This window comes from Caballeronia sp. LZ034LL (assembly GCF_031451215.1).
In the GTDB taxonomy this organism is placed as follows: Bacteria; Pseudomonadota; Gammaproteobacteria; order Burkholderiales; family Burkholderiaceae; genus Caballeronia.
Genome location: NZ_JARUXR010000001.1, coordinates 2,721,372 through 2,769,794 on the forward strand (window position 1 = coordinate 2,721,372; position 48,423 = coordinate 2,769,794).

Annotated in this window: 56 protein-coding genes and 4 tRNA genes (1 of these 60 cut by a window edge); 5 read left to right on the top strand and 55 right to left on the bottom strand. The window is 61.1% G+C overall.

Annotated elements, in window-relative coordinates:
- Positions 1–226, bottom strand: partial view of an iron donor protein CyaY gene (cyaY, locus tag QCE83_RS12440; RefSeq protein WP_309810316.1) — the 5' portion only. The gene continues 92 nt to the left of window position 1, outside the view; 226 of the gene's 318 nt are visible here — the first part of the coding sequence; it begins with the start codon at positions 224–226; its stop codon lies off the left edge, out of view.
- A gap of 35 nt (positions 227–261) precedes the next feature.
- Between cyaY and QCE83_RS12445 the strand changes: the two genes are divergently transcribed.
- Together QCE83_RS12445 and lysA are read left to right on the top strand one after the other, a co-directional pair.
- Positions 262–573 (top strand): LPS translocon maturation chaperone LptM, encoded by a 312-nt coding sequence (locus tag QCE83_RS12445; RefSeq protein WP_309810319.1) that lies wholly within the window; start codon positions 262–264, stop codon positions 571–573.
- 54 nt (positions 574–627) lie between these two features.
- A complete protein-coding gene (gene lysA / locus QCE83_RS12450; protein WP_309810321.1) occupies positions 628–1,890 on the top strand; it encodes a diaminopimelate decarboxylase in 1,263 nt (420 codons plus the stop codon).
- Positions 1,891–1,939: 49 nt separating this feature from the next.
- Here lysA and msrQ read toward each other — a convergent pair whose 3' ends face one another.
- The 5 genes from msrQ to QCE83_RS12475 form a co-directional block, all read right to left on the bottom strand.
- On the bottom strand, positions 1,940–2,584 hold the full coding sequence (msrQ, locus tag QCE83_RS12455) for a protein-methionine-sulfoxide reductase heme-binding subunit MsrQ (protein ID WP_309810324.1): 645 nt from the start codon (positions 2,582–2,584) through the stop codon (positions 1,940–1,942).
- Positions 2,585–2,587: 3 nt separating this feature from the next.
- On the bottom strand, positions 2,588–3,586 hold the full coding sequence (gene msrP / locus QCE83_RS12460; RefSeq protein WP_309810327.1) for a protein-methionine-sulfoxide reductase catalytic subunit MsrP: 999 nt from the start codon (positions 3,584–3,586) through the stop codon (positions 2,588–2,590).
- Between the two features lie 150 nt (positions 3,587–3,736).
- The gene (gene ccsB, locus QCE83_RS12465; protein WP_309810330.1) at positions 3,737–4,939 is read right to left on the bottom strand and encodes a c-type cytochrome biogenesis protein CcsB; all 1,203 of its coding nucleotides are present in this window, start codon (positions 4,937–4,939) and stop codon (positions 3,737–3,739) included.
- Positions 4,940–4,943: 4 nt separating this feature from the next.
- Complete coding sequence (locus QCE83_RS12470; RefSeq protein ID WP_309810333.1) at positions 4,944–7,175, bottom strand: cytochrome c biogenesis protein ResB; 2,232 nt, start codon at positions 7,173–7,175, stop codon at positions 4,944–4,946.
- A gap of 200 nt (positions 7,176–7,375) precedes the next feature.
- Positions 7,376–8,050, bottom strand: coding sequence for a c-type cytochrome (locus QCE83_RS12475; RefSeq protein ID WP_309810335.1), 675 nt, complete (start codon positions 8,048–8,050; stop codon positions 7,376–7,378).
- Between the two features lie 312 nt (positions 8,051–8,362).
- Between QCE83_RS12475 and yihA the strand changes: the two genes are divergently transcribed.
- A complete protein-coding gene (yihA, locus tag QCE83_RS12480) occupies positions 8,363–9,025 on the top strand; it encodes a ribosome biogenesis GTP-binding protein YihA/YsxC (protein ID WP_309810338.1) in 663 nt (220 codons plus the stop codon).
- Between the two features lie 254 nt (positions 9,026–9,279).
- Complete coding sequence (gene hemB / locus QCE83_RS12485) at positions 9,280–10,278, top strand: porphobilinogen synthase (protein WP_309810340.1); 999 nt, start codon at positions 9,280–9,282, stop codon at positions 10,276–10,278.
- A gap of 57 nt (positions 10,279–10,335) precedes the next feature.
- Here the strand turns inward: hemB and dsbD are convergent, their stop codons facing one another.
- The 38 genes from dsbD to rpoB all read right to left on the bottom strand — a co-directional run bounded on the left by dsbD (position 10,336) and on the right by rpoB (position 42,650).
- Positions 10,336–12,165 carry a protein-disulfide reductase DsbD gene (gene dsbD, locus QCE83_RS12490; protein WP_309810343.1) on the bottom strand — a complete coding sequence of 610 codons (1,830 nt, stop codon included), beginning with the start codon at positions 12,163–12,165 and terminating at the stop codon, positions 10,336–10,338.
- Positions 12,158–12,490 (bottom strand): divalent-cation tolerance protein CutA, encoded by a 333-nt coding sequence (gene cutA / locus QCE83_RS12495; RefSeq protein WP_309810346.1) that lies wholly within the window; start codon positions 12,488–12,490, stop codon positions 12,158–12,160. Before cutA ends, dsbD begins: the two co-directional genes overlap by 8 nt.
- Before the next feature lie 187 nt (positions 12,491–12,677).
- Entirely contained in the window at positions 12,678–13,073 is a 396-nt protein-coding gene (rplQ, locus tag QCE83_RS12500; protein WP_309810348.1) for a 50S ribosomal protein L17, read from the bottom strand.
- A 146-nt stretch (positions 13,074–13,219) separates the two neighbouring features.
- Entirely contained in the window at positions 13,220–14,197 is a 978-nt protein-coding gene (locus QCE83_RS12505) for a DNA-directed RNA polymerase subunit alpha (protein ID WP_008344045.1), read from the bottom strand.
- Between the two features lie 134 nt (positions 14,198–14,331).
- The gene (gene rpsD / locus QCE83_RS12510) at positions 14,332–14,955 is read right to left on the bottom strand and encodes a 30S ribosomal protein S4 (RefSeq protein ID WP_309810351.1); all 624 of its coding nucleotides are present in this window, start codon (positions 14,953–14,955) and stop codon (positions 14,332–14,334) included.
- Positions 14,956–15,114: 159 nt separating this feature from the next.
- A complete protein-coding gene (gene rpsK, locus QCE83_RS12515) occupies positions 15,115–15,519 on the bottom strand; it encodes a 30S ribosomal protein S11 (protein ID WP_006052224.1) in 405 nt (134 codons plus the stop codon).
- 28 nt (positions 15,520–15,547) lie between these two features.
- Positions 15,548–15,913, bottom strand: coding sequence for a 30S ribosomal protein S13 (rpsM, locus tag QCE83_RS12520; protein WP_008344037.1), 366 nt, complete (start codon positions 15,911–15,913; stop codon positions 15,548–15,550).
- A 41-nt stretch (positions 15,914–15,954) separates the two neighbouring features.
- A complete protein-coding gene (gene rpmJ, locus QCE83_RS12525) occupies positions 15,955–16,071 on the bottom strand; it encodes a 50S ribosomal protein L36 (RefSeq protein ID WP_004199844.1) in 117 nt (38 codons plus the stop codon).
- Positions 16,072–16,091: 20 nt separating this feature from the next.
- Entirely contained in the window at positions 16,092–16,310 is a 219-nt protein-coding gene (gene infA, locus QCE83_RS12530; RefSeq protein ID WP_004521905.1) for a translation initiation factor IF-1, read from the bottom strand.
- Between the two features lie 8 nt (positions 16,311–16,318).
- The gene (secY, locus tag QCE83_RS12535; RefSeq protein ID WP_309810356.1) at positions 16,319–17,665 is read right to left on the bottom strand and encodes a preprotein translocase subunit SecY; all 1,347 of its coding nucleotides are present in this window, start codon (positions 17,663–17,665) and stop codon (positions 16,319–16,321) included.
- Between the two features lie 41 nt (positions 17,666–17,706).
- On the bottom strand, positions 17,707–18,141 hold the full coding sequence (rplO, locus tag QCE83_RS12540; protein ID WP_087049863.1) for a 50S ribosomal protein L15: 435 nt from the start codon (positions 18,139–18,141) through the stop codon (positions 17,707–17,709).
- Between the two features lie 29 nt (positions 18,142–18,170).
- Positions 18,171–18,353 carry a 50S ribosomal protein L30 gene (gene rpmD / locus QCE83_RS12545; protein ID WP_050454145.1) on the bottom strand — a complete coding sequence of 61 codons (183 nt, stop codon included), beginning with the start codon at positions 18,351–18,353 and terminating at the stop codon, positions 18,171–18,173.
- Positions 18,354–18,363: 10 nt separating this feature from the next.
- Positions 18,364–18,882, bottom strand: coding sequence for a 30S ribosomal protein S5 (gene rpsE / locus QCE83_RS12550; protein WP_061170928.1), 519 nt, complete (start codon positions 18,880–18,882; stop codon positions 18,364–18,366).
- Positions 18,883–18,896: 14 nt separating this feature from the next.
- On the bottom strand, positions 18,897–19,262 hold the full coding sequence (gene rplR, locus QCE83_RS12555; RefSeq protein WP_008343872.1) for a 50S ribosomal protein L18: 366 nt from the start codon (positions 19,260–19,262) through the stop codon (positions 18,897–18,899).
- Positions 19,263–19,274: 12 nt separating this feature from the next.
- On the bottom strand, positions 19,275–19,808 hold the full coding sequence (gene rplF / locus QCE83_RS12560) for a 50S ribosomal protein L6 (protein ID WP_309810367.1): 534 nt from the start codon (positions 19,806–19,808) through the stop codon (positions 19,275–19,277).
- A gap of 18 nt (positions 19,809–19,826) precedes the next feature.
- A complete protein-coding gene (gene rpsH, locus QCE83_RS12565) occupies positions 19,827–20,222 on the bottom strand; it encodes a 30S ribosomal protein S8 (protein ID WP_035506756.1) in 396 nt (131 codons plus the stop codon).
- 14 nt (positions 20,223–20,236) lie between these two features.
- Positions 20,237–20,542, bottom strand: coding sequence for a 30S ribosomal protein S14 (gene rpsN / locus QCE83_RS12570; RefSeq protein ID WP_008343864.1), 306 nt, complete (start codon positions 20,540–20,542; stop codon positions 20,237–20,239).
- Positions 20,543–20,549: 7 nt separating this feature from the next.
- Entirely contained in the window at positions 20,550–21,089 is a 540-nt protein-coding gene (gene rplE / locus QCE83_RS12575; RefSeq protein WP_087049859.1) for a 50S ribosomal protein L5, read from the bottom strand.
- 14 nt (positions 21,090–21,103) lie between these two features.
- A complete protein-coding gene (rplX, locus tag QCE83_RS12580; RefSeq protein WP_309810373.1) occupies positions 21,104–21,412 on the bottom strand; it encodes a 50S ribosomal protein L24 in 309 nt (102 codons plus the stop codon).
- Between the two features lie 9 nt (positions 21,413–21,421).
- Positions 21,422–21,790 carry a 50S ribosomal protein L14 gene (rplN, locus tag QCE83_RS12585; RefSeq protein ID WP_006998478.1) on the bottom strand — a complete coding sequence of 123 codons (369 nt, stop codon included), beginning with the start codon at positions 21,788–21,790 and terminating at the stop codon, positions 21,422–21,424.
- Positions 21,791–22,086: 296 nt separating this feature from the next.
- Positions 22,087–22,359: a 30S ribosomal protein S17 gene (rpsQ, locus tag QCE83_RS12590; RefSeq protein ID WP_309810376.1), complete on the bottom strand. Its 273-nt coding sequence runs from the start codon at positions 22,357–22,359 to the stop codon at positions 22,087–22,089.
- Positions 22,356–22,550 carry a 50S ribosomal protein L29 gene (gene rpmC, locus QCE83_RS12595; RefSeq protein ID WP_309811713.1) on the bottom strand — a complete coding sequence of 65 codons (195 nt, stop codon included), beginning with the start codon at positions 22,548–22,550 and terminating at the stop codon, positions 22,356–22,358. Before rpmC ends, rpsQ begins: the two co-directional genes overlap by 4 nt.
- A 10-nt stretch (positions 22,551–22,560) precedes the next feature.
- Positions 22,561–22,977 (bottom strand): 50S ribosomal protein L16, encoded by a 417-nt coding sequence (gene rplP / locus QCE83_RS12600; protein WP_309810379.1) that lies wholly within the window; start codon positions 22,975–22,977, stop codon positions 22,561–22,563.
- 2 nt (positions 22,978–22,979) lie between these two features.
- Positions 22,980–23,774 (bottom strand): 30S ribosomal protein S3, encoded by a 795-nt coding sequence (gene rpsC, locus QCE83_RS12605; protein ID WP_087049856.1) that lies wholly within the window; start codon positions 23,772–23,774, stop codon positions 22,980–22,982.
- Positions 23,775–23,785: 11 nt separating this feature from the next.
- Complete coding sequence (gene rplV / locus QCE83_RS12610) at positions 23,786–24,115, bottom strand: 50S ribosomal protein L22 (protein ID WP_007730533.1); 330 nt, start codon at positions 24,113–24,115, stop codon at positions 23,786–23,788.
- Between the two features lie 12 nt (positions 24,116–24,127).
- Positions 24,128–24,403, bottom strand: a complete 276-nt coding sequence (rpsS, locus tag QCE83_RS12615; RefSeq protein ID WP_035967602.1) for a 30S ribosomal protein S19 — start codon at positions 24,401–24,403, stop codon at positions 24,128–24,130.
- Between the two features lie 10 nt (positions 24,404–24,413).
- Positions 24,414–25,241, bottom strand: coding sequence for a 50S ribosomal protein L2 (gene rplB / locus QCE83_RS12620; RefSeq protein ID WP_309810383.1), 828 nt, complete (start codon positions 25,239–25,241; stop codon positions 24,414–24,416).
- Positions 25,242–25,243: 2 nt separating this feature from the next.
- A complete protein-coding gene (rplW, locus tag QCE83_RS12625) occupies positions 25,244–25,558 on the bottom strand; it encodes a 50S ribosomal protein L23 (protein ID WP_035967599.1) in 315 nt (104 codons plus the stop codon).
- On the bottom strand, positions 25,555–26,175 hold the full coding sequence (rplD, locus tag QCE83_RS12630) for a 50S ribosomal protein L4 (protein ID WP_309810386.1): 621 nt from the start codon (positions 26,173–26,175) through the stop codon (positions 25,555–25,557). The genes rplW and rplD overlap by 4 nt, the downstream gene beginning before the upstream one ends.
- Positions 26,175–26,834, bottom strand: a complete 660-nt coding sequence (rplC, locus tag QCE83_RS12635; protein ID WP_309810389.1) for a 50S ribosomal protein L3 — start codon at positions 26,832–26,834, stop codon at positions 26,175–26,177. The genes rplD and rplC overlap by 1 nt, the downstream gene beginning before the upstream one ends.
- Before the next feature lie 222 nt (positions 26,835–27,056).
- Positions 27,057–27,368 (bottom strand): 30S ribosomal protein S10, encoded by a 312-nt coding sequence (gene rpsJ, locus QCE83_RS12640; RefSeq protein WP_006998489.1) that lies wholly within the window; start codon positions 27,366–27,368, stop codon positions 27,057–27,059.
- 148 nt (positions 27,369–27,516) lie between these two features.
- Positions 27,517–28,707, bottom strand: coding sequence for an elongation factor Tu (gene tuf, locus QCE83_RS12645; RefSeq protein WP_309810391.1), 1,191 nt, complete (start codon positions 28,705–28,707; stop codon positions 27,517–27,519).
- Positions 28,708–28,774: 67 nt separating this feature from the next.
- Positions 28,775–30,877, bottom strand: coding sequence for an elongation factor G (gene fusA, locus QCE83_RS12650; protein WP_309810393.1), 2,103 nt, complete (start codon positions 30,875–30,877; stop codon positions 28,775–28,777).
- 120 nt (positions 30,878–30,997) lie between these two features.
- Positions 30,998–31,468, bottom strand: coding sequence for a 30S ribosomal protein S7 (rpsG, locus tag QCE83_RS12655; RefSeq protein WP_006053291.1), 471 nt, complete (start codon positions 31,466–31,468; stop codon positions 30,998–31,000).
- A 183-nt stretch (positions 31,469–31,651) separates the two neighbouring features.
- Positions 31,652–32,032: a 30S ribosomal protein S12 gene (rpsL, locus tag QCE83_RS12660; RefSeq protein ID WP_006998493.1), complete on the bottom strand. Its 381-nt coding sequence runs from the start codon at positions 32,030–32,032 to the stop codon at positions 31,652–31,654.
- A 219-nt stretch (positions 32,033–32,251) separates the two neighbouring features.
- The gene (gene recQ / locus QCE83_RS12665) at positions 32,252–34,099 is read right to left on the bottom strand and encodes a DNA helicase RecQ (RefSeq protein ID WP_309810396.1); all 1,848 of its coding nucleotides are present in this window, start codon (positions 34,097–34,099) and stop codon (positions 32,252–32,254) included.
- A gap of 181 nt (positions 34,100–34,280) precedes the next feature.
- Positions 34,281–38,522: a DNA-directed RNA polymerase subunit beta' gene (gene rpoC / locus QCE83_RS12670; protein ID WP_309810398.1), complete on the bottom strand. Its 4,242-nt coding sequence runs from the start codon at positions 38,520–38,522 to the stop codon at positions 34,281–34,283.
- Between the two features lie 21 nt (positions 38,523–38,543).
- Positions 38,544–42,650 carry a DNA-directed RNA polymerase subunit beta gene (gene rpoB, locus QCE83_RS12675; RefSeq protein ID WP_309810400.1) on the bottom strand — a complete coding sequence of 1,369 codons (4,107 nt, stop codon included), beginning with the start codon at positions 42,648–42,650 and terminating at the stop codon, positions 38,544–38,546.
- Positions 42,651–42,772: 122 nt separating this feature from the next.
- On the opposite strand from rpoB, the gene QCE83_RS12680 reads away from it, so the two are divergent.
- Entirely contained in the window at positions 42,773–42,985 is a 213-nt protein-coding gene (locus QCE83_RS12680) for a hypothetical protein (protein WP_309810402.1), read from the top strand.
- Positions 42,986–43,018: 33 nt separating this feature from the next.
- Here the strand turns inward: QCE83_RS12680 and rplL are convergent, their stop codons facing one another.
- From rplL to QCE83_RS12735, 11 genes are all read right to left on the bottom strand, one after another.
- On the bottom strand, positions 43,019–43,396 hold the full coding sequence (gene rplL / locus QCE83_RS12685) for a 50S ribosomal protein L7/L12 (protein ID WP_094781735.1): 378 nt from the start codon (positions 43,394–43,396) through the stop codon (positions 43,019–43,021).
- 83 nt (positions 43,397–43,479) lie between these two features.
- Positions 43,480–43,977, bottom strand: a complete 498-nt coding sequence (rplJ, locus tag QCE83_RS12690) for a 50S ribosomal protein L10 (protein WP_309810407.1) — start codon at positions 43,975–43,977, stop codon at positions 43,480–43,482.
- A gap of 304 nt (positions 43,978–44,281) precedes the next feature.
- On the bottom strand, positions 44,282–44,980 hold the full coding sequence (gene rplA / locus QCE83_RS12695) for a 50S ribosomal protein L1 (RefSeq protein ID WP_309810410.1): 699 nt from the start codon (positions 44,978–44,980) through the stop codon (positions 44,282–44,284).
- On the bottom strand, positions 44,981–45,412 hold the full coding sequence (gene rplK / locus QCE83_RS12700; protein ID WP_061163555.1) for a 50S ribosomal protein L11: 432 nt from the start codon (positions 45,410–45,412) through the stop codon (positions 44,981–44,983). It lies immediately after the preceding gene.
- Between the two features lie 146 nt (positions 45,413–45,558).
- Positions 45,559–46,116 (bottom strand): transcription termination/antitermination protein NusG, encoded by a 558-nt coding sequence (gene nusG / locus QCE83_RS12705; RefSeq protein ID WP_050454953.1) that lies wholly within the window; start codon positions 46,114–46,116, stop codon positions 45,559–45,561.
- 1 nt (position 46,117) lies between these two features.
- On the bottom strand, positions 46,118–46,498 hold the full coding sequence (secE, locus tag QCE83_RS12710; RefSeq protein WP_309810414.1) for a preprotein translocase subunit SecE: 381 nt from the start codon (positions 46,496–46,498) through the stop codon (positions 46,118–46,120).
- A 36-nt stretch (positions 46,499–46,534) separates the two neighbouring features.
- A tRNA-Trp gene (locus QCE83_RS12715) sits at positions 46,535–46,610 on the bottom strand.
- A gap of 67 nt (positions 46,611–46,677) precedes the next feature.
- A complete protein-coding gene (gene tuf, locus QCE83_RS12720) occupies positions 46,678–47,868 on the bottom strand; it encodes an elongation factor Tu (RefSeq protein WP_309810391.1) in 1,191 nt (396 codons plus the stop codon).
- Positions 47,869–47,930: 62 nt separating this feature from the next.
- A tRNA-Thr gene (locus QCE83_RS12725) sits at positions 47,931–48,005 on the bottom strand.
- A 15-nt stretch (positions 48,006–48,020) separates the two neighbouring features.
- Positions 48,021–48,094, bottom strand: a tRNA-Gly gene (locus tag QCE83_RS12730).
- Positions 48,095–48,124: 30 nt separating this feature from the next.
- A tRNA-Tyr gene (locus QCE83_RS12735) sits at positions 48,125–48,210 on the bottom strand.
- Between the last annotated feature and the right edge of the window lie 213 nt (positions 48,211–48,423).

Sequence of the window (48,423 nt, forward strand, 5' to 3'; positions counted from 1 at the left end):
ACGCGCCATCGACGTATTTGTAGTGAAAGCCGCCCGCTTTCGCGGCCAGCCAGATCTCGTGTTTCGGCGGCTGCAAATTGACGATCACTTTCGTGCGGTTCTCGAATTCGAGCGTCAGCACATTGCCGCTGCGTTCGAATTCGATGTCGGCGTCGGCCTCGTCCACCGCGCGCTCGATGGCGCTCAGCGCGGCCTCCGCCAAGGTCAGGTATTCCTGGTCTGTCATGCTAAACTCCGGCGATTAATCGTATAGGGACGGTCATGCGAGTCGTATTCAGGATGAGCGCGATTGTAGCGGCTTTGAGCATGAGCGCCGCTGCCACATTGGCGCTCGGCGGGTGTGGTCAACGCGGTCCGCTGTATCTGCCAACCGTGCCGCCGCTGCCGCAACGTCCCGGCGATCTCCAGAATACCCCGCCTTCGGACACGACTCCGGACAGTGAAAGCGCAGCGCGTCGCGGCACCGTGCCGGACACGTCGGGCGAGCCGCTCTCGCTCTCGCCCGAAACGGATCTGAAGTCCGGCGGCAGCAACGCTGCCTCGGCGCCGAAAGCCGCATCGTCCGCTTACTGAACACCCGCCTGAAACACGCGCCATTCGGCTTCGGGCGCATTTTCGATTCCACGCATGAGTGATTCCGCATTCCATTACGTCGACGGCGTGTTGCACGCCGAAGGCGTCTCAGCCGCGTCGCTCGCGGAACAGTTCGGCACGCCGCTGTATGTCTATTCGCGCGACGCACTGACGCAAGCCTATCGCGCCTATGCCGATGCCTGCGCGGGACGCAACGCAACCGTCCACGTCGCCGTCAAGGCCAACAGCAATCTCGCCGTGTTGAACGTGTTCGCGCGCATGGGCGCGGGCTTCGACATCGTGTCGTCGGGCGAACTCGCGCGCGTGATCGCGGCAGGCGGCCGCGCGGAGAACGCCGTGTTCTCGGGCGTCGGCAAGTCGGCGGCGGAGATGCGCGAAGGACTGGAAGCCGGCGTGAAGTGCTTCAACGTCGAATCGATTCCCGAACTGCATGCGCTGAACGAAGTGGCGAAGTCGCTCGGCAAGAAGGCGCCGGTGTCGCTGCGCGTGAATCCGGATGTCGATGCGAAGACGCATCCGTACATCTCCACCGGCCTCAAGTCGAACAAGTTCGGCGTGGCCTTCAGCGACGCCCGCGCCACCTACGCGCAAGCGCAGGCGATGGATCATCTCGATGTCGTCGGCATCGACTGTCATATCGGCTCGCAGATCACCGAGATCAGCCCGTATCTCGACGCGCTCGACAAGCTGCTCGAACTCGTGAAGCAGATCGAAGCCGACGGCATGAGCATTCGCCATATCGACGTCGGCGGCGGCCTCGGCATCACCTACGACGACGAAACGCCGCCGGCCATCGGCGACTTCGTGACGACGCTGCTCGATCACATCGAGGAGCGCGGGCATGGCGCGCGCGAAGTGTATTTCGAACCGGGGCGCTCGCTCGTCGGCAATGCCGGCGTGCTGCTCACGCGGGTCGAGTATCTGAAGCCAGGCGAGGAAAAGAACTTCGCCATCGTCGACGCCGCCATGAACGATCTCGCGCGCCCTGCGATGTACGAGGCGTATCACCGCATCGTGCCGGTCGTGAAGCGCGACGCCGCCGCGCAGATTTACGACGTCGTCGGCCCGGTCTGCGAAAGCGGCGACTGGCTCGGACGCGACCGCGAACTGGCGCTGGTGCCGGGCGACCTGCTCGCGATTTGCTCGGCGGGTGCGTATGGCTTCGTGATGAGCTCGAACTACAACACGCGTCCGCGCGCTGCCGAAATCATGGTCGATGGCGAGCGCGCGCGTCTCGTCCGCGAGCGTGAGGACGTGAAGCAGTTGTTCGCCGGGGAGTCGATTCTTCCGGACTGAAGCGCTCCAAGACTCGATGAAAAAAAGCGATGCCTCGGCATCGCTTTTTTTATGCGCGCCGGCCGCGCGTCCGGAGCCACGCGATCACGCGCCAGCCGAGCAGCACGATCACGATCGCGCCGTAGATCTTCGGCAGTTCGAGGTCGTGCTTGCCCGCCTTCATCCACCAGAAATGCAGGATGGCGAGCGTGGCGACCAGATAGATGATCCGGTGCAGCGCCTGCCAGCGCCGTCCGAGCTTGCGCACCATCGCTTTCGGCGACGTGGCCGCGAGCGGGATCAACAGCACGAACGCCGCAAATCCCACCGTGATGAACGGCCGCTTGCCGATGTCCTTCAGCATCTCGGCGACATCGAACCATTTGTCGAACCAGATATACGTCGTGAAGTGCAGCATGGCGAAGAAGAATGCGTACAGGCCGATCATGCGCCGGAAACGCAGCAGCGCCGCGACGCCGGTGAGCCGCCGCAGCGGCGTGACCGCCAGCGTGATGCACAGATACACGAGCGTCCAGAGTCCGGTCGAACGCGTGATGAATTCGATCGGATTCGCGCCCAGTCCGCCGGTCACGCCGAGCAGGATCAGGCGCGCGAGCGGAAACAGCATCGCGACGAACACCACGACCTTGACCGGCACGATCCATCTCGGACCGGCCGCGGCGCGCGTGCTCTTGATCTGGGAAGCGGACGACATCGTTCAGAAGTTCTTCTTCAGGTCCATGCCCGTGTACAGCGAGGCGACCTGATCGCCGTAGCCGTTGAACATGAGCGTCTTGCGCTTGGGCGTGAAGAACCCGTCTTCGCCGATGCGCCGCTCGGTGGCCTGGCTCCAGCGCGGATGATCGACGTTCGGATTCACGTTCGAGTAGAAGCCATATTCGCTCGATGCGTAGAGATTCCAGCTCGTGGGCGGCTGCTTCTCGACAAAGCGGATCTTCACCAGCGACTTCGCACTCTTGAAGCCGTACTTCCACGGCACGACCACGCGCACCGGCGCGCCGTTCTGGTTCGGCAAGACCTGTCCATACAGGCCGACGGTCAGCAGCGTGAGCGGGTTCATCGCCTCGTCCATGCGCAGGCCCTCGGAGTACGGCCATTCGAGGATCGGCGTCGAGAGACCCGGCATCTGCGACGGATCCGCCAGCGTGATGAACTGCACGTACTTCGCGTTGCCCGTCGGCTCGGCGCGCTTGATGAGTTCCGAGAGCGACACGCCGATCCACGGAATCACCATCGACCAGCCTTCGACGCACCGCAGCCGGTACACGCGCTCTTCGAGCGGCGCGAGCTTCAGCAGGTCGTCGATGTCGTACACCTTCGGGTTCTTGATCGCCCCTTCCACCGATACCTTCCACGGCCGCGGACGCAGCGTGCCCGCATGTTCGGCGGGATCGCCCTTGTCGGTGCCGAACTCGTAGAAGTTGTTGTAGCTCGTGATGTCCTTGAACGGCGTGGCCTTGTCCAGCGCGACGAACTTCGGATTGGTCGTCGCGGCGAGTTTCTGGCCGCGCGCATCGGGCGACGTGAGTGTCGCGTGCGCGGTGCTGCTCATGCCGCTCATGCCGGCGAGGCCCGTCGCAGCGAATGCGCCGATCGAGCGCAGCGCGCGCCGCCGGTTCTCGAACACCGCTTGCGGCGTGATTTCATGCCGCGCGATGTCGTCGCCATAAAGACTGCGGTTTCGTTTGATCCACATCCCGATTGCTCCTGAACGGCCGCGCAGACGCGCAGCCCATGCATTCATATACGGTGAAACAGCAGTTTGGATGCCCGTATTCCAGCGTCGCATAAAAAAACCGCCAGCGAAATGCATGGCGGTTTTCTTCTCGCTTCACGGCAAGACAAATCAGAGCTTGCCGTAGCTGTGCAGGCCGGACAGGAACATGTTGACGCCGAGGAACGCGAACGTCGTGACGACGAGCCCCGTCAGCGCCCACCATGCGGCGGCGGCGCCGCGCAGGCCCTTCATCAGACGCATGTGCAGCCAGGCCGCGTAGTTCAGCCAGACGATCAGCGCCCAGGTTTCCTTCGGGTCCCAGCTCCAGTAGCCGCCCCAGGCTTCCGCGGCCCACAGCGCGCCGAGAATCGTCGCGATGGTGAAGAACGCGAAGCCGACGGCGATCGACTTGTACATCACGTCGTCGAGCACTTCGAGCGGCGGCAGGCGGTCCGCCAGGAAGCCGCGCTGCTTGGCGAGATAGGCCACCGAGACCATCGCCGACAGTGCAAAGCTGCCGTAGCCGATGAAGTTCGCCGGCACGTGGATCTTCATCCACCAGCTTTGCAGCGCGGGCACGAGCGGCTGGATCTGCTGTGCGTCGCGGGCGATCGAATACCACATCAGGAAGCCCACCGCGGCGGTGATCACGAGCAGCACGAATGCGCCCATTTGCCGCGTCGAATAATGCTGCTCGTAGTAGAGATAGAACAGCGCCGTGATCAGGCAGAACAGCACGAACACTTCGTACAGGTTCGAGATGGGAATATGGCCGACATCCGTGCCGATCAGGTACGACTCGTACCAGCGCACCATCAGCCCGGTGAAGCCCATCAGCACCGCGAACCAGGTCATGCGCGAACCGATCGCGCCGCCCGTCTGCGAGCGCGTCACGAGGCCGATCCAGTAGAACACCGTCGCCAGCACGAACAGCGCGCTCATCCACAGGATCGCCGACTGGCTCGACAGGAAATACTTGAGGAAGAAGTTGGTGTCAGCGCGCGCGAGGTCGTGCTGGTAGAGCTGGATCGAGAACAACGCCAGCACGGCGATCATCGCGATCAGCAGGCGCACCGGTTTCCAGCGCCAGCCGAGCGTAACGAAGGTCGGCACGGCGGCGACCAGCACCGCCATGTCATACACGTCCATGTGCGCGTGATAGCGGTTCAGCGCGAAACCCGCGCCCGCGACCATGGCGAGTGCAAACAGCCAGTCGATGACGGTGAGCCTGCGGAGAAACGGGCGATCGTCGAAAGCGGCGACATCGGGAAGACCCGAAGCCGGACGATCGGTCTTGAGAGGAGCGTGGGAGGAAGACTGTGTGAGGTCCATGATCTTACCGTGTTGAAACTTCCGAGCTCGATGTCTCAGATTGCGAATGCCCGGACGCATCCGATGGCGGGGCCGCGTCAGTCGGCGCGGCGGGTTGGGCGTCGAGCGCTGCGGCAATCCGCGCACGGGTGCGCACGAATTCCTTCTCGAAGTCGAACGTGCGGCGCGCCGTGGACATCGCCATCAGCACGCTGGCGCCGCCCTGCCCCGAGTCCTTGAGCCAGAACCACAGGCGCCGTTCGCGCACGTAAAACATCGAGAAAATGCCGACTACCAGCAGAAGGCTGCCAAGATACACCAGATTTTTACCCGGCGCGCGCGTCAACTGGAATACCGAAGCCTGCACCTGCTTGAAGGTGTCCAGTTGCAGGAAGACCGGAGAACCGTACAGAAAGCTGTCGGAAAGCGCATTGATCGACGACTGTATGAATGCGCTGTTCTTCTCGTCCACCTTGGCGGCCGGCTGGCCGTTCTGCTCGCGGGCAATCTGCCAGACGTCCCACATCGCGCCTTCGAGCATGCGCATCAGCAGACCCGCGGCTTTCTCCTGTTCAGCCTTCGGCACCGATTTGTCGATGAAACCCGCGATGCTCTGGAAACCGCCAACCATCTGCGGATTCGGAGCAGCCTTGCCGGACTCATCCGCGCCCGCGAACAGGTTCAGCACGCGGATGGCGCTCTCCTCGAGATGCTTCTGCAGCTCGACATTTTCCTGCGGCACCGAACGCTGCGCGAAGCGCTGCGCCGCCTCGGTCCGCGTCGCCGGATTCGCGAGCGCCGCGCGCAAGTCCATCCATTGCTTGACGGTGCCCTGCTCGTCGGCGGGAATGCGCAGGTAGCGGAACGGATCGTTCGGGCTCAGGCGCATGCCGGCAAGGAACATCTGCTGGCCGCTGACATCGACCGGCAGCATGTAGTTGCTGTACTCGCGCGCCTGGCCATCCGTGCCGCGCACCTTGTATTGCACCGACGGACCGATGTTCCGCAGGTCGGTCGGCCGGGACGTCTTCGCGCCGGAGCCCAGGCGTTCGTCGAAGGCATCGCGCAGCGTTTCCTTCTTGCCGACGCCGCGCGCGTCCGGAGCACCGTTGCCGTCCGTCATGTTCTCGACGTTGATGGCGCGGAAATCCGTGAACTCGACCGTTTCACCCTGCGCGCCCTTGAACTGCGTGCCGATGGGCGCCGTGCCGCCGATCGTGCCCGTGAAAGGCTCGGTCTTCGCGCTGCTGCCGGTCATCGGCCACGCGGTCATGTCGAGCTTCGAGCCGCCGTCCTGGAAGCTCGACTGATAGATCGAGATGCCGTCGTAGGTGAAGGGCTTGTTCACCTCGACGCGCGCCGGGATGCGCTTGCCCGTCTTGTGATCGATCACGACGATATCGCTCGCGAACAGCTTCGGCATGCCGGTCGAGTAGTAATCGACGATGAACTTGTTCAGCTGGATGGAGAACGGCAGGTCCTGGATCACCGAGCCTTCCGGCTGGTTCAGGATGGCCGTGCCGACATACTGCCCTTCCGGCACCCACGCGTAGCCGCGGAAGGTCGGGTTGGACGTGGACAGGCGATGCTCGGGGGGAATGTCGTTGATGACCGCGTTGCTGTTGATCGGCGACTTGTTGAACATCCACATTTGCAGGCGGATGGGCAGGTTGCTGTCGAGCAGGCCGCCGAGACAGATCACCACGATCGCGAGGTGCGCTGAAATGTAGCCGATCTTCGTCATCGCGCCGCGCTTGCCGGCGATGAGCGTGGCGCCCGTGTCGGTCTGGCGCGTGACGGTGCGGTAGCCCATCTTCGCGGAGAGGCGTTCGAGCGTGGCCGCGGTGTGCGCGCGATCCGCCCGCACCGTGAATTCGCCCTTGTGATGGAACGCGCGCAGGCCGCCTTCGTGTACGCGGTCCTTCCAGCTCTTGATGTCCGCGATCATCTTCGGGCCGTTGCGGATCACGCACAGCGACACCGAGATCACGAGGAAGATCAGGATCAGCATGAACCACCATGCGCTGTACACGGTGTAGATGCTGAGGCCGCGGAAGATGTCCGCCCAGAACGGGCCGAACTGATTGACGTAGTTGGGATACGGGTCGTCCTGCGTGAGCACCGTGCCGATGATGCTCGCAATGGCCAGGATGACCAGCAAGGCGATGGCGAAGCGCATCGAACTCACGAGTTCGACGAAATGCCTGACGGCGCGGCGACTCGACTTCGACTGCATTCCCGATGTGGTGACGCTCATTCAAACTCCGGCTGGACAGCAAAAAAGGGTGGAGACGCTGACGGTCTGTCAGACCGACGTCCCACCCTTTTTCTTGTTTTCGCGCCGGTCTTCTCGGACGTGTCCGGGACCGGCTTCGTAGTATGGGCGATTCCCGTCTTGCGCGCTGGGAACCGCTGGACGCTGACTGCTGCGCGTTTAGTGGCGATCGCTTCTCGCGATCAATGCAACCCGGCGATGTAGTCCGCCACCGCCTTCATCTCCGCTTCATTCAGGCGGGAGGAGATCTGGTGCATGGGCTCGCTGTTGGCGCGTTGTCCCGATGCGAACGCGTTCAACTGCGCGACCGTGTAATCGCCCCACTGCCAGGACAGCCGCGGATACTGCACCGGAATGCCCATGCCCGTGGCGCCGTGACACGCGGCACAGGCCGGTACGCCCTTGTCCGCAATGCCGCCGCGATAGATCTTCTGACCCAGCGCGACGTCGTTCTTGTCGCGTGCGTAATTGGGCTTGGCCTTCTGTTGCGAGAAGTAGGCTGCGACGTTCAACATGTCCTGATCCGACAGCGCGCCTGCAATGCCTGCCATGATCGGGTTGTTACGCGCCGGCGCCTTCGCGCCCGGCTGCGTCTTGTAATCCTTCAACTGCTTGACGATGTACTCGGCGTGCTGCCCCGCGAGCTTCGGGAACGCCGCGCCGGCGCTGTTGCCGTCGGCCCCGTGACATGCCGCGCACACCTGCGTGGCGATGGCCTGCCCCCTCGTGACATCCGGCTTGGCCGGCTGCGCGGGCTCCGCCGCGTTCACTGACATCGATACCGCCAGACCACTCAAACCTGCACCGAAAGCCGCCGCTGCCCGAATCACCACCAGAGACCTGTACAGTCGGTTCATTCGCGTACCCTGTTTTTCGTCTTGTGAGAATGTGAGGTTCTGCAAAAAACGACGGCGATCAATGGTCGCCGCAAGAGTCCCGAACTCGCCGAACGATGAGGCGCCAGAACGCCTCCAGTGTGTCTCGCTCCGATCCCATAAAAGCTGTGGGTGCCGCTTGCGGCTTGGGTCTTGCGTGCCCGTGCTGATCTTCAAAAATCCGTCGTATTGTACAATAACCCGCTGCACGCAAAGACGCCAGTCGGGGCATGCCCAGTATTTGCCGGGTTCTCAAGGCTTTGGTTTTCGCAGCTTCTTCGATGGAACCCGCCCATGTCATTCCTGCTTCACCAATCCCGCTTCTTTACCACCGTCAATCATCTGCGCGATCTGCCGCCCACGCCGCAGCCCGAAATCGCATTCGGCGGACGCTCGAACGCCGGTAAATCGACGGCCATCAACATCCTGTGCAACCAGAAGCGGCTCGCCTTCGCGAGCAAGACACCCGGGCGCACGCAGCATATCAATTACTTCGCCATCGGGCCGCAGGCCGCGCCGGTGGCCTATCTGGTCGATCTCCCGGGCTACGGTTATGCCGAAGTGCCCGGCGCCGCGAAGGAACACTGGCAACGCCTGCTGTCTACCTATCTGCAAAGCCGCGCCCAGCTGCGCGGCATGATCCTGATGATGGACTCGCGCCGGCCGCTGACCGAGCTGGATCGCATTATGATCGACTGGTTTGCGCCCACCGGAAAGCCGATCCACGCCCTGCTCACGAAATGCGACAAATTGACGCGACAGGAGATGACCAATACGCTGCGCGCCACCAAGAAGGCGTTCGCGGAGTATCGGGATGCGGGCTATCGCGGCGAATTGAGCGTCCAGCTTTTCTCCGCGCTCAAGCGCACCGGCCTCGATGAAGCGCATGAACTGATCGAAAGCTGGCTGATGCCCGAGGAAGCGGGTGAGAACACGCAGGAAAGCACGCCGGAATGATGCAACGGGCGCACGCCCGAACATAAAAAAACCCGCCGCATGACGGCGGGTTAACAGCCTGATCGAATCTCGACAGGCGCCCGCTCAGGGAGGAGAAGCGGGGAGTCTAGCGACAAGCGCCTCGCTCGATCGGTATGATATACCATTGACCGGGAACGGTTTCAGACGTGCCCAAGTGCTTGTTTGACAAGGATTTACACGTTTTCGAAGCCGCTTTTTGGCATCCTCTGCAGATCACTCACTCGAGTCAAGACATGAGCTTCTATCCCCATCATCGCCCGCGCCGCATGCGCCGCGATGACTTCTCGCGTCGCATGATGCGCGAGAACATCCTCACCACGAACGACCTCATCTATCCCGTATTCATCGTCGAAGGCACGAACGAGCGTCAGGCCGTGCCGTCGATGCCCGGCGTCGAACGCACGTCCGTCGATCTGCTGATGATGGTCGCGGAGCAATGCGTCGAACTGGGCGTGCCGGTGCTGTCGCTGTTTCCGGCGATCGAGCCGTCGATCAAGACGCTCGACGGCCGCGAAGCCACCAATCCCGAAGGCCTGATCCCGCGCGCCGTCCGCGAGCTGAAGAAGAACTTCCCGATGCTCGGCGTGCTAACCGACGTCGCGCTGGACCCGTACACGAGCCACGGCCAAGACGGCGTGCTCGACGAAGAAGGCTATGTGAAGAACGACGAGACCAGCGAGATTCTCGTCGAGCAGGCGCGCACGCAGGCTGAGGCGGGCGTGGACATCGTGGCGCCGTCGGACATGATGGACGGCCGTATCGGCGCGATTCGCGAGATGCTCGAAAGCGACGGCCACATTCACACGCGCATCATGGCCTACGCCGCGAAGTACGCGTCGGCGTTCTATGGTCCGTTCCGCGACGCCGTGGGCTCCGCCGCGAATCTCGGCAAGAGCAACAAGATGACGTATCAGATGGATCCGGCCAACACCGACGAAGCCATGCGCGAAGTGCGCATGGACATCGAGGAAGGCGCGGACATGGTGATGGTCAAGCCAGGCATGCCGTATCTGGATATCGTGCGTCGCGTGAAGGACGAGTTCCGCTTCCCGACGTATGCGTATCAGGTCAGCGGCGAGTACGCGATGATCAAGGCGGCCGCGCAGAACGGCTGGATCGATCACGACAAGGTCATGATGGAAGCGCTGCTCGCGTTCAAGCGCGCCGGCGCCGATGGCGTGCTGACCTACTTCGCGCTCGATGCTGCGAGGATCCTGCGGGCGTCGAAGTAACGCTGTGCTGACGCGATGAAAGAAGGGCGATGCTTGATGGCATCGCCCTTCTTTTTTTTATCCGTTCGCCGGACCGAGCTTGTCGAGGCTCTTCAGGAACGTATCCGCCGATTCGTAGCCCACCACCCGCGCGACTTCGTTGCCTTGTGCGTCGAAGAAGATGATGCCCGGCGGCCCGAACAGACCGAAGCGCTTGAGCAAGGTCTGATCGTCGGCGTTGTTGGCGGTCACGTCGGCCCGCAGAAGATTGAGTTGTGCGAGGCGCGCTTGCACGCGGGCATCGGAGAAGGTCAGCTTCTCCATTTCCTTGCAGGACACGCACCAGTCGGCATAGAAATCGAGCATGGCGGGCCGCGCCGCCGCTTTCACCGCCGTATCCAGTTGCGCCGACGAACGCACGGGCGCGAAGATCGGTCCCGCCGTTTGCGCGCTCGTGGCAGCTGAAGCATCGCCGCGCGCGGCCAGTATGGCGAGCGGGCGCAGCGGATCGCTCGAGCCGGCGGCGAGGCCGACGATCAGCGTCGCTGCCCAGATCGCCAACGCCGCGCCCAGGCCGCGTCCGAGCCGCTTCCAGATGCCGGACGGGACGTTGCCGCCCGGTGAGAACAGTCCGAGCGCCGCCGCCGCGATCAATAGCCACAGCGCGGCCAGCAACATCTGCACGGCGCCGCCGAGCACCGGCCAGACGATCCACAGCGCAGCCGCCAGCAGCACGACGCCGAAGAACACCTTCACGCCGTCCATCCAGACGCCGGCGCGCGGCAGGATCGAACCCGCGCCGAGCCCGATCACGAGCAAGGGCACGCCGAGCCCGATGCCCATCGCGAACAGCGCCGCGCCGCCGAGCAGCGCGTTGCCCGTATGCGCAATGAAGGCGAGCACGGCAAACAACGGCGCCGTCATGCACGCGCCGACGACCAGCGCGGACAGCGCGCCCATCACGGCCACGGCGGCGAACTTGCCGCCGCCGCGCTTTTGCGACGCCTGGTTCACGCCGCTCTGCCAGCGTTCAGGCAGCGCGATGTCCATTCCGGAGATGAGCGCCAATGCGAACGCCGCGAGCAGCACGCCGAACGCGCCGAGGACCCACGGGTTCTGCAGCCACGCACCGAGGCTCTGACCGACCAGCGCGGCCGCGATGCCGAGCACGGTATAGACGAGCGCCATGCCGATCACATACGACACTGACAGCGCGAAGCCGCGTCCCCGCGTCACGCGCGCGCCCTCGCCGACGATGATGGCGGAGAGAATCGGGATCATCGGATACGAGCACGGCAGGAGGCTCAGGACCATGCCCGCCAGGAAGTACAAGCCGACGACCGTGAAGAAGCCGCCGCCCTCCAGCATGGACTGCGCATAGTCGGCGCTCGTCGCGCGTTCGAACCAGGAGGTGTGGGTGTCCGTGGACGGTGCGTTGGCGGTTGCGGCCGGCTGGAGCGCATCGCCTTTCACGCGATACGTTTTCTCCATCGGCGGATAGCAAATGCCCTGGTCCGCGCATCCCTGCGAGGTCACCGCGAGCTCGAACGGCCCTTTCGCCTGCGTGACGGGAACGCGGATCGACAGCTCGCCGCGATACGTCTCGACGTCCTTGTTGAACGTTTGATCGAAGTGGACTTTTCCCGGCGGGAGTTGCGCAGTGCCGATCGTCGCGTCGCCGCTCTTCACGGCAAACGCGAACCGCTCGCGGTACATGTAGTAGCCGTCCGCGATCTTGTAGCGCACGTCGACCTCACCAGGCTTCTCGGATGCGCTGAACTTGAAGGCGACGGAGGGATCGAGGAAGTCGTCAGCGGCGTGAGCGCCTCCCGACAGCAGCACGAACGCACTGAGAAGCATGAACGCGGCGAGGATCCGGCGCGCGACGAAACGAGGAAGCTCAAACATGAATAGGGCGCTGCGTTTCTGCGTTGACCCATTGGCCATAATCCGGCGATGCATCGACCTGCCAGACCAGGATTTCGGGGGTTTCATAAGGATGATGGGCGCTCACGAAGCGCTGCAGTTCGTCTGCCCGCGCGACGCTCGTCTTGAACAGCAACTGAACCTCGTGCGCGGTTTCCAGCGCATTCTTCCAGTGATAGTGCGAGACCACGACGCCCTGATTCGTCACGCACGCGGCGAGACGTGCGCCAAGTACTGCTTGCGCCAGCGTGTCCGCGGCGGCGGCATCGGGCAGCGTCGACAGCATCAGGACAACGGGAACATTCACTCGGTAACTCCAGGACGGCGACGCGGCATCTTGCGTATCGTAGCATCGGGAGGAAAGGCCCACCTCGAACGTCCGGCGCGCCGAAAAGCCGCAGCCGGGAGGGCGCAGGCAGCGGATCGCAGCCGAAAAGCAAAAAGGCCAAGCTGTGAGCCTGGCCTTTTCGTGTGACTACGTGCTGCAGCGAAGCTTATTCCGCTTCTTGCACGTCTTCAGCTTCTTCGACTTCCGGACGATCCATCAGCTGGACCAGTGCCATCGGTGCGTTGTCGCCGACGCGGAAACCGAACTTCAGGATGCTGAGGTAGCCGCCCGGACGGTTTGCGTAGCGCGGGCCGAGGACGTCGAACAGCTTCGTGACCGAATCGCGATCGCGCAGGCGGTTGAACGCCAGGCGACGGTTCGCGAGCGACGGCTTCTTGCCCAGCGTGATGAGGGGCTCGACGACCTTGCGCAGTTCCTTGGCCTTCGGGAGCGTCGTCTTGATGACTTCGTGCTCGATGAGCGAGTTCGACATATTGCGGAGCATTGCCAGACGATGGCTGCTCGTGCGGTTCAGTTTCCGCAGACCATGCTTATGACGCATTTGAGTTCCTTAACGAGTTTAGAGCCAGCTCTTCTATTGCGCCCCGGGACATCGGATGGGGAGCACGGGCCGGTCGGACAAAAAAGCAAGACGCGGATTTTAAAGGAAAATCCGCGTCCTTGCCAGTAACGCTTGAGACTTCGTGCTTACTTGTCGAGACCAGCCGGCGGCCAGTTTTCGAGCTTCATGCCGAGCGTCAGACCACGCGAAGCCAGAACTTCCTTGATTTCGTTCAGCGACTTGCGGCCCAGGTTCGGCGTCTTCAGCAGCTCGTTTTCCGTGCGCTGAATCAGGTCGCCGATGTAGTAGATGTTCTCGGCCTTCAGGCAGTTCGCCGAGCGAACCGTGAGTTCGAGGTCGTCCACCGGACGCAGCAGGATCGGATCGATCTGCGGTGCACGCGACGGCGCTTCCGCAGCCGCTTCCGTGCCTTCCAGCGCCGCGAACACCGACAGCTGATCGACCAGAATGCGCGCCGACTGGCGGATCGCTTCTTCCGGCGAGATCACGCCATTGGTTTCGATGTTCATGACGAGCTTGTCGAGGTCGGTACGCTGCTCGACACGCGCGCTTTCCACTGCGTAGCTCACGCGGCGAACCGGCGAGAACGAAGCGTCCAGCACGATACGGCCGATGATCTTGGCCGACTCTTCGCCGTAGCGGCGCACGTTGCCCGGCACATAGCCGCGGCCTTTCTCGATCTTGATCTGCACGTCGAGCTTGCCGCCCTTCGACAGGTGAGCGATCACGTGCTCGGGATTGATGACCTCGCAGTCGTGCGCGAGCTCGATGTCCCCGGCCGTAACAACGCCTTCGCCTTCCTTGCGCAGCGTCACCGTGACTTCGTCGCGGTTATGCAGCTTGAAGACCACACCCTTCAGGTTCAACAGCAGGTTGACCACATCCTCTTGCACACCGTCGAGCGTCGAGTATTCGTGCACGACGCCTGCGATCGTCACTTCGGTCGGCGCGTAGCCGATCATCGACGACAGCAGCACACGCCGAAGCGCATTACCCAAGGTGTGGCCATAGCCGCGTTCGAACGGCTCCATAACCACTTTCGCGTGGTTCTCACCAAGCGATTCAACTGCAATGATCTTGGGCTTCAACAAACTGGTTTGCATAGGTTTTCCTTTTCAATACCCTCGGCTCGTTACACCGATAAGGCTGACCGGTGACAACCTGAAAATAAACAGCCGAGGCCACCTCTTGCCACGAGCAATCAGGCTCCCCGGCTGTCCATCCGTTACCGCCGCGATTAACGCGAATACAATTCGACGATCAGGCTTTCGTTGATGTCACCGGCGATGTCGCTACGCTCGGGCATCGACTTGAACGTGCCTTCGAACTTCTTTGCATCGACCGAGACCCAGCTCGCCATTCCGCCTTGCTCTGCCAGCGACAGGGCTTCGACGATACGAGCCTGCTTGCGCGACTGTTCGCGCACGGACACGACGTCGCCCGACTTGACTTGCAGCGACGGGATGTTCGCGACCTGGCCGTTCACCATGATCGACTTGTGGCTGACGAGCTGACGTGCTTCTGCGCGCGTCGAGCCGAAGCCCATGCGATACACCACGTTGTCGAGACGCGACTCGAGCAACTGCAGCAGGTTTTCGCCCGTCGGGCCCTTGCGGCGGTCGGCTTCAGCGAAGTAGCGGCGGAACTGACGTTCCAGCACGCCGTAGATACGCTTCACTTTCTGCTTTTCGCGCAACTGGGTGCCGTAGTCGGACGTACGCGCGCCCGAGGTGCGGCCATGCTGGCCGGGCTTGCTGTCGAGCTTGCACTTGTCGGCGAGCGAACGGCGTGCGCTCTTCAGGAACAGATCGGTGCCTTCACGGCGGGAGAGCTTGGCTTTGGGACCGGTATAGCGTGCCACTTTGCATCCTTAAAAATTGATCACGCAGACGTCACTGCAACGTCCATCTGCGCTAGTCCGAACCCTTTGGGTCGAACGGTGGGCTTAGTCAAACTTCATAACGCACGAAACCCGCCGATACTCGCGCATCGACAGGAAACATGCGGTCGCGTCGTCGACTTAGATACGACGGCGCTTCGGCGGACGGCAACCGTTGTGCGGGACCGGCGTCACGTCGGAGATCGCGGTGATCTTGATGCCAAGACCATGCAACGCGCGCACCGCCGATTCACGGCCAGGACCAGGGCCCTTGATCCGCACTTCGAGGTTCTTCACGCCGTATTCCATTGCCACACGGCCTGCCGATTCGGCTGCGACCTGGGCTGCAAACGGGGTCGACTTGCGCGAACCCTTGAAGCCCTGACCACCGGAGGTTGCCCATGCAAGCGCATTACCTTGACGGTCGGTGATCGTGATAATGGTGTTGTTGAACGACGCGTGAACGTGAACCACGCCCTCGGCGACGTTCTTCTTGACCTTCTTGCGAACGCGTTGCGCCGCGGAGTTGTTCGAAGCCTTAGCCATTACGTTTTCCTGTAACTGTCAGTTCCGCTTACTTCTTCAGCGATTGCGCTGCACGACGCGGACCCTTGCGGGTACGGGCATTCGTGCGCGTACGCTGGCCACGCAGGGGCAGACCCTTGCGATGGCGCATGCCGCGGTAGCAACCCAAGTCCATCAGGCGCTTGATGTTCATCGTCACTTCACGGCGCAGATCGCCTTCGACGATGAACTTGCCCACTTCGTCACGCAGCTTTTCGAGGTCTGCGTCAGTGAGGTCCTTGACCTTCTTCGAAAATTCAACACCAGCGGCGGTGCAGATGCCGCGCGAACGCGTGCGACCGATGCCGAAGATTGCCGTCAGGCCGATCTCGGTATGCTGGTGATTCGGGATGTTAACCCCTGCGATACGAGCCATTGTTTTTCCTCAAACAAAAAGCGCAAGCAAAAGCGCGGCGTTCAGCCTTGACGCTGTTTGTGGCGCGGATCAGAGCTGCAAATCACGCGCACAACGCCCTTGCGCTTGATGATCTTGCAATTGCGGCAAATGCGCTTAACCGATGCCATCACTTTCATGATATTACCCTTTTTTCAAATCACTTCGCCCGGAACACGATCCGCGCACGAGACAGATCGTAAGGCGTCAATTCAACCGTAACCTTGTCGCCCGGCAGGATGCGGATGTAGTGCATCCGCATCTTTCCGGAAATATGACCCAGGACGACATGGCCATTTTCCAATTTCACCCGGAAAGTAGCGTTGGGAAGGTTTTCGATGACCTCACCCTGCATCTGGATAACATCGTCTTTGGCCATGGTCCTAATCAACGCATCGGGACGTTGCCACCCTTGAAGTTGGCCTTCTTGAGCAGCGATTCATATTGTTGCGACATAACGTACGACTGCACCTGAGCCATGAAGTCCATCGTGACGACGACAATGATCAGCAGCGACGTTCCACCAAAATAAAACGGCACGTTCCAGCGCAACACCAGAAACTCAGGCAGCAGGCACACGAATACGATGTAGATCGCCCCCGCCAGCGTCAGACGCGTGAGGATGCGGTCGATATATCGTGCAGTCTGATCGCCCGGACGGATACCCGGAACGAATGCACCGCTCTTCTTCAAGTTGTCGGCGGTCTCCCGGCTGTTGAACACCAGTGCGGTGTAGAAGAAGCAGAAGAAGACGATCGCCAACGCATACAGCAGCACGTACACAGGTTGACCAGGCTTCAGGGCCTCGGCCACGTTGTGCAGCGTGTTCGCGAACCAGTTGGTGCGCGAACCCGAACTGAACCAGTTCAGGATGGTTGCCGGGAAGAGGATGATCGACGACGCGAAGATCGGCGGAATCACACCCGACATGTTCAACTTCAGCGGCAGATGAGACGACTGTCCGCCGTAAATCTTGTTACCGACCTGGCGCTTCGCATAGTTCACGAGGATCTTGCGCTGACCGCGTTCAATGAACACGACCAGATACGTGACCGCCGCGATCAGCACGACGATGATGATCGCCGAGATGATGCTCATCGAACCGGTGCGAACCAGCTCGAACAAACCACCGATTGCGTTCGGGAAACCCGCCGCGATACCGCCGAAGATGATGATCGAAATGCCGTTGCCAAGACCGCGTTCCGTGATCTGCTCACCGAGCCACATCAGGAACATCGTGCCCGTCACCAGCGTGACGACCGTCGTCAGCCTGAACACCATGCCGGGGTCGAGTACCAGGCCGGGCTGATTTTCCAGCGCAACCGCGATACCGAACGCCTGGAAGGTCGCGAGCACCACGGTGAAGATCCGCGTGTACTGCGTGATCTTCCGTTGCCCCGCCTGCCCTTCCTTCTTCAGCGCCTCCATCTGCGGCGACACGATCGACAGCAACTGCATGATGATCGACGACGAGATGTAGGGCATGATGCCCAACGCAAAGATCGTGAACCGTGAAAGCGCGCCACCCGAGAACATGTTGAACATGCCGAGGATGCCGCCTGACTGGCTTTGGAACAGCTTCGCCAGTTGGTCCGGATCGATGCCGGGAACCGGAATATGCGCACCAATGCGGTAGACGATCAACGCCAGCAGCAGGAACACTGCCCGCCGGCGCAAATCGCCAAATTTCGCCGCGCTTCGACCGGTTTTTGCGAGACTCGGGCTGTTAGCCAAGAACCTTCTCCGATGCTAGTGCTAGTAACGGCGAAAGCGCGTTACTCGGCGAACGAGCCGCCAGCGGCTTCGATTGCAGCGCGGGCGCCCTTCGTTGCCGTCAGGCCCTTCACCGTAACCTTGCGGGTGATCTCGCCGGTCTTGATGATCTTCGCGCTCTTGATGAGCTCGCCGACCAGACCTGCTTGCTTCAGCGCCAGAAGATCGATTTCGTCGACCGGCAGCTTTTCGAGATCGGCCAGGCGCACTTCACCGACAAATTCCTTCGTCAGCGACGTGAAGCCGCGCTTCGGCAGACGGCGCTGCAGAGGCATCTGACCGCCTTCGAAGCCGACCTTGTGAAAGCCGCCCGAACGCGATTTCTGACCCTTGTGGCCGCGACCTGCAGTCTTGCCCAGGCCCGAACCGATGCCGCGACCGACGCGACGCTTTGCGTGCTTCGCGCCTTCTGCCGGCTTCAGGTTATTCAATTCCATGTTCAACTCCTTGGATCCGTAGGTCGCGCTCAGGCGATGACCTTAACGAGGTACGAGACCTTGTTGATCATCCCGCGCACTGCCGGCGTGTCCTGCAACTCGGAAACCGAGTTCAGACGACGCAGGCCGAGGCCACGCACCGTAGCGCGGTGCGTTTCGCGGGTCCCGATCAGGCTCTTCACGAGCTGAACCTTGACAGTTTTTTCAGACATGGTGACCACCTTAGCCCAGAATGTCTTCGACGGACTTACCACGCTTCGCCGCGATGTCAGCCGGCGTCGATTGCTTGCGCAGACCGTCCAGCGTGGCACGAACGAGGTTGTACGGGTTCGTCGAACCGTGGCTCTTGGCCACGACGTTTTGCACGCCCATCACGTCGAACACGGCGCGCATCGGGCCGCCGGCGATCACGCCAGTACCATCCTTCGCCGGAGCGAGGAGGACTGCCGAGGCGCCGTGCTTGCCGTGCACTTCGTGTTGCAGCGTGCCGTTCTTCAGGGGCACCTTGAACATGTTGCGGCGGGCTTGTTCCATTGCCTTCTGAACGGCAACCGGAACTTCCTTTGCCTTGCCCTTGCCCATGCCGACGCGGCCATCACCGTCGCCAACCACGGTCAGTGCGGCGAAGCCGAGAATCCGGCCACCCTTCACGACCTTGGTCACGCGGTTGACCGAAATCATCTTTTCGCGCAGGCCGTCGTCGCGTTCGTCAGCCTGAACTTTCGCTTGCATCTTTGCCATGACGAATTCTTCCCTTAGAACTTGAGCCCGGCTTCACGCGCCGCATCAGCCAGCGCCTTCACGCGGCCGTGGTAGCGGAAACCCGAGCGGTCAAAGGCGACGGATTCGATGCCGGCTGCCTTGGCCTTTTCGGCGATACGCTTGCCGATCAGGGTCGCAGCGTTGACGTTGCCGCCCTTGCCCGACTTGTCGGCCAGTTCGGCACGCACTTCAGCTTCCAGCGTCGAGGCGCTTGCCACGACCTTCGTGCCGCATGCCGAGAACACTTGCGCGTAGATATGCGTATTCGTGCGATGCACGGCCAGACGCGGAACCTGCAGCTCAGCGATCTTGATACGCGTCTGACGAGCGCGGCGCAGGCGAGATTGAGTCTTATCCATGATTGCGCACCCTTACTTCTTCTTCGTTTCTTTGAGGATCACAACCTCGTCGGAATAGCGCACACCCTTGCCCTTGTAAGGCTCCGGCGGGCGATAGCCGCGCACTTCCGCCGCGGTCTGTCCGACTTTCTGCTTGTCGATCCCCTTGATCACGATTTCGGTCTGCGACGGGGTTTCAGCCTTGATGCCTTCCGGCATCTGGTGCACCACGGGGTGCGAGAAACCCAGCGACAGGTTCAGCTTGTCGCCTTGCGCTTGCGCACGATAACCAACGCCAACCAGCGTCAGCTTGCGCTCGAAACCCTTGGTGACGCCCTGCACCATGTTCGCCACCAGGGCGCGCATCGTGCCGGACATCGCGTTTGCTTCGCGGCTTTCATCCGTCGGAGCGAGTTGCAGCGTGCCGTTCTCGTTCGTCAGGCTCACCAGCTTGTTGGCCGGCTGCGAGATCGTACCGAGCGGGCCCTTGACGGTGATGACGTCGCCCTTGACGGCCACTTCGGTGCCTTGCGGCAACGCGATCGGGCTCTTACCTACTCGAGACATGTTTCTTCTCCTTAGGCGTTAAGCGACGTAGCAGATAACTTCGCCGCCGACGCCGTTCTGGCGCGCCTTGCGGTCGGTCATCACACCCTTCGGCGTCGACACGATTGCAACGCCGAGGCCGTTCATGACCTGCGGAATGTCGTTGCGACCGCGGTACACGCGCAGGCCAGGCTTCGAAACGCGCTCGAGGCGTTCGATGACCGGGCGGCCGGCGTAGTACTTCAACGCGATATTCAACTCGATCTTCGCGCCTTCAGCCTTCACCGCGAAATCGTCGATATAACCTTCGTCCTTCAAAACCTGCGCAATCGCAACCTTGACTTTCGACGAGGGCATAGTCACCGAAACCTTCTCGACCATCTGCGCATTGCGGATGCGAGTCAGCATATCGGCGATAGGATCACTCATGCTCATTTATGTTTCTCCTATTACCAGCTCGCCTTGGTGAGGCCAGGGATTTCGCCGCGGAAAGCGATTTCACGAATCTTGCCGCGTGCGAGTCCGAACTTGCGGAACGTGCCACGCGGACGACCCGTGATCGCGCAGCGGTTACGCTTGCGAGTGGGGTTCGAGTTACGCGGCAGTTGTTGCAGCGCCAGACGCGCGAGGTAGCGCTCTTCGTCCGACTTGCTTGCGTCGTCGATCACAGCCTTCAGCTCAGCACGCTTCGGAGCGTACTTGGCTGCCAGGCGCGCGCGCTTCTTTTCACGTTCGATCAGTGCCAGTTTAGCCACGGTAACCTCAGTTTCTGAACGGGAACTTGAAGCCGGCGAGCAGCGCCTTTGCTTCATCGTCAGTCTTCGCGGTAGTCGTGATGCTGATGTTCAGCCCACGCAGCGCGTCGATCTTGTCGTAGTCGATTTCGGGGAAAATGATCTGCTCTTTCACACCGATGTTGTAGTTGCCACGACCGTCGAATGCACGGCCCGACACGCCACGGAAGTCGCGCACACGGGGGAGCGCAACAGTCACGAAACGGTCGAGGAATTCGTACATCGCTTGGCCGCGCAGCGTGACCATCGCGCCGATCGGGTAGCCCTGACGAATCTTGAAGCCTGCGATTGCCTTGCGCGCCTTCGTGATGACCGGCTTCTGGCCGGCGATCTTCGTCAGGTCGCCCACGGCGTTTTCGATGATCTTCTTGTCAGCGACGGCTTCGCCAAGGCCCATGTTCAGGGTGATCTTGGTGATACGCGGCACTTCCATGATGGACTTGTAGCCGAACTTTTCCACCAGTTGCGGCACAACCTTTTCTTTGTAAATCTCTTGCAGACGAGCCATTTTTTAACTCCGCGTCAGGCGTTGAGCGTGGCGCCGGTCGACTTCAAGAAGCGAACCTTCTTGCCGTCTTCGACCTTGATGCCTACGCGTGACGCCTTGCCATTCGCGTCGATCAAAGCGACGTTCGAAATATGCAGCGGCATCGACTTGGCTTCCACGCCGCCTGTCGTTCCCTTCATCGGGTTCGGCTTCACGTGCTTCTTGACGAGGTTGATGCCCTCGACAGTCACACGGTCTTCCGCAACGACGAGCACGGTACCGCGCTTGCCCTTGTCTTTGCCGGCTGTGACGATGACTTCGTCACCCTTGCGAATCTTGTTCATCGCGACTCCTTACAGCACTTCCGGCGCGAGCGAAACGATCTTCATGAATCGTTCGCTACGCAGTTCACGCGTAACCGGCCCGAAAATACGCGTGCCGATCGGCTCGAGCTTCGTGTTCAGCAGAACGGCGGCATTGCCGTCGAACTTGATGAGCGAGCCATCCTGGCGACGCACGCCCTTGGCCGTACGAACGACCACGGCGTTGTAGATTTCGCCCTTTTTCACGCGTCCGCGCGGCGTCGCTTCCTTGACGGTCACCTTGATGATGTCGCCAATGCTTGCGTAACGACGCTTCGAGCCGCCGAGCACCTTGATGCACATGACTTCACGCGCACCCGTGTTGTCGGCCACTTCAAGCCGAGTTTCGGTCTGGATCATGGTTTATCTTTCCCAACTTAATCCGATTGCACCACCATGGCGCAGCCGGTCAGTCTTGGTCCCGTCAGCCAAATGGCTGCTTGGGTTAGAACAGGCAGCAACGGCAGACGAAACCCGCCATCGCAATCCGGTGAATCTGTCGACTCAGGCTGGCGCCCAAGCCGGCTTCCCCCACCAATTTCGCCCGCGACGGGGCTCCCACAAAGAGGGAAGACCGAGATTATAACAAACAATCTCGGTCTTGCAAGCGAAACTTACTGCGATACAACTACTTACAGCATCGCCGAGAATCGGCTTCAGATCACGCGAGCCGCTTCAACCAGCTTCGACACAACCCAGGCCTTCGTCTTCGAAATCGGACGGGTTTCCTGGATTTCGACGAGATCGCCTTCGTTGTACGTGTTCGCGTCATCATGCGCGTGGTACTTCTTGGAGCGCACGACGTACTTGCCGTAGATCGGATGCTTCACGCGGTGCTCGACCAGCACGGTGACCGTCTTGTCCATCTTGTTGCTGACGACCTTGCCGACCAGAGTCCGCTTGAGCGAGGTTTTTACGCTTTCGTTCATTTCTGGTTCGCCTTCTCAGTCATGACGGTGCGCACACGCGCGATGTCGCGACGGACCTTCTTCAGCTGGCTCGTGTTGGTGAGCTGCTGGGTCGCGAGTTGCATGCGCAGGCCGAATTGCGCCTTCAGCAGGTCCGACAGCTCTTTGTTGAGCGCGGCCTGGTCTTTCTGGTGAAGTTCAGATGCCTTCATCATTTACTCCTTAGGCGCCGAGCTGACGCACGACGAAGTACGTCTTCAGCGGCAGCTTGGCTGCAGCCAGACGGAACGCTTCGCGCGCCAGTTCTTCGGTGACACCGTCCATTTCGTACAGCATCTTGCCCGGTTGAATTTCAGCGACGTAGTACTCCGGGTTACCCTTACCGTTACCCATACGCACTTCGGCCGGCTTTTGCGAAATCGGCTTGTCCGGGAAAATACGGATCCAGATCCGGCCACCACGCTTGATGTGACGCGTCATCGCACGACGCGCAGCTTCGATCTGACGGGCGGTCAAACGGCCGCGACCGATAGCCTTCAGGCCGAATTCACCAAACGACACTGCGTTGCCGCGCGTCGCCTTGCCGGTGTTACGACCCTTCTGCTCTTTGCGATACTTTCTGCGTTTCGGTTGCAGCATCGTTATTCTCCAGTCTTCGCGTCACCGCCAGCGCGACGGGGTGCACCGCGACGCGCGCCAGCCGGAGCGCCTTCACCGTCACGGCGCGGGCGGCGGTCGCCACCCGGACGTGCGTTGCGGCGCGGACGCTTTTCTTCCGCGACTTCTTCCACGACCGGCGCTTCGTTGCGGCCCAGGGTGTCGCCCTTGTAGACCCACACCTTCACGCCGATGATGCCGTACGTGGTCTTCGCTTCCGACGTTGCGTAGTCGATATCCGCACGCAGCGTATGGAGAGGCACGCGACCTTCGCGATACCACTCGGTACGAGCGATTTCAATACCGTTCAGACGACCCGCGCTCATGATCTTGATGCCCTGGGCACCGAGACGCATCGCGTTCTGCATCGCGCGCTTCATCGCGCGGCGGAACATAATCCGGCGCTCGAGCTGTTGCGTGATCGAATCAGCGATGAGCTGAGCATCCGTTTCCGGCTTGCGGATTTCTTCGATGTTGACGTGAACCGGAACGCCCATGCGCTTTTGCAGCTCGGACTTCAGCAGTTCGATGTCTTCACCCTTCTTGCCGATGACGACGCCCGGACGCGAGCTGTAAATCGTGATGCGCGCGTTCTTCGCCGGACGCTCGATGACGACGCGGCCGACCGAAGCGTTCTTCAGCTTCTTCTTCAGATATTCACGAACACCGATGTCTTCCTGCAACATCGCCGCGAAATTGTTGTTGTTCGCGTACCAGCGCGAAGCCCAATTGCGGCTGACGGCCAAACGGAAGCCAGTCGGATGAATTTTCTGTCCCATCGTATGGCTCCTTAATTCCCGACCGTCACAGTGATGTGACAGGATTGCTTCTCGATGCGGTTACCGCGACCCTTTGCGCGTGCGGTGAAACGCTTCAGCGAAGCAGCCTTGTCGACGTAGATGCTCGTGATCTTGAGCTCGTCGATATCGGCGCCTTCGTTGTGTTCCGCATTCGCGATCGCAGACAGCACGACCTTCTTGACGATACCCGCCGCCTTCTTCGGCGAGAACGTCAGAACGTTCAGCGCCTTGTCGACCGGCAGACCACGGATCTGGTCAGCCACAAGGCGCGTCTTCTGCGCCGAGATGCGGGCACCGCGATGAATTGCCTTCACTTCCATCTTGATAGCCCCTTATTTCTTGGCCTTCTTGTCGGCTGCGTGACCCTTGAACGTACGGGTCAGTGCGAACTCGCCAAGCTTGTGGCCGACCATGTTTTCCGTGACATACACCGGAACGTGTTGACGGCCGTTGTGAACAGCGATCGTCAGACCGATGAAGTCCGGCAGAATCGTCGAACGACGCGACCAGGTCTTGATCGGCTTCTTGTCACGCGTCGATGCAGCCGACTCAACCTTCTTCAGCAAATGAGCGTCGCAGAACGGACCTTTTTTAGCAGAACGTGTCATTGCCTACTCCTTAACGCTTGTGACGGCGCTGGACGATCATCGTCGTCGTGCGCTTGTTGCTACGGGTGCGATAGCCCTTCGTCGGCGTACCCCACGGGCTCACCGGATCGCGACCTGCAGCCGTCTTGCCTTCACCACCGCCGTGCGGGTGATCGACCGGGTTCATTGCAACGCCGCGCACCGTCGGACGGATACCGCGCCAGCGGTTCGCGCCTGCCTTGCCGATTTGACGGAGGCTGTGCTCTTCGTTGCCCACTTCACCGATCGTCGCGCGGCACTCGACGTGCACGCGGCGGATTTCGCCCGAGCGCAGACGCACTTGTGCGTACACGCCTTCACGAGCCAGCAGCATGGCCGACGTACCAGCCGAACGCGCCATTTGCGCGCCCTTGCCCGGCAGCATCTCGATGCAGTGGATCGTCGTACCGACCGGGATGTTGCGGATCGGCAGGGTGTTACCCGCGCGGATCGGCGCTTCCGAACCGGACATCAGCTGCGTGCCGACCGTCACGCCCTTCGGCGCGATGATGTAGCGACGCTCGCCGTCTGCGTACAGAACCAGCGCGATGTTCGCGCTACGGTTCGGGTCGTACTCGAGACGCTCGACCTTCGCTGCGATGCCGTCCTTGTTGCGACGGAAATCGACGATACGGTAATGCTGCTTGTGACCACCGCCCTGGTGACGCGTGGTGATACGGCCGTTGTTGTTACGGCCCGCCGACTTGGATTGCGTGTCGAGCAGCGCTGCGTGCGGCTTGCCCTTATGCAGATCCTTGTTGACGATCTTGACCATCGCGCGGCGACCCGGCGAGGTCGGCTTAACTTTCACGATTGCCATGATTACTTGGCCTCCGCTTCAAAGTTGATTTCCTGGCCGGGCTTCAGGCAGACGTACGCCTTCTTCACGTCCTTGCGCTTGCCGTTGAAGCGGCCAAAGCGCTTTGCCTTGCCCTTCGTGACGAGCACGTTGACGGAATTGACTTCGACCTTGAACAGCAGCTCGACAGCAGCCTTGACTTCCTGCTTCGTGGCGTCCGGTGCGACTTCGAACACGACTTGTTCGTTCTTGTCGGCAACCAGCGTCGCCTTTTCGGAGATCACCGGCGCGAGCAGAACTTGCATCAAACGATGATCGTTTTTGCGAACTTCGCTCATGACAGCAACTCCTCGATCTGAGCGACCGCAGCCTTCGTGATCAGGATCTTCTTGAAGTAGATCAGCGAGAGCGGGTCGGCGTAACGCGGCTCGACAACGGCCACATGGGCCAGGTTGCGCGACGCGAGGTACAGGTTCTCGTCGACCGTATCGGTGATGACCAACACGGAATCGAGACCCATGGCCTTGAATTTTTCGGCCAGCAGCTTGGTCTTCGGGGCTTCGAGCGTCAGCTCTTCAACCACCGAGATACGGCCTTCGCGAGCCAACTGCGAGAAGATCGAGCGCAGACCTGCGCGATGCATCTTCTTGTTGACCTTGTGCGAGAAGTTCTCTTCCGGCGAATTCGGGAAGATACGGCCACCGCCGCGCCACAACGGGCTCGACGACATACCGGCACGAGCGCGGCCCGTACCCTTCTGACGCCACGGCTTCTTGGTGGTGTGCTTGACCTGCTCGCGATCCTTCTGCGCGCGGTTGCCGCTGCGTGCGTTCGCCTGATAGGCGATCACGACCTGGTGAATCAGGGCTTCGTTGTAATCGCGACCGAACACGACGTCCGATGCGTTCACGCCAGCGCCTTCCTGACCATTGGCATTCAGGAGCTTAAGTTCCATTATTTCGCTCCTTTCACAGCACGCGTCTTGACGGCCGGGGTCACGAAGACCTTGCCGCCCTTCGCACCCGGAACAGCGCCGCGGACGAGCAGCAGGCTGCGCTCGGCGTCGATGCGGGCGATTTCGAGATTCTGGACCGTGACGGTCTCGTCACCGAGGTGACCCGTCATGCGCTTGCCCGGGAACACTCGACCCGGATCCTGCGCCATACCGATCGAACCCGGAACGTTGTGCGAACGCGAGTTACCGTGCGATGCACGGCCCGATGCGAAGTTGTAGCGCTTGATCGTGCCGGCGTAGCCCTTACCGATCGACGTGCCTTGCACATCAACCTTCTGGCCGACTTCGAAGATATCCGCTGCGATGACAGCGCCATTCGACAGTTCACCTGCCTTGGCTGCATCGACGGGGAATTCCTTGAGGATTTCACCGGCTTGAACGCCGGCTTTGGCGAGGTGACCCGCCAACGGCTTCGTCACGCGCGATGCGCGGCGAGTACCGAATGCAACCTGAACGGCGGTATAACCATCCGTTTCAACGGTCTTGATCTGCGTCACGCGGTTGTCCGACACGTCCAGCACGGTGACGGGGATCGAGTCCCCCTCAGGCGTGAAGATACGGGTCATACCAACCTTGCGACCTACGAGTCCAAGGCTCATCGTTTTCTCCATTCCCAACTGCGATTGGTCGGGGCTGATTTACAAGTGCCGCCTGCGTCACGGAAGACTGGAGCGGCTTTACAAACGCATTTTTCGTGCGGATAGGCGCGAAAAGTCTTGGAGTATAACAAGGCTTTTCGATTCCCGCAAGCAATTCAAAGACTTAGCTCCGTCTCGGCGGCTTTCGTCAGATCACAACGCGCCGCCGGAGCTTTTTGAGACTTACTGCAGCTTGATTTCGACGTCGACGCCAGCGGGCAGGTCGAGCTTCATCAGCGCGTCGACGGTCTTGTCCGTCGGATCGACGATGTCCATCAGGCGCTGGTGGGTACGGATTTCGAGCTGGTCGCGCGACGTCTTGTTGACGTGCGGCGAACGCAGGATGTCAAAACGCTGAATGCGCGTCGGCAGCGGCACCGGGCCACGGACGATTGCGCCAGTCCGCTTCGCCGTATCGACGATTTCGGCTGCCGATTGATCGATCAGACGATAGTCGAAAGCCTTCAGACGAATGCGGATTTTTTGGTTCTGCATGACAATTCCTTGGAAAGAGCGAGGCGGTCTTGCACCGCCGATTGGCAAAAGAGCGTGGAACCGGACACGCGTGGAGGACGCGCATCCGGTCCCGGTCTGTTACTGCATGACTGCTGCACTACGAGCGCAATCGAGCAAGCCCGATATATTACTCGATAATCTTCGCCACGACACCGGCGCCGACGGTACGACCGCCTTCACGGATAGCGAAGCGCAGACCTTCTTCCATGGCGATCGGGGCGATCAGCTTGACCGTGATCGACACGTTGTCGCCCGGCATCACCATTTCCTTGTCCTTCGGCAGCTCGATCGAGCCCGTCACGTCCGTCGTACGGAAGTAGAACTGCGGACGGTAGTTGTTGAAGAACGGCGTGTGACGGCCGCCTTCGTCCTTGCTCAGCACGTACACTTCAGCCGTGAAGTGCGTGTGCGGCGTGATCGAACCCGGCTTGGCCAGAACCTGGCCGCGCTCCACGTCTTCACGCTTCGTGCCGCGCAGCAGGATACCGACGTTGTCGCCTGCCTGACCTTGGTCGAGCAGCTTGCGGAACATTTCCACGCCCGTGCAGGTCGTCTTCACCGTCGTCTTGATACCGACGATTTCGATTTCCTCGCCAACCTTCACCACACCACGCTCGATACGGCCCGTCACCACCGTGCCGCGACCCGAGATCGAGAACACGTCTTCCACCGGCATCAGGAACGAACCGTCAACTGCGCGTTCCGGCGTCGGGATGTACGTGTCCAGCGCGTCGGCCAGGCTCATGATCGCCACTTCGCCCAGCTCGCCCGTGTCGCCTTCCAGCGCCAGCTTGGCCGAACCCTTCACGATCGGCGTGTCGTCGCCCGGGAAGTCGTACTTCGAGAGGAGCTCGCGCACTTCCATTTCGACCAGCTCGAGCAGCTCGGCGTCGTCGACCATGTCGCACTTGTTCAGGAACACGATGATGTACGGCACGCCGACCTGACGGGCCAGCAGGATGTGCTCACGCGTCTGCGGCATCGGGCCGTCAGCGGCCGAGCACACCAGGATTGCGCCGTCCATCTGCGCGGCGCCCGTGATCATGTTCTTCACGTAGTCGGCGTCGCCCGGGCAGTCGACGTGCGCGTAGTGGCGGTTAGCCGTTTCGTACTCGACGTGCGCGGTGTTGATCGTGATGCCGCGTGCCTTTTCTTCCGGTGCCGCGTCGATCTGGTCGTATGCCTTCGCTTCGCCGCCGAACTTCTTGGTCAGCACCGTGGTGATCGCTGCCGTCAGCGTGGTCTTGCCGTGGTCAACGTGACCGATCGTACCGACGTTCACGTGCGGCTTGGTCCGCTCGAATTTACCTTTTGCCATGATTACCTTCTTTCAGAGATTGTTTGTCGGTTAAAGCTTGTGGCTTGCGCCGAATGACTTGCGGGTATTACTTACCCTTGGCGTTGATGATCGCTTCGGCGACGTTACGCGGAGCTTCAGCATAGTGCTTGAACTCCATCGTGTACGTTGCACGGCCTTGCGTCAGCGAACGCAGCGAAGTGGAGTAGCCGAACATTTCCGACAGCGGCACTTCTGCGCGAACGATCTTGCCGCCGCCAATCATGTCTTCCATACCCTGGACGATACCGCGACGGCCCGACAGGTCGCCCATCACGTTGCCCATGTAGTCTTCCGGCGTTTCGACTTCGACGGCCATCATCGGTTCGAGGATGACCGGGCTTGCCTTGCGCATCGCTTCCTTGAAGGCCATCGAGCCGGCCATGCGGAACGCGTTTTCGTTCGAGTCCACGTCGTGGTACGAACCGAACGTCAGGTGCACCTTCACGTCCACGACCGGGAAGCCAGCCAGCACGCCCGACTTCAGCGTTTCCTGGATACCCTTGTCCACGGCCGGGATGTATTCGCGCGGAATCACGCCGCCCTTGATCTCGTCCAGGAACTCGTAGCCCTTGCCCTGCTCGTTCGGCTCGAGCGTGATGACCGCGTGACCGTACTGGCCGCGACCACCCGACTGCTTGACGAACTTGCCGTCGACGTCTTCGGCCTTGCTGCGGATCGTTTCGCGGTAAGCCACCTGCGGCTTGCCGACGGTTGCTTCCACGCCGAATTCACGACGCATACGGTCGACCAGAATTTCCAGGTGGAGCTCGCCCATGCCCGAAATGATGGTCTGGCCCGATTCCTCGTCCGTCTGGACGCGGAACGACGGATCTTCCTGTGCCAGACGGTTCAGCGCCAGACCCATTTTTTCCTGGTCGGGCTTCGTCTTCGGCTCGACGGCCTGGGAGATCACCGGCTCCGGGAAAATCATGCGTTCGAGCACGATGGGGTGCTGCGGATCGCACAGCGTGTCGCCCGTGGTCGCTTCCTTCAGGCCGACGGCCGCCGCGATGTCGCCCGCGCGCACTTCCTTGATTTCTTCGCGCTGGTTCGCGTGCATCTGCAGAATCCGGCCAAGGCGTTCCTTCTTGTCCTTGGTCGCGTTCAGCACGGTGTCACCCGAATTCACGATGCCCGAATACACGCGGAAGAAGATCAGCTGGCCGACGAACGGATCCGTCATGATCTTGAACGCGAGTGCCGAGAACTTCTCGTCGTCGGCTGCACGGCGCTCTGCCTTCTCGCCGCTTTCGAGTTCGCCCGTGACCGGGGGAATGTCCACCGGCGACGGCAGGAAGTCGATCACGGCGTCGAGCATGCGCTGCACGCCCTTGTTCTTGAACGCGGTGCCGCACAGCATCGGCTGGATTTCGCACGCGATGGTCCGGTCGCGGATCGCCTTGACGATTTCCGCCTCGCTCAGCTCTTCGCCGCCGAGATACTTTTCCATCAGCTCTTCGGTGGCTTCGGCAGCCGACTCGATCATCTTCTCGCGCCACTCGTTGCACGTGTCGACGAGTTCAGCCGGGATGTCGACGTAGTCGAACTTCGTACCTTGGGACGCTTCGTCCCAAATGATCGCCTTCATCTTGATCAGGTCGACCACGCCCGTGAACGTGTCTTCCGCGCCGATCGGCACGACGACGGGAACCGGATTGGCCTTCAGGCGGGTCTTCAGCTGGTCATAGACCTTGAAGAAGTTCGCGCCGGTACGGTCCATCTTGTTGACGAACGCGAGACGGGGAACCTTGTACTTGTTCGCCTGGCGCCACACGGTTTCCGACTGCGGCTGCACGCCGCCCACTGCGCAGTAGACCATGCACGCGCCGTCGAGGACGCGCATCGAGCGTTCCACTTCGATCGTGAAGTCGACGTGACCCGGGGTGTCGATGATGTTGATGCGGTGCTCGGGATAGTTGCCGCCCATGCCCTTCCAGAAGGCGGTGGTGGCAGCGGACGTGATCGTGATGCCGCGCTCCTGCTCCTGCTCCATCCAGTCCATCGTTGCAGCGCCGTCGTGAACTTCACCAATCTTGTGGTTCACGCCCGTGTAGAACAGGATGCGCTCGGTCGTCGTCGTTTTGCCGGCGTCGATGTGAGCGCTAATACCGATATTGCGGTAGCGCTCGATAGGTGTCTTGCGAGCCACTTTGGATCCTTTTTCGGGTCGACGCGACGGCCAATTGCCGACCGCGTCCTAAGACAAACGGGCGAGGCGCCTGGAATAGCGCACCCGCCCTGATTTTCCGTTATGCCCTGGAGCGGGAGCTTAGAAACGGAAGTGCGAGAATGCCTTGTTGGCCTCTGCCATGCGGTGAACTTCGTCGCGCTTCTTCATTGCGCCGCCGCGGCCTTCAGCCGCTTCCGAGAGTTCGCCTGCAAGACGCAGGGCCATCGACTTTTCGCTGCGCTTCTTCGCGGCTTCACGCAACCAACGCATCGCCAATGCCATACGACGCGAGGGACGCACTTCGACCGGAACCTGATAGTTGGCACCACCAACGCGACGGCTCTTCACTTCGACCACCGGCTTCACGTTGTTGAGCGCAACCGTGAACACTTCCAGCGGGTCCTTGCCACCCTTGGTCTGGATCTGTTCAAAAGCGCCGTACACGATACGCTCGGCAACCGACTTCTTGCCGGAGAGCATCAGCACGTTCATGAACTTGGCTACATCTACGTTACCGAACTTCGGATCCGGCAACACTTCCCGCTTGGGGACTTCGCGACGACGCGGCATGATTCTTCCTTTACTTTTTCAGTTGGAGCAGTTTCCCGCTCCGCGGCCACCAACAAACCCGATCCATCTCTTCGACTAAACCAGCTTGGCCGGGTGACCACTTACTCGACAGCACCGGCATTTCCGGCACCACCGCCTTAACCGCCTTGCGGCGACCTGATTGTCCTGCAGCAGACCAGCGACTTACTTGCCGGCCTTGGCACGCTTCGCGCCGTACTTCGAGCGAGCCTGCTTACGATCCTTGACGCCCTGGGTATCCAGCGAGCCGCGAACCATGTGGTAACGCACACCCGGCAAGTCCTTCACACGGCCGCCGCGAATCAGCACGACCGAGTGCTCTTGCAGGTTGTGGCCTTCACCGCCGATGTACGAGATGACTTCGAAACCGTTCGTCAGACGAACCTTGGCAACCTTACGAAGTGCCGAGTTCGGCTTCTTCGGCGTGGTGGTGTACACGCGGGTGCACACGCCACGACGTTGCGGGCAGTCCTGCAGGGCCGGCGACTTGCTCTTCGTCGTTTCCGACGCGCGGCCTTTGCGAACCAGTTGATTGATGGTTGGCATTGTTTAATCCTAAAAATGAACAGAATCAGCGCAACTCCGGTCGGGCAAAGCGAACAAAATTGCGCATTTTGTGCTCCCGCCGATGGTTTCCACTCCCAGCGCCCGTTCAGCAAGCGGCAGTCGAGAAATTCCAAAAACGAGAACCAAGCATGATATTCCGAAAATCCCAATCGGGTCAATACGTTGCACCGAAATCAGGGGGTTTTCAGAGAAGCGGACTCAGGCAGAGCCGACGACATCGAGCAGCTCGTCGCCAAAGCGCTCCAGCTTGCGCACGCCGATGCCCGGAATATGCCGAAGATCGTCGATCGTATCGGGATCGCTGCGAGCAATTTCCGCCAGCGTGGCGTCATGAAAAATGACATAGGCCGGCACGCCGTCGCTCTTGGCCGTCTCGGCGCGCCAGGCCCGCAGCCGCTCCCAGCGCGTCTTCTCGCGCGGCGACATGCCTGCGGTGGGGTCAGCGCGTTCGCCGGTCCGCGCTGAGCCTTGACGGCTGCGCGCAGGCTTCACGTACTTGCGCAGCGTGACGCTCTCCTCGCCCTTGAGCACCGGCTTGCTGGCATCGGTCAGCACGAGCGCGCCGAAACCATCGTGGTCCACGGCCAGATAGCCGAACGCCACCAGTTGCCGGAAAACTGCACGCCATTCAGCCTCGGCAAGCGCCTCGCCGACGCCGAAAGTAGACAGCTTCTCGTGCCCGCGCTGCAGCACCTTCTCGCTGCGTACGCCTCGCAGAATGTCGATCAGATGCCCCGCGCCGAAGTGAAAGCCGCTCGCCCTCTGTGCGCGATAGACGCACGACAGCGCCATCTGCGCCTCGCGCGTGGCATCGAAGGAGGCGGGCGGCTCGAGACAGGTATCGCAATTACCGCACGGCGTGCTGTGCTCGCCGAAATAGGCCAGCAGCCGCACGCGCCGGCAGGACGCGACTTCACAGAGGCCCAGCAACGCGTCGAGCTTGCCGGTCTGCACGCGCTTGTGAGCGTCGTCCGCCTCCGACTCGTCGATCATCTTGCGCTGCTGCACGACGTCGCCGAGACCGTACGCCATCCACGCATTCGCGGGCATGCCGTCGCGGCCCGCGCGGCCAGTTTCCTGATAGTAGCCTTCGACGCTCTTCGGCAGATCCAGATGCGCCACGAAGCGCACGTCCGGCTTGTCGATGCCCATGCCGAAGGCGATCGTCGCGCACATGACGACGCCCTCTTCGCGCTGGAACATTTCCTGATGACGCTGGCGCTTCTCGAACTCCATGCCCGCGTGATACGGCAACGCGTGGAGGCCCTGCCCCTTCAGCCATTCCGCCGTCTCTTCCACCTTGCGGCGCGACAGGCAATACACGACGCCCGCATCCGTGGTGCCGTCCTTGTTCGTGTGCTCGGCGCGGATGAAATCCAGCAGCTGCGAGCGGGCATTGTCCTTCTCGACGATCCGGTAGCGGATGTTCGGGCGGTCGAAACTCGACACGAAGATGCGCGCTTCATCCAGGGCGAGACGATGCACGATTTCGTCGCGCGTGATGGCGTCCGCCGTTGCGGTGAGCGCGATGCGCGGCACGTTCGGGAAGCGCTCGTGCAGCACGGACAACTGGATGTACTCGGGCCGGAAATCATGCCCCCACTGCGACACGCAGTGCGCTTCGTCGATGGCGAAAAGACCGACCGGCGCGCTGTCGAGCAGGTCAAGAAAGCGCGCCGTCATCAGCCGTTCCGGCGCCACGTACAGCAGGTCGATCTCGCCGTTGCGCAGCGCGCGCTCCGTAGCCGCGGCTTCGGCGCCCGACAAGGTGGAATTGAGATACGCGGCGCGCACGCCGAGTTCGGTCAGCGCAGCCACCTGATCCTGCATCAGCGCGATCAGCGGCGACACGACGATGCCCGCGCCGAAGCCCGCCTCGCGCCGCACCAGCGACGGAATCTGATAACAGAGCGATTTGCCGCCGCCCGTGGGCATCAGCACGAGTGAGTCGCCGCCGTTCGCGACATGCTCGACGATCTCCGCCTGTTGTCCGCGAAAAGCGGGATAGCCGAAGATTTCGTTGAGTATTTCGAGCGACCGGGACATGGAGAAAGCGCGCACGGCGAGACAGAGATAACGAATTCTACCAACGCAACACCGCGCATCGACGCCGTTCCAGCATCGCTGGCCGAATGGACGAGCGCAGCAGGAAGCGCAGGACGAAAAAAAAACCGCCCGGTAAACACCGGGCGGCTCGATGACGCCATGAAACTGACGCGCCAGAAGCTTACTCGTTGGTATGCGGCTGCTGTTCCGCCGCCGGGGTTTCCGGCGTGCCGAAGTCGAACGACTCTTCGGCTGCGATCTGGTCGAAACGCTCGCGATCCGACGACTCCTTCGCACGGCGCGCCTTGTGGAACGCGAGACCCGTACCGGCCGGAATCAGACGGCCGACGATCACGTTTTCCTTCAGGCCGCGCAGGTCATCACGCTTGCCCATGATCGCCGCTTCGGTCAGCACGCGGGTCGTTTCCTGGAACGACGCCGCCGAGATGAACGAATCGGTCGACAGAGAAGCCTTCGTGATACCGAGCAGCACGTTGTCGTACGTGGCCGGGCGCTTGTCGTCGGCGATCATGCTGTCGTTTTCGTCCAGCATGTCCGAACGCTCGACCTGCTCGCCCGGGATGAAGCGCGTATCGCCGTTGTCGACGATCTGCACACGACGCAGCATCTGACGCACGATCACTTCAATGTGCTTGTCGTTGATCTTCACGCCCTGCAGACGGTACACGTCCTGCACTTCGTCCACGATGTAGCGCGACAGCGCCTCGATACCCTGCAGACGCAAGATGTCGTGCGGATCGGCAGGACCGTCGACGATCATTTCGCCCTTGTTGACGACCTGACCATCGTGCACCAGCACCTGCTTTTCCTTCGCGATCAGGAACTCGTGCTGATTGCCCTCGAGGTCCGTGATGACGAGACGCTGCTTGCCCTTCGTGTCCTTGCCGAACGACGTCGTGCCCGTGACTTCCGCCAGAATGCCGGCGTCCTTCGGCGAGCGCGCTTCGAACAGTTCGGCCACGCGCGGCAGACCACCGGTAATGTCACGCGTCTTCTGCGCTTCAACCGGGATACGCGCCAGCACTTCACCGACCTGCACTTGCTGACCATCCTTCACGGTGATCAGTGCGCCGACCTGGAAGCCGATCTGCACCGAATGCTCGGTGTTCGGGATCTTCACTTCCTCGCCGTTCGCGTCGAGCAGCTTCACCTGCGGACGCACGCTCTTCGAAGCCTGCGAACCGCGACGCTTCACGTCGATCACGACCAGCGTCGAAAGACCGGTCACGTCGTCGATCTGCTTCGCCACGGTCACGCCTTCCTCGACGTTCTCGAACTTCACCGTACCGCCCCACTCGGTGATGATCGGACGCGTCAGCGGGTCCCATTGAGCCAGTTGCGCACCGGCCTTGATGGTTGCGCCGTCGAGTTGCAGCAGCGTTGCGCCGTACGGGATCTTGTGACGTTCACGCTCGCGACCGAGGTCGTCCGCGATGATCGCCTCACCCGAACGCGAAATGACGACCTGCTCGCCCTTCGCGTTGGTGACGTAACGCATGGTGGCCGTGAAGCGCACCGTACCGTTCGACTTCGCTTCCACCGTCGATGCAACCGCCGCACGCGATGCCGCACCACCGATGTGGAACGTACGCATGGTCAGCTGCGTGCCCGGCTCGCCGATCGACTGTGCCGCGATCACGCCGACAGCCTCGCCGACGTTCACGCGCGAACCGCGGCCGAGGTCGCGGCCGTAGCACGAAGCGCACAGGCCATAGCGCGTTTCGCAGGTCAGCGGCGTGCGCACGCGCACTTCGTCGATACCCAGGCGCTCGATTTCTTCCACTGCGTCTTCATCGAGCAGATCGCCCGATGCGTACAGTGTCTCTTGCGTTTCCGGATTGACGACGTCCGCCACCGCAACGCGGCCGAGAATCCGGTCACGCAGCGCTTCGACGACTTCACCGCCCTCGACCAGCGCCTTCATGGCCACGCCGTTCGAGGTGCCGCAATCGTCTTCGACCACGACCAGATCCTGCGTCACGTCGACCAGACGACGCGTCAGGTAACCCGAGTTCGCCGTCTTCAGTGCCGTATCAGCCAGACCCTTACGTGCACCGTGGGTCGAGATGAAGTACTGCAACACGTTCAAGCCTTCGCGGAAGTTCGCGGTAATCGGCGTCTCGATAATGGAGCCGTCCGGCTTCGCCATCAGGCCGCGCATACCGGCCAGCTGACGAATCTGCGTCGCCGAACCGCGCGCGCCCGAGTCGGCCATCATGTAGATCGAGTTGAACGATTCCTGACGCGTGTCCTTGCCGTCGCGATCGACCACCGGTTCCGTCGAGAGCTGCTCCATCATCGCCTTGCCGACCGCTTCCGACGTGTTCGACCAGATGTCGACCACGTTGTTGTAGCGTTCCTGCGCGGTGACGAGACCCGACATGTACTGACGGTCGTATTCCTTCACCTTCTTCGCGGCGTCGCCGACGATCGTCTCTTTCTGCGGCGGCACAAGCATGTCGTCCACGCAGATCGAGATACCGGCGCGCGTTGCCAGGCGGAAGCCCATCTGCATCAGCTGGTCGGCGAAGATCACCGTTTCGCGCAGACCGCACTTGCGGAACGCCGTGTTGATCAGCTGCGAAATCTGCTTCTTCTTCAGCGGCTTGTTCAGCACCGTGAACGGCAGGCCCGGCGGCAGGATTTCCGACAGGATCGAACGGCCGACCGTGGTCGCGTACAGCGAGATCTTCGGCACGAACTTCGGTGCGCCTTCGCTCGTGTCTTCGTTCGCCACCATTTCGGTGATACGCACGTTGACGCGCGAAGCCAGCTCGACTTCCTTGTTCTCGTACGCGCGGATAGCTTCCGACACGTCCGTGAACGTCAGGCCTTCGCCCTTGCCGTTGATCGCTTCACGCGACGCGTAGTACAGGCCGAGCACGATATCCTGCGACGGCACGATCGACGGATCGCCGTTGGCCGGGAACAGGACGTTGTTCGACGCCAGCATCAGCGTGCGCGCTTCCATCTGCGCTTCGAGCGACAGCGGCACGTGGACAGCCATCTGGTCACCGTCGAAGTCGGCGTTGAACGCCGCGCAGACGAGCGGGTGCAGCTGGATGGCCTTGCCTTCGATCAGCACCGGCTCGAACGCCTGGATGCCCAGACGGTGCAGCGTCGGCGCGCGGTTCAGCATGACCGGATGCTCGCGGATCACCTCTTCGAGGATGTCCCACACCACCGGCGTCTGGTTCTCGACTTCCTTCTTCGCAGCCTTGATGGTCGTCGCGACGCCCATCACTTCCAGCTTGTTGAAGATGAACGGCTTGAACAGTTCGAGCGCCATCAGCTTCGGCAGACCGCACTGATGCAGCTTGAGCGTCGGGCCGACCACGATCACCGAACGGCCCGAGTAGTCGACGCGCTTGCCCAACAGGTTCTGACGGAAACGGCCGCCCTTACCCTTGATCATGTCGGCGAGCGACTTCAGCGGACGCTTGTTCGCGCCGGTCATCGCCTTGCCGCGACGGCCGTTGTCGAGCAGCGAATCGACGGCTTCCTGCAGCATCCGCTTTTCGTTGCGGACGATGATTTCAGGCGCCTTCAGCTCGAGCAGACGCTTCAACCGGTTGTTACGGTTGATCACGCGGCGATACAGGTCGTTCAGGTCCGACGTCGCGAAACGGCCGCCGTCCAGCGGCACGAGCGGACGCAGTTCCGGCGGCAGCACCGGCAGCACTTCGAGGACCATCCAGTCCGGCTTGATGCCCGAACGCTGGAAAGCCTCGAGCACCTTCAGGCGCTTCGCGTACTTCTTGATCTTCGCTTCGGAACCGGTGTTCTTCAGTTCCGTGCGCAGCATCTCGACCTGTTCGTCGATGTTGATCGCGCGCAGCAACTCACGCACGCCTTCCGCGCCCATTTCGGCACGGAATTCGTCGCCGTATTCCTCGACCTTGTTGTAGTAATCCTCTTCCGTCATGATCTGCCGCGCTTTCAGCGGCGTCATGCCCGGATCGATCACCACATATGCTTCGAAGTACAGCACGCGTTCGATGTCGCGCAGCGTCATGTCGAGCACCATGCCCAGACGCGACGGCAACGACTTCAGGAACCAGATGTGCGCGACCGGCGAGGCCAGTTCGATGTGGCCCATGCGCTCGCGACGCACCTTCGCCAGCGTCACTTCGACGCCGCACTTCTCGCAGATCACGCCGCGATGCTTGAGGCGCTTGTACTTGCCGCACAGGCACTCGTAGTCCTTGATCGGACCAAAGATCTTCGCGCAGAACAGGCCATCCCGTTCCGGCTTGAAGGTGCGGTAGTTGATGGTCTCCGGCTTCTTGACTTCGCCGAACGACCACGAGCGGATCTTGTCGGGCGACGCGAGGCCGATCTTGATCGCATCAAAAACTTCTTCCTGTTGGACTTGCTTGAATAGATCGAGCAGAGCTTTCATTGCTTTCTCTCCGTAGTCCGATTAGTTGCGGTCGAGATCGATGTCGATGCCGAGCGAGCGGATTTCCTTCACCAACACGTTGAAGGATTCCGGCATGCCCGCGTCGATCACGTGATCGCCCTTGACGAGGTTCTCATAAACCTTCGTCCGGCCCGTCACGTCGTCCGATTTGACCGTCAGCATTTCCTGCAGCACATACGACGCGCCATACGCCTCGAGTGCCCACACTTCCATTTCACCGAAGCGCTGGCCACCGAACTGCGCCTTACCACCCAGCGGCTGCTGCGTGACGAGCGAGTACGGTCCGGTCGAACGCGCGTGCATCTTGTCGTCGACCAAGTGGTGCAGCTTCAGGTAGTGCATGTAACCGACCGTGACCGTGCGCTCGAATGCTTCGCCCGTGCGGCCGTCGTACAGCGTGACCTGGTTCTTCGAAGGCGTCATGCCGAGATTCGTGGCGATGTCGTCCGGGTAAGCCAGATCCAGCGCACGCGACATTTCGTCTTCCGTGGCGCCGTCGAACACCGGCGTCGCGAACGGCACGCCTTCGCGCAGGTTCTTCGCCAGTTCGAGGATCTCGTCGTCGGAGAAGCTTTCCAGCTCTTCCTTGCGGCCCGACTCGTTGTAGATCTTCGTCAGGAACTGACGCATCTCTTCGATCTTCGCCTGACGCTGCATCATCTCGCCGATACGCCAGCCGAGACCCTTCGCGGCCCAGCCCAGATGCACCTCGAGAATCTGACCCACGTTCATCCGCGACGGCACGCCGAGCGGATTCAGCACCACGTCTGCCGGACGGCCATCGGCCATGTACGGCATGTCTTCGATCGGCACGATCTTCGACACGACACCCTTGTTGCCGTGACGGCCCGCCATCTTGTCGCCCGGCTGCAGGCGACGCTTCACGGCGAGATAGACCTTGACCATCTTCAGCACGCCCGGCGGCAGTTCGTCGCCTTGCGTGAGCTTCTTGCGCTTCTCTTCGAACGCGAGGTCGAACTGGTGACGCTTCTGCTCGATCGAGTCCTTGATCGCTTCCAGCTGTGCCGCCGCTTCTTCGTCCGCGAGGCGGATGTCGAACCAGTGGTAGTGGTCGAGATCTTCGAGGTACGCGAGGTCGATCTTCGTGCCCTTCGCGAGCTTCTTCGGACCGCCGTTCGCGACCTTGCCGTTCAGCATGCGGGCGAGACGCGAGAACGCGTCGCCTTCCACGATGCGCAGCTGGTCGTTCAGGTCGAGGCGATAACGCTTCAGTTCATCGTCGATGATCTGTTGCGCGCGCTTGTCACGCGTGATGCCTTCGCGCGTGAACACCTGCACGTCGATCACCGTGCCGCTCATGCCCGACGGCACGCGCAGCGACGTGTCCTTCACGTCCGAGGCCTTCTCGCCGAAGATCGCGCGCAGCAGCTTTTCTTCCGGCGTCAGCTGGGTTTCGCCCTTCGGCGTGACCTTGCCGACCAGCACGTCGCCCGCTTCGACTTCCGCGCCGATGTACACGATGCCCGACTCGTCGAGACGGCCAAGCTGCACTTCGGCCAGGTTCGAGATGTCGCGCGTGATTTCTTCCGGTCCGAGCTTCGTGTCGCGTGCAACCACATTCAGTTCTTCGATGTGGATCGACGTGTAACGGTCATCCGCCACGACCTTTTCCGAGATCAGGATCGAGTCTTCGAAGTTGTAGCCGTTCCACGGCATGAACGCGACCAGCATGTTCTGGCCGAGCGCGAGCTCGCCCAGATCGGTCGAGGCGCCGTCGGCCAGCACGTCGCCGCGCGCCACCTTGTCGCCGACCTTCGCGATCGGACGCTGGTTGATGTTCGTGTTCTGGTTCGAACGCGTGTACTTGATCAGGTTGTAGATGTCCACGCCGACGTCGCCGGCCACGGCTTCATCGTCGTTCACGCGGATCACGATACGGCCCGCGTCGACGTAATCCACCACACCGCCACGCAGTGCCTGGACCGTCGTACCCGAGTCGACCGCCACCGTGCGCTCGATGCCCGTACCGACGACCGGCTTTTCCGGACGCAGGCAAGGCACGGCCTGACGCTGCATGTTCGAACCCATCAATGCGCGGTTCGCGTCATCGTGCTCGAGGAACGGAATCAGCGATGCCGCCACCGACACGATCTGCGATGGCGCCACGTCCATGTACTGGATGCGGTCCGGCGTGACCATCAGCGTTTCGCCGGCTTCACGCGACGACACGAGTTCGTCGGTCAGCGTGCCGTCTTCGGCCACCGCGGCGTTCGCCTGGGCGATCACGTAACGGCCTTCTTCGATCGCCGACAGATAGTCGATCTGATCCGTCACCTTGCTGTCCGTGACCTTGCGATACGGCGTTTCGAGGAAGCCGTATTCGTTCAGGTGCGCGTACAGCGCGAGCGAGTTGATCAGGCCGATGTTCGGACCTTCCGGCGTTTCGATCGGGCACACGCGGCCATAGTGGGTCGGATGCACGTCGCGGACTTCGAAGCCTGCGCGCTCACGCGTCAAACCGCCCGGGCCCAGTGCGGAAACACGGCGCTTGTGCGTGATTTCCGAGAGCGGGTTGGTCTGGTCCATGAACTGCGACAGCTGCGACGAACCGAAGAACTCGCGAATCGCCGACGAAATCGGCTTTGAGTTGATCAGGTCGTGCGGCATCAGGTTTTCGCTTTCTGCCTGGCCGAGACGTTCCTTCACGGCGCGCTCGACACGCACGAGACCCGCGCGGAACTGGTTCTCCGCGAGTTCGCCGACGCAACGCACGCGACGATTGCCCAAGTGGTCGATATCGTCCACTTCGCCCTTGCCGTTGCGCAGCTCGACGAGGATCTTGATGGTCGCGAGGATGTCGTCGTCCTGCAGCGTCATCGGGCCGATGATTTCATCGCGGCCCACGCGGCGGTTGAACTTCATGCGGCCGACCTTCGACAGGTCGTACGCGTCTTCGCTGTAGAACAGACGGTTGAACAGCGCCTCGACCGCTTCTTCGGTCGGCGGCTCGCCCGGACGCATCATGCGGTAGATCGCGATGCGCGCGGCCATGCGGTCGGCGGTTTCGTCGATACGCAGCGTCGACGAGATGTACGGACCCTGGTCCAGGTCGTTCGTGTAGAGCGTCTGGATGTCCTTGACCTTCGCTTCGCGCAGCTTCTCGAGCACCGTCTCGGTGATTTCCTCGTTGGCGTTCGCGATCACTTCGCCCGTTTCCGGATCGATCACGTTCTTCGCCAGCACGCGGCCGAGCAGATAGTCCTCGGGCACCGAGATGAACTTCGTCTTGGCGTTTTCGAGGTCGCGAATGTGCTTCGCGTTGATCCGCTTGTCCTTCGTGACGATGACGCTGCCTTCGCGATCCTGGATGTCGAAGCGCGCGACTTCACCGCGCAGGCGCTCGGGAACGAATTCCATCTGCGCGCCTTCGCTCATCAACTGGAAGTTGTCGAACACGAAGAAGTTCGCGAGGATCTGTTCCGGCGACAGGCCGATGGCCTTCAGCAGGATCGTGACCGGCATCTTGCGGCGACGGTCGACGCGGAAGTACAGCACGTCCTTCGGGTCGAATTCGAAGTCGAGCCACGAACCACGGTAGGGGATGATCCGCGCCGAGAACAGCAGCTTGCCGGAGCTGTGCGTCTTGCCCTTGTCGTGCTCGAAGAACACGCCGGGCGAACGGTGGAGCTGCGACACGATCACGCGCTCGGTGCCGTTGATGACGAACGAGCCGGTCGGCGTCATGAGCGGAATTTCGCCCATGTAGACTTCCTGCTCCTTCACTTCCTTGACGACCGGCTTGCTCGGGGATTCCTTGTCGAGCAGGACCAGGCGCACTTTCGCGCGCAGGGCCGAGCAGTACGTCAGGCCGCGCTGCTGGCATTCCTTGATGTTGAATGCGGGCGGCGACAGCATGTAGCTGACGAACTCGAGCCGCGCAAAACCGTTGTGCGAAACGATCGGGAAAACAGAGCTGAACGCAGCCTGCAAGCCTTCTGCCTTGCGCTGCGACGAGGACGTATCCGCTTGCAGAAACGTCTGGAATGATTCAAGCTGGGTTGCCAGCAAGAAGGGAACTTGGTGAACGATGGGGCGCTTCGCGAAACTCTTGCGAATACGCTTCTTCTCGGTGAAGGAATATTGCATACGATCTCCGAATCACGGCGGGCGTTGCCGAGGCGGGATACCTCGGCGTCACCGCCCGGTGTTCACCGACTGAGACCCGCGCAGCTGTCCGGGGAGGACGCGCGAATCTAGAAGCTTGGTGGTTGGCCGCTACCAACCGCTGGCTGACGGCAGCGGATGCCTGTGTTTCCCGCTACCCGACCAAACTTGCCTTCTGCAGTCGCTTCAGAAGACAAAGAAAACTGCCGGAAAACTCTGCCGATCCGACCGTCATCTTTGGCCTCTATGAGGACTTTCGTACCTGCTGGCAAGCACGAAAACTGCGTCCCCACAAAGCACAAAAAGGCCGGCGGTGAAAAACCGCCAGCCTTCGCATAGCGCGCTGAAACTTACTTGATTTCAGCCTTCGCGCCAGCTTCTTCCAGCTTCTTCTTCGCTTCTTCAGCGGCAGCCTTCGGAACTGCTTCCTTGACAGGCTTCGGTGCGCCGTCGACCAGGTCCTTCGCTTCCTTCAGGCCGAGACCCGTCAGTTCGCGAACAGCCTTAATGACGGAAACCTTGTTCGCGCCCACTTCGACCAGGTTCACGGTGAACTCGGTTTGCTCTTCAGCAGCAGCAGCGCCGCCGCCAGCACCTGCGGGGCCTGCGACTGCAACAGCAGCTGCCGACACGCCAAACTTCTCTTCGAACGCCTTGACCAGCTCGTTCAGTTCCAGAACGGACATCGAGCCAACGGCTTCGAGGATGTCTTCTTTTGCGATTGCCATGTGAAATACTCCTAGATTGAATTCGGATCGAGCTAGCGATCTAGCTTTGCCTAACTTAAGCGACTAGCGCCCAAGCGTGATCGTTACGCAGCTTCGCTCTGCTTCTTTTCAGCCAGCGCGGCGAGAGCGCGCGCAAAGCCGGAAACAGGTGCCTGCATGACGAACAGCAGCTTGGAGAGCAGTTCTTCGCGGCTCGGGATGTTGGCCAGCGCTTGCACGCCTGCCTTGTCCATCACCTTGCCTTCGTAGGAACCAGCCTTGATGATCAACTTGTCATTGCTCTTGCCGAAGTCGTTGACGACCTTGGCAGCGGCAATGGCATCTTCCGAGATGCCGTAGATCAGAGGACCGGTCATCTGCTCAGCCAGCGGAGCGAACGGGGTACCTTCGACGGCGCGACGCGCCAGCGTGTTCTTCAACACGCGGAGATACACCTGTTGCTCGCGCGCTTTCGCGCGCAGCTTGGTCAGATCGCCAACCGTGATCCCACGATACTCAGCGAGCACCATCGTCTGAGCCTTCGCGACTTCCGCGGCGACTTCAGCGACGACTGCCTGCTTATCTTCTTTGTTCAGTGGCACGGTTAAACCTCCAGATTCGATGCATTCGGGCCACAAACCCTGGTGCACCACGTTCAAAACGGCGTCCGACTGTTAGGAGTATCTCGATCGATCGGTGACCATCCTGTTAGACGATCGACAACCGACTTCAACCACTGCAAAACTGTTTCGGGTTCGCCATCTGCGTTGGCTCGAATTAAGGCGATGCCTGCCTGCTGCATCACCGCCAACGGTCTTTGACAACCGGTCGCGTGATTCGGAACTGCAATCCTGCGACCGCCCAAAGCCCTTTATCAGCGCGATCGTCTGATCGCGCCCGACACTCTTACTGTTGCGCCAGCGTGCCTTGATCCACGCGAACGCCGACACCCATCGTGCTCGACACAGCGATCTTGCGCAGGTAGACACCCTTGCTCGTCGCCGGCTTTGCCTTTTGCAGCGCTTCGATCAACGCGGCGAGGTTTTGACGCAGCGACGCGGATTCGAACGATGCGCGACCGATCGTGCCATGGATGATACCGGCCTTGTCAACGCGGAACTGGACTTGACCAGCCTTTGCGTTCTTGACGGCTTGCGCCACGTCCGGCGTGACCGTACCGACCTTCGGGTTCGGCATCAGGCCGCGCGGGCCGAGAATCTGACCCAGCGTACCGACGACGCGCATCGTGTCCGGCGAAGCGATCACGATGTCGAAATTCAGGTTACCGGCCTTGACTTGCTCGGCCAGGTCTTCCATGCCGACGACGTCAGCGCCAGCAGCGCGAGCCTGTTCGGCCTTGTCGCCCTGTGCGAACACCGCGACGCGGACCGACTTGCCCGTACCGGCCGGCAGAACCACCGAACCGCGAACCACCTGGTCCGACTTCTTCGCGTCGATGCCGAGCTGCACGGCAACGTCGATCGACTCGTCGAACTTCGCGCTTGCGCACTCCTTCACGAGAGCCAGTGCGTCGTCGATCGCGTACAGCTTCTGACGATCGACCTTGCTTGCGAATGCCTGAAGGCGCTTAGAAAGCTTGGCCATTTACACGCCCTCCACAGTGATGCCCATCGAACGCGCGCTGCCGGCGATCGTGCGCACGGCTGCGTCCAGATCAGCTGCCGTAAGATCCGGCATCTTCGTCTTTGCGATTTCTTCCGCTTGAGCGCGGGTGATGTTACCGACCTTGTCGGTGTGCGGCTTGGCCGAGCCCTTCTGCACTGCCGCTGCCTTCTTGATCAGAACGGTAGCCGGCGGCGTCTTCATGATGAAGGTGAAGCTCTTGTCCGCGAATGCCGTGATGACGACCGGCACCGGCAGACCCGGCTCCATACCTTGAGTCTGCGCGTTGAACGCCTTGCAGAACTCCATGATGTTCAGGCCGCGCTGGCCCAGTGCCGGACCGACCGGCGGCGACGGATTGGCTTTACCTGCAGGAATCTGCAGCTTGATAAAGCCGATGATTTTTTTTGCCATGTTGGAAACCTCTGCTGAACGCGTGAACGTTCGGTGAGTGATAGCGCGCGTTCGGCTTGACGCCTACTGACGCTCCTCAACAGCCGTGACGCGGGCTGTAAGCGCGAATCGCGCGATGACCGTAAGGTCACGCGCGAGAATCAGATTCAAGTCTTCTCGACCTGGCCGAACTCGAGTTCGACTGGCGTCGATCGTCCAAAAATGGTCACTGAGACACGCACCTTGGACTTTTCGTAATTGACTTCCTCGACGTTGCCGTTGAAGTCGGTGAAAGGACCTTCCTTCACCCGAACCATTTCGCCTACTTCGAAGAGCGTCTTCGGCCGCGGCTTCTCGACACCTTCCTGCATCTGCGACATGATTTTTTCGACTTCGCGCGGGGAGATCGGGCTGGGCCGATTGCGCGCTCCGCCGACGAACCCTGTGACCTTCGCCGTGTTCTTGACGAGATGCCACGTTTCGTCCGTCATTTCCATCTCGACCAGGACGTAGCCCGGGAAGAAACGACGCTCGGTGACCGACTTGTGACCACCCTTGACTTCTACCACTTCCTCAGTCGGCACGAGAATCTGGCCGAACTGGTCCTGCATACCTGCCCGATCGATGCGCTCCTGAAGCGCACGTTGCACGCTCTTCTCCATACCGGAGTAGGCGTGCACCACGTACCAACGCTTTCCGCTCGGGGATGTCGGAGTATCGCTCATATCATTTCCAACCCAGAATCGCCGAGAAAATCACCCATTCGATTGACTTGTCGCTAAGCCAAAGGAATATGGCCATGATCAGTACAAACGCGAAGACCACCAAGGTCGTTTGCGTAGCCTCTTTGCGAGTAGGCCACACGACCTTGCGGACTTCCTTGTACGAGTCCTTGGCGAAGGCGATGAACCCCTTCCCCGGCGCAGAGAAAAGACCGACCGCGACACCCGCGATGACGCCGACAGCAAGGGCCGCTCCGCGGAAGTACCATTCTTGGCCAGAAAGCCAGAAGAAACCCACGAACCCGGCCAAGACCAACAATACGCCAGCCACCAACACCAACTTGTCGCCGGAAGTATTTACAGTTTCGACGGAAGGATTCGCCATAACACCTTAAACACAGCGCCACGAGGCGCAAGAATTTGGCAGGGGCAGAGGGAATCGAACCCCCAACCTTCGGTTTTGGAGACCGACGCTCTGCCAGTTGAGCTATACCCCTAAACCATTTGGAGTCGCCGAAAGCCGACGACTCCGAAACCACAAACTACCGAGAAGATTTCTGGCTCTTACTCGATAATCTTCGCCACGACACCGGCGCCGACGGTACGACCGCCTTCACGGATAGCGAAGCGCAGACCTTCTTCCATGGCGATCGGGGCGATCAGCTTGACCGTGATCGACACGTTGTCGCCCGGCATCACCATTTCCTTGTCCTTCGGCAGCTCGATCGAGCCCGTCACGTCCGTCGTACGGAAGTAGAACTGCGGACGGTAGTTGTTGAAGAACGGCGTGTGACGGCCGCCTTCGTCCTTGCTCAGCACGTACACTTCAGCCGTGAAGTGCGTGTGCGGCGTGATCGAACCCGGCTTGGCCAGAACCTGGCCGCGCTCCACGTCTTCACGCTTCGTGCCGCGCAGCAGGATACCGACGTTGTCGCCTGCCTGACCTTGGTCGAGCAGCTTGCGGAACATTTCCACGCCCGTGCAGGTCGTCTTCACCGTCGTCTTGATACCGACGATTTCGATTTCCTCGCCAACCTTCACCACACCACGCTCGATACGGCCCGTCACCACCGTGCCGCGACCCGAGATCGAGAACACGTCTTCCACCGGCATCAGGAACGAACCGTCAACTGCGCGTTCCGGCGTCGGGATGTACGTGTCCAGCGCGTCGGCCAGGCTCATGATCGCCACTTCGCCCAGCTCGCCCGTGTCGCCTTCCAGCGCCAGCTTGGCCGAACCCTTCACGATCGGCGTGTCGTCGCCCGGGAAGTCGTACTTCGAGAGGAGCTCGCGCACTTCCATTTCGACCAGCTCGAGCAGCTCGGCGTCGTCGACCATGTCGCACTTGTTCAGGAACACGATGATGTACGGCACGCCGACCTGACGGGCCAGCAGGATGTGCTCACGCGTCTGCGGCATCGGGCCGTCAGCGGCCGAGCACACCAGGATTGCGCCGTCCATCTGCGCGGCGCCCGTGATCATGTTCTTCACGTAGTCGGCGTCGCCCGGGCAGTCGACGTGCGCGTAGTGGCGGTTAGCCGTTTCGTACTCGACGTGCGCGGTGTTGATCGTGATGCCGCGTGCCTTTTCTTCCGGTGCCGCGTCGATCTGGTCGTATGCCTTCGCTTCGCCGCCGAACTTCTTGGTCAGCACCGTGGTGATCGCTGCCGTCAGCGTGGTCTTGCCGTGGTCAACGTGACCGATCGTACCGACGTTCACGTGCGGCTTGGTCCGCTCGAATTTACCTTTGGCCATTTTCGACTCCTAACAGGATTTTCGCACCTTGCGCCGCGCGCAACTTACTGGACAAATACTGCTGGTGCCCATGGGCAGGATCGAACTGCCGACCTCTCCCTTACCAAGGGAGTGCTCTACCACTGAGCCACATGGGCACTGCTAACCGACACTGGAGCGGGTGAAGGGAATCGAACCCTCGTCATAAGCTTGGAAGGCTTCTGCTCTACCATTGAGCTACACCCGCGAGGGTTGGATTCCCTTACCGCTTGAATTCTGGTGGAGGAGGTTGGATTCGAACCAACGTAGGCGTAAGCCAACAGATTTACAGTCTGCCCCCTTTAGCCACTCGGGCACCCCTCCGCAGAGAACTATCGATTATGGGGTAACAACACGCCCTTGTCAAGCGTTTCTTACGACCCAGAGCACGACGCTCTCACTAATAGGTAAGACGAAACGCAAAAACCCCACCTTTGCGGGGTGGGGTTTTTGTTTGGAGCATGAGGAGCCTGACGATTACCTACTTTCACACGGGTGATCCGCACTATCATCGGCGTGGAGTCGTTTCACGGTCCT

Coding starts and splice junctions, on each gene's coding strand:
- msrP (WP_309810327.1), bottom strand. CDS start 3,586: ATGTGGATCAAACGAAACCGCAGTCTTTATGGCGACGACATCGCGCGG.
- rplP (WP_309810379.1), bottom strand. CDS start 22,977: ATGCTGCAACCGAAACGCAGAAAGTATCGCAAAGAGCAGAAGGGTCGT.
- rpoC (WP_309810398.1), bottom strand. CDS start 38,522: ATGAAAGCTCTGCTCGATCTATTCAAGCAAGTCCAACAGGAAGAAGTT.
- hemB (WP_309810340.1), top strand. CDS start 9,280: ATGAGCTTCTATCCCCATCATCGCCCGCGCCGCATGCGCCGCGATGAC.
- secE (WP_309810414.1), bottom strand. CDS start 46,498: ATGGCGAATCCTTCCGTCGAAACTGTAAATACTTCCGGCGACAAGTTG.
- recQ (WP_309810396.1), bottom strand. CDS start 34,099: ATGTCCCGGTCGCTCGAAATACTCAACGAAATCTTCGGCTATCCCGCT.
- rpsL (WP_006998493.1), bottom strand. CDS start 32,032: ATGCCAACCATCAATCAACTGGTTCGCAAAGGCCGCGCGTCGGAAACG.
- tuf (WP_309810391.1), bottom strand. CDS start 47,868: ATGGCCAAAGGTAAATTCGAGCGGACCAAGCCGCACGTGAACGTCGGT.
- rpmC (WP_309811713.1), bottom strand. CDS start 22,550: ATGAAGGCATCTGAACTTCACCAGAAAGACCAGGCCGCGCTCAACAAA.
- rplB (WP_309810383.1), bottom strand. CDS start 25,241: ATGGCAATCGTGAAAGTTAAGCCGACCTCGCCGGGTCGCCGCGCGATG.
- lysA (WP_309810321.1), top strand. CDS start 628: ATGAGTGATTCCGCATTCCATTACGTCGACGGCGTGTTGCACGCCGAA.
- rpmJ (WP_004199844.1), bottom strand. CDS start 16,071: ATGAAAGTGATGGCATCGGTTAAGCGCATTTGCCGCAATTGCAAGATC.
- rplD (WP_309810386.1), bottom strand. CDS start 26,175: ATGGAACTTAAGCTCCTGAATGCCAATGGTCAGGAAGGCGCTGGCGTG.
- QCE83_RS12470 (WP_309810333.1), bottom strand. CDS start 7,175: ATGAGCGTCACCACATCGGGAATGCAGTCGAAGTCGAGTCGCCGCGCC.
- rplW (WP_035967599.1), bottom strand. CDS start 25,558: ATGAGCGAAGTTCGCAAAAACGATCATCGTTTGATGCAAGTTCTGCTC.
- rpsH (WP_035506756.1), bottom strand. CDS start 20,222: ATGAGCATGAGTGATCCTATCGCCGATATGCTGACTCGCATCCGCAAT.
- rplK (WP_061163555.1), bottom strand. CDS start 45,412: ATGGCAAAAAAAATCATCGGCTTTATCAAGCTGCAGATTCCTGCAGGT.
- rpmD (WP_050454145.1), bottom strand. CDS start 18,353: ATGTCTGAAAAAACTGTCAAGGTTCAGCTCGTGAAGAGCCTGATCGGG.
- rpsQ (WP_309810376.1), bottom strand. CDS start 22,359: ATGAACGAAAGCGTAAAAACCTCGCTCAAGCGGACTCTGGTCGGCAAG.
- rplR (WP_008343872.1), bottom strand. CDS start 19,262: ATGGATAAGACTCAATCTCGCCTGCGCCGCGCTCGTCAGACGCGTATC.
- rplV (WP_007730533.1), bottom strand. CDS start 24,115: ATGGAAGTGAAGGCAATTCATCGCGGTGCCCGCATCTCGGCGCAGAAG.
- QCE83_RS12475 (WP_309810335.1), bottom strand. CDS start 8,050: ATGAACCGACTGTACAGGTCTCTGGTGGTGATTCGGGCAGCGGCGGCT.
- QCE83_RS12445 (WP_309810319.1), top strand. CDS start 262: ATGCGAGTCGTATTCAGGATGAGCGCGATTGTAGCGGCTTTGAGCATG.
- infA (WP_004521905.1), bottom strand. CDS start 16,310: ATGGCCAAAGACGATGTTATCCAGATGCAGGGTGAGGTCATCGAAAAC.
- rplA (WP_309810410.1), bottom strand. CDS start 44,980: ATGGCCAAGCTTTCTAAGCGCCTTCAGGCATTCGCAAGCAAGGTCGAT.
- rplX (WP_309810373.1), bottom strand. CDS start 21,412: ATGAACAAGATTCGCAAGGGTGACGAAGTCATCGTCACAGCCGGCAAA.
- yihA (WP_309810338.1), top strand. CDS start 8,363: ATGTCATTCCTGCTTCACCAATCCCGCTTCTTTACCACCGTCAATCAT.
- msrQ (WP_309810324.1), bottom strand. CDS start 2,584: ATGTCGTCCGCTTCCCAGATCAAGAGCACGCGCGCCGCGGCCGGTCCG.
- rpsJ (WP_006998489.1), bottom strand. CDS start 27,368: ATGCAGAACCAAAAAATCCGCATTCGTCTGAAGGCTTTCGACTATCGT.
- rpsG (WP_006053291.1), bottom strand. CDS start 31,468: ATGCCGCGTCGTCGCGAAGTCCCCAAGCGGGAAGTGTTGCCGGATCCG.
- rplL (WP_094781735.1), bottom strand. CDS start 43,396: ATGGCAATCGCAAAAGAAGACATCCTCGAAGCCGTTGGCTCGATGTCC.
- rpsM (WP_008344037.1), bottom strand. CDS start 15,913: ATGGCTCGTATCGCAGGGGTTAACATCCCGAATCACCAGCATACCGAG.
- rpsE (WP_061170928.1), bottom strand. CDS start 18,882: ATGGCAAAGATGCAAGCGAAAGTTCAGGCTGACGAACGCGACGACGGC.
- rplE (WP_087049859.1), bottom strand. CDS start 21,089: ATGGCTCGTCTGCAAGAGATTTACAAAGAAAAGGTTGTGCCGCAACTG.
- rplN (WP_006998478.1), bottom strand. CDS start 21,790: ATGATCCAGACCGAAACTCGGCTTGAAGTGGCCGACAACACGGGTGCG.
- QCE83_RS12505 (WP_008344045.1), bottom strand. CDS start 14,197: ATGCAAACCAGTTTGTTGAAGCCCAAGATCATTGCAGTTGAATCGCTT.
- dsbD (WP_309810343.1), bottom strand. CDS start 12,165: ATGTTTGAGCTTCCTCGTTTCGTCGCGCGCCGGATCCTCGCCGCGTTC.
- rplQ (WP_309810348.1), bottom strand. CDS start 13,073: ATGCGTCATAAGCATGGTCTGCGGAAACTGAACCGCACGAGCAGCCAT.
- tuf (WP_309810391.1), bottom strand. CDS start 28,707: ATGGCAAAAGGTAAATTCGAGCGGACCAAGCCGCACGTGAACGTCGGT.
- rpsC (WP_087049856.1), bottom strand. CDS start 23,774: ATGGGACAGAAAATTCATCCGACTGGCTTCCGTTTGGCCGTCAGCCGC.
- rpsS (WP_035967602.1), bottom strand. CDS start 24,403: ATGACACGTTCTGCTAAAAAAGGTCCGTTCTGCGACGCTCATTTGCTG.
- ccsB (WP_309810330.1), bottom strand. CDS start 4,939: ATGGACCTCACACAGTCTTCCTCCCACGCTCCTCTCAAGACCGATCGT.
- rplO (WP_087049863.1), bottom strand. CDS start 18,141: ATGGAATTGAATAACCTGAAGCCGGCAGAAGGCGCGAAGCACGCAAAG.
- nusG (WP_050454953.1), bottom strand. CDS start 46,116: ATGAGCGATACTCCGACATCCCCGAGCGGAAAGCGTTGGTACGTGGTG.
- rpsK (WP_006052224.1), bottom strand. CDS start 15,519: ATGGCTAAGGCTTCGAACAACTCCGCGGCGCAACGCGTTCGCAAGAAG.
- rplC (WP_309810389.1), bottom strand. CDS start 26,834: ATGAGCCTTGGACTCGTAGGTCGCAAGGTTGGTATGACCCGTATCTTC.
- rpoB (WP_309810400.1), bottom strand. CDS start 42,650: ATGCAATATTCCTTCACCGAGAAGAAGCGTATTCGCAAGAGTTTCGCG.
- rplF (WP_309810367.1), bottom strand. CDS start 19,808: ATGTCTCGAGTAGGTAAGAGCCCGATCGCGTTGCCGCAAGGCACCGAA.